Raw genomic sequence first — 55970 nt, 5'->3', positions numbered from 1 at the left:
CAAACGCGGCTTCAAGACCGACCTCACCCTACGCGCAGGCAGCGCGCTCGTTGGCGGTCCGGCGCGCTTTCTCCAGGCGCAAGGCTACGCCAAAGGCGTCTATCAGTTTCCCTGGCAGGGACGCGTTTTGACGCGCCTTGAGCTCGGGGCGACCTGGACCGATCGTTTTGCCAAGCTGCCGGCAACGTATCGGTTTTTCACCGGCGGCGACACCAGCGTCCGCGGCTACGGCTACAAACGCCTAGGTCCCAAAAACCAGGCCGGCGAAGTGATCGGCGGGCGTTACCTCGGGGTGGTCAGCTTAGAATACGAGCAGCCGTTTTGGAAGAACTTTGGCGCGGCGGTGTTCGCCGATGCCGGCAACGCGTTTTTGCGCCTGACCGAACCGATCCAGATCGGCGCCGGCCTCGGGCTGCGCTGGTATTCGCCCTTAGGGCCGCTCCGCTTGGACCTCGCCGTCCCGCTGAGCAAACCGGGGTTCGGGTTGCGGGTGCACGTTTCCATGGGAGCGGAGCTGTGAAGCGTTGGGTTGGCCTCGCCCTGATCTTGCTGCTGGCGACCGTCTCGGTGCCGGCAGCGCTTCTGGGACTGGCGGCGACCGCAACCGGCACCCGCTGGCTGGCCGCCGCCGCGGTGCGCTTTGTCCCAGGCGAGTTGCGCCTCGGCAAGCTCTCCGGCACCTTGCTGGACCGCCTTGACTTGGAACAGCTGACCTACCGCCTGCCCACCCAAACGCTCGAATTCTCCCGGCTGACCTTGGCCTGGCAGCCCAAGGCGCTGCTCTTTGGGGAGCTTAAAATAACCGAGCTCATCGCCTCCGGGGTACGCTACCGGCCGCTTGAGCCTTCCCCGCCTGCTTCCACTCTGCCTGCCTTGTATTTTCCGCTTAAGGTGACGGTGGAACGCGCCGAAGTGCGCGATGCCCAACTCGTCCAAAACGCAACCTACCTGAACCTGGATGAGGGGCAGCTGAGCGCTTCCCTCACCGGGGCGCGCTTGCGTATTCAGCGCCTGCAACTTCGCGTCCAAGCCTGGTCCGCGTCCGCCGCCGGCGAGGTCGCGCTGCGCGGCGACTACCCCTTGCGGCTCAGCGTCGACTGGAAGGGAACCTTAAGCGGCCGGTCCCTTGCCGGCCAGGCCAAGCTCGGCGGAACTTTACGCGCGCTCACGCTCGATCACCGTTTGAACGCGCCGGTTCAAGTCCGCACCCAAGGCACGGTAAACGCGCTGGACCCCGATCTGCCGTTTGCGGTCTATGGCGCCTGGGAAAACGCGCGCTGGCCGCCCTATTCCAGTCCTGCCGGCGCCTATCGCGCGCACGGCAACTTAAAGGCGTATCGGGTGGAAATCGACGCCTCTTTTCAGGGCAAGGCCTTCCCACCGCTTCAGATCCAATTGCGCGGCCATGGCACCCCCCAATCCCTAGCGTTCGCGCCGCTTAAGGTGCATCCCCCCAAGGGGCACGTGGAGATCACCGGCCAGATCGCTTGGGCACCTGCGCTTGCCTGGCAACTTGCCCTCGAGGGCCGCGAGCTCGACCTTAAGGCTTTTATCCCTAAGCTACCCAGCCGCCTGGAAATCCGGGCTTTAAGCCATGGCCGGTGGAATGGCCAAAAGCGCCAAGCCACGCTCCAAATCGAGCGCGTGCGCGGCAAGGTGCGCGGGCAAACGGTAGAAGCCTCGGGCACCTTGCGGTTTCAGGACGGGAATTGGCAAAGCGATGGCTTAAAGCTCCAAAGCGGCCGCAACCGGCTTGAGCTGCGCGGCAGCTACGGCAAGCGCCTCGACCTGGAGTTTGCTTTTGCCGGACGAGACTTGAGCGAACTTTGGCCGGGGCTTGCCGGCGCTCTGAACGCCAAGGGGAGGCTCACAGGGGCTTTGCCCTCGCCGTCCATACGCGCCGAAGCGCAAGGCCAAAAAATCGCCTGGCAGGGTCACCGGATCGGGGAGCTTGCGCTGCGCCTGGCCTTGGTCCCCAGCGATCCGGCTTCCTCCGGCGTGCTCTGGCTGCACCGGCTGGAGCTGGCAGGACAGCGGATCGAGAGTGTAAAGCTCGCCGTCCGCGGGGAATTTGCGCGCCACTACCTGGAGCTGGAACTCACCGCGCCGCAGGGAAAGCTGGACGCCGCCTTGAGCGGCAGCTACCAAGCCGGGCTCTGGCAGGGGCAAGGCGAGCGCCTGCGCCTGGAAGACCCAAGTGGCAGGCGGCTGGTCTTTCCCGGCGACGGCCAGTTCAGCGCCAAGGCGCGCTTGGATTTCACCAAACCGGTCAAGCTCGTCGGTCGCGTCGGGCTAGAAATCTTAAGTCTTACCGCGCTTGCGCCTTGGCTTACCCCTTTGGACCGTCCCGAAGGCCGCGCTCAGCTCGAGCTGAGCGCGGCCGGCCCAATCGCCGACCTTCACCCCACGCTCAGGCTCACCCTCAGGGAGGGGGCCTTCGGCCTCCGCCCGGCCGGCGTCCGGCTTACCGCGGTCGAGGCGACCGTCGAAGGCACCCAAGAGCGCCTTGCGCTGCGCGCCTACCTGCGCGCCGGGGAAGGCCGACTAAAAATCTCGGGCTGGGCCCAACCTCCGGCCAGGCTGCACTTGAAATTCACCGGCGAAAACTTGGAAGTCGTCCGCACCTCGAGGGTCACAGCGCGCGCCTCGCCGGAGTTGATCTTGGACCTAAACGGCCGCGCCGGCCGGCTTACCGGCACCCTTTTGATCCCCGAGGCGAGCCTCCGCCTCAAACAGCTTCCTGCAGGCAGCGTGGCGGTCTCCGAGGACGAGCGCATCCTCGGCCAAGCACCGCCTTCACCCCCGTTCGAGATCGCCAGCAAGGTGCAGCTCGTCCTGGGCGATGCGGTGCATTTCCAAGGCTTTGGGCTAAACGCGCGCCTTGCCGGGCAGCTTGAGGTGAGCGGCAAGCTCGCCGGCCCCTTCCACGCCCACGGCAGCGTCGACCTGAAGGAGGCTAAGTTTGAGGCCTACGGCCAGAAACTCACGCTCGCCAAAGGCCGCCTGATCTTTACCGGTCCCTTGGATCGACCCTATCTGGAGCTTAAAGCCAGCCGAACCGTTGAAGCGGCGGGCGTTACCGCCTTTTTAGAAGTCCGCGGGCCGGCGACCAAACCGCAAACTCGGATCGGCAGCCAGCCCCCTTTGCCACAGACCGAAGCGCTCTCCTACCTGTTCCTCGGCCGCTCTTTCCAGAGCAGCAGCACCACCGAGCAAACCCAAGTCGCCAAAGCCGCGCTGGCCATGGGGGCAGAGCTGGCCTTGCCTTGGCTCAAAAAGCTGGGGCTTGAGGCCTTTGCCGCCCAGACCGGCACCCAGCTGCAGGAAGACGCCTTGGGGCTGGGGAAATACCTAACGCCCGATCTCTACATCGGCTATGCTTTGAGTTTGTTCAACGGGGTCGGCAAAGCGATCCTGCGCTACCGGATCAACCGCTTCTTGAGCCTGGAGGCGGGCGCGGGAGGTAGCCAAAACGTCGATCTGTTCTACACTCTCGAAACCGATTGATTAGTCCATGGAGGATATCGGCCCATGTCGAGCGGGTTGTCGCTGCTTCCTGCGCTGATCGCCATCCCGCTGGCGTTCTTGAGCCATCGGGTGGTGCCGGCGCTTATGGCGTACGTCTTCATCGGCGCCCTGATCCTAGAGCGCGGCTGGCTGCCGGATGCGTTTGCCCGGGCGCTTGCGATCTTCGGGTCCGTGGTCAAGGACCTGGACAACCAGTTGCTCTTTGCTTTTAGCCTCTTGATCGGCGGACTGATCGGCTTGATCCAGCGGGCCGGCGGGATCGAGGGGTTCGTGCGTTGGGCAGAAGCCCGGCGGTTGCTCAAAACCCCGCGCCAGGTGGCGGTTTTGACCTTTATCACCAGCATGGCGCTGTTCATCGAGACCAATTTCGGCGTTCTGATCGCCGGATTGATCGCGGTGCCGCTGTTTGACCGCTATCGCCTCTCGCGGCTAAGGCTCAGCTACCTGCTCGATTCGACCTGCGCCCCCAAGTGCATGCTCATCCCCTTAAACGCCTGGGGAGCTTACGTCGCCAGCCTGCTCGCCGATCAAGGCATCGCGCAGCCCATGCCTTTGCTGCTGGCCTCTTTGCCCTGGGTGTTTTACGGCTGGATCGCCCTCGCTTTGGCCGGAATAGTCGCCGCGACCGACCTTAAACCGCCGTTTAGGATCGCCGTTTCCGAACGCACGCTGGGGGAGCTTCCCCATTTCGGCGGCGTGATCGCGCCAAAGGACGAGGCGCCTAAATTGGCCCGGCACTTGTGGGGGCCGATCGGGGTTTTGGTCGCTGGCGTGCTGGCGCTTTTGGGCCTGACCGGGAATGCGCCGTTGGCGATCTTCCTCGCGGTGGTTGGGGTGCTGGCGGGCACGCTCGGGTACTTTGGCAGCCGGCGCATTTTGGCGTGGGGCGAGATGTTTCAGGCCCTCCGCCAGGGGATCCGGATGCTGCTGCCGTTGCTGGGACTGTTGCTCTGCGCGTTCGCCGTCGGCGCTACGACCAAGGCCCTAGGCACCGGCGCCTTTTTGGCCGGCGCCCTGCACGGCCAGCTCGACCCGCTTTGGCTGCCGTTTTTGGTCTTCGGCATCGGCTGTCTGATCTCGTTTGCCAGCGGCACCTCGTGGGGCACCTTCGCCATTCTGATCCCCATCGTCGTCCCTTTGGCCGAAGCGTTTCAGGCGCCTACTGCCTTGCTGGTGGGGGCGGCGTTGAGCGGCGGACTGTTTGGCGACCACTGCTCGCCGGTCTCCGACACCACCTTGCTTGCCTCGCTGGCGGCAGGGGTCAAGCCGATCGAACACGTGCGCCATCAGCTCCCCTATGCGCTGCTGGGGGCTGGGCTGGCGCTCGGGCTGTATCTGCTCGCAGGGGCGATGATCTTATGAATTCCCAAAGCGCCGGCCATCGCTGGCTGTTTACCCTGGCCGCGTTGATGGTCGTGATCGCGGGCCTGCGCGCGGCGGCCGAGATTCTGGTCCCGTTTTTGCTTTCGGTATTTATCGCCATCCTGCTCTGGCCGCTGGTGGAGTGGCTGTACCGGCACCGGGTGCCGGCGTGGCTTGCGATCCTGATCGCCGTGCTCGGCTTGATGGTGCTGATGATCGTGCTCGGGGTGTTCGTCGGCAAGTCCATCGACAGCTTCATCGGCAACCTGCCTTACTATCAGAGCCGGCTGCAGGCCAACACCGCCGGCCTCATCGCCTGGCTAAACGCGCACGGCTTTGAAATCTCGCGCGAGCGCTTTGGCGAATTCTTCAACGCCGGACGCCTGATGCAATTGGCCGGCACCTTGCTCACCACCTTGACCGGCGCTTTTGCCAACACCGCCTTGATCCTGTTCTACGTCACCTTCATGTTCTTGGAAGCCTTCCTCCTCCCCTACAAACTGCAAAGGATTTTCGGCGATTCGACCCTCGCCGCCCGCTTTGAGACCTTTTTTGCCAACCTGCGCCGCTACCTTCATCTTAAAAACCTGATCAGCCTGGCGACCGGCCTGGCGGTGGCGTTTTGGTTGTCCTTGCTGGAGGTCGACTACCCCATCCTGTGGGGGACGGTGGCCTACGTGCTCAATTTCATCCCCAACATCGGTTCGTTCGTCGCCGCGCTGCCGGCGATCCTCCTGGCCTTGGTTCAACATGGAGTTGGCGGAGCCGCCTACACTGCCTTGGGCTATTTGGTGATCAACACCGTGATCGGCGGCTTTATCGACCCTAGGGTGGTGGGCAAGGGCTTAGGGATCTCCACCTTGGCGGTGTTGTTGTCCTTGATCTTCTGGGGTTGGGTGTTGGGGCCGGTGGGGATGTTTCTGTCGGTGCCGATCACCGTAATCCTCAAGATGTTCATGGAAGATAACCCGGCGACCTGCTGGATCGCCATCCTCTTGGGTTCAGGCACAGAAGACGAACGCAAAAAAACCTGAAACTCGGCTACGCTTTTTATGAGAGCCAAGCCAAAACGCCTATGAACATGCCCGATTCGCCGACCGCTTACCTCACCGAGGTTGAGGCCAGCCGCTTTGAAGCCCTGGCCGAAAGCCAGAAACCGGACCATCCGCTCTTTCAACTAGGCAGTTACGTCGCGATCGAGCAGGCGGGAATTCGGGTGTTGGCGGTCGTCAACCGCAGCGCACTGGATGCGCGCGGTGTCCGCCTGGAGCTCATCCCGCTCGGGGAAATCGACGCCGAGGGATTCCAGCGGGGGGTACGCCGCTACCCGACGCCGGGCGCCAAAGTGAGCGAAATCGCCGACGCGCAGCTACAAGCTGCGTTCGCCAAATACCGCGCCTTTGGGTTTGGCATCGGCCAGGTGGCAGGCCGCTCGGATCTGACCGCCTACTTAAATCCCAGCGCGCTGTTTGGGCGCAGCTTTGCGATCTTAGGCCAGTCCGGCGCGGGCAAGTCTTGGACCGTCGCCAGCCTCATCCAGCAAGCGGTGGCAACGATGCCGCGCGCGCACCTCATCCTGCTCGACCTGCACGGCGAATACTGCTGGCGCGACGGCCAAGGCGCGCTGCACTCGGCGTTCCGCCCCGGAACTTACCGCTACCTCGACGCCCGGGCACTGGAAATCCCCTATTGGCTGATGACTTATCAGGAACTGGTCGAGCTGTTGATCGACCGCAACGACCCGAGCGCCTCGGTCCAGATGGCGTTTCTGCGCGAGACCCTGCATACCTTAAAGCGCAAAGAAGCCGAGCGCCTTGCGATCGGCTTTGTGTCCATCGATGCGCCGATCTGGTTTTCGCTGGAGGAGCTGTACCGCGAGTTCAAGACCGCCAACGAACTGCGCACGGATTTCGGCAAGACCAAAGGGCCGCTTTACGGCCAGTTCGACCAATTTCTGGTGAAGCTGCAAAGCCGCTTAAGCGATGCGCGCTACGACTTCCTGCTCAAACCCAAGCAGCGCACCCAATCCGAGTCTTTAGCCACGCTGCTGCGGGATTTCGTGGGGCTAGGCGAGCCCAAGTGTCCGATCACCGTCATCGACTTGAGCGCGGTGCCGTTTGACGTGCGCCCGACGGTCTCGGCCCAGATCGGCCGGATCGCCTTTGAATTCAACTACTGGAACCCCAGGCGGCGGGAGTTTCCTCTGGTATTGGTGTGCGAGGAGGCCCACGCGTATATCCCCCGCACCGGCGACAAGTACGACGGCACCCGCCGGGCGCTGGAGCGGATCGCCAAGGAGGGGCGCAAATACGGGGTCGGCTTGGGCGTGGTCAGCCAGCGCCCGCACGAGTTATCGGAAACCGTGTTGTCGCAGTGCGGTACCTTCCTCTGCCTGCGCCTTTCCAACCCCGACGATCAAGCCTACGTGCGCGAACTGGTGCCCGATGCCGAAAGCGCGCTGGTAGACGTGCTGCCGGCTTTAGGCCGCGGCGAGGCGATGGTGATGGGCGAGGCGGTGCCGCTGCCGCTGCGGGTAAAAATCCGCCGCCCGGAGCCGGTTCCCCACAGCCAAGACGTCAACCACCACGCCGCCTGGCGCGAAGGGCCGGAAGACTTGCCCGTGGAAGCCATCGCCGGCCGCTGGCAGCGCCAGGGCCGAGCTTAAGACCCGATACAGCCTAAGGTACCGGTCTGGGCTTTGGTAAACTCGCTGCAGTTGGGGCGGGCTGTCCTCGTGCTCTACCGGCGGCAGCCAAGGCAAAAGGCGCAAAAAGAACGGCCTAGGCTCCCGAACCAAGCGCCAGGCGGCAATGCCCCCGGGCACTTTTTGGGGCAAATAGGCTTTGCCTTGCGCCCAAAGCTTGACCTGGGCAATCTGCGCGTGGAAATTGCCGCTTGCCGCAAAGACCTTCACTTTCAGCGGCAGCGCCGTACCGCTCAAGCGCTCGATTTCGCGCAGGTGCGCAAGATCGTCGCCGGAAACCAGTAAATAAACGGGCCTTTGCGCGGCAAGGCGCGCGATTTCGGCCAGCGCCTGCGCGCGGTCGGCCGTCCACCACTTAGCCAGCCGCGCCAAGGCGTCCTGATCCTCAAATCCTCCGCTCAGCTTCTGCCAGAGCAGGCGCTCCTCCGGCGCAAACGCGGCTGCCGGCGGTTGGCGCGCCCACACCGCCCGCCCGCTCAAAAAATCCACCCGCTGGCCGTTGTCCCACCAAGTAAGCACCAAAGCGTCTTGTTCCAAAGCGCGCAGGACTTCGCCCAGCGCCATCCAGGCCTGCCACTTGGCCGATCCCGGCTCGGGCAGCAGCGCTTGGCGCAAGGCGCCAAGCGCGTCCCGGTAACGCACCACATATAAGCTCAGCTGCTGGCCAGTTTTGGCGTGGTGGATTTCCCAGCGTTCAAAGCTTACCGGAGGATAGCATCTGCTGCCGTCTTCCGGCCAAGACGCCGCGCTTTGCGCCACCTGCCACGGCTCCTTGCCCGGCCCCAGCGCCGACCAAAGCAAGGCGGCGCCCGTAAGGAACAAGGCGCCGCCCAAGAGATAACGCCACCTCAAGGCTTGCGCCGGATTACCCAGAGGCCGCCGACGAGCAACGCCGCGCCCAAAGGCAGGCGCAGATCGAGGCTTGCCAGCCCGGGCAAGCGCAGATTCGCTTGCTGCGCCTTGGCCTTGGCGCGCAGGCGCGTGGCCTCGTCCATGATTTCGGTGTAGTCGCGCAAGAGCGGCGACCAACCCTCCGTATAGGTGAACCCGCCCGGATTCATATGGAACAGCCCCTTATAGAGCTTGATCAGATCGTGCTCCCACATATCGGCGTAGATACGCTCCACGCGCGATGGGTTATTGCCTTTGGCCCAGAACAGCTGGAAGAACCCGCCGGGCGCGTCCTGCACCGGCGCGGGCGGGGCCGGGCGGTTGGTTTTTTGGCCGACCAACAAGCCTTCGTCGTACAGCGCCTGGACGACTTGCTTGGCTTCCTGCTCGACTTTCAGCCCCGCGATCGTCCCGCGGTCGGCGGTCTCCAGATAGGTCCTGGCAAAGCGCGGCGAATGGCAGTTGCTGCAGGTGACCACCCACGCCTCTTGGCGCTCCTTGAACCAGGGATGATCGAGGTTGTCGGCGATCTGCGGGGTGGGATTAAAAGCCCAGCGCACCTTGCGCACCAGGTTGTGGGTGTACTCGCCTTGGTATTCAAAGTGGCACAGCTGGCAGGTGGGGGCAGTATAGCCGCCCTTGGTCAAGGCGTCCTTGAGGGGCGCTTCGAAGTTCCACTGCGCTTTGTGCGTTTGGTACACCGTGCCGTGCTTGGACAAAAGGTAATTCTCAAACTCGTTGTGATCGGCGCCGTTGTGACAGGTGGCGCACGCCTCGGGTTGTCTGGCCTCGGCCGCCGAGAAGCTGTGGCGGGTGTGGCAGCCGTCGCACTTGTTCTGCTGGTAGTGGCACATATCGCAGCCCTGGGCGATCTCGCGCTCGGCCATCCCCGCCCAGATGTCGTTTTCGACGTTGGCCTTCCAGTCCACCGCGTGCGAGGGATGGCCCTTGGGCCATTGGTTCTGCGGCCAGGTCTGCTCCTTTTCCGCCTCAGCCTGGGCGAATTGCTCGACGTGGCAGGTGCCGCACGCGGCTCGATCGGGAAGTTTCAGGTCCTGATCGTGGCGAATGGTCTGCTTGCCCACCCCGCCGTGGCAGTCGATGCAGCCGACTTCCTTCAGGTGCGCGCCTTCCGGCAACAGGCCCTGGCGTACCAGGTTGGCTTCGACCTCGGCCAGTTTCCGCTTCTTATACGCGCGCACGTCGGAGTCGGGCAGGGCGCGGATTTCGTCCAGCCGGGCGTGGGTGCTGTTTTTCCAAGCGTGGACGAAACCTGCCGTGACCGCCTGGTGGCAGGCGACGCACTGTTCGCGGCCCACCTCTCCAGAGATCGTAGTCGGCGGTTGGTAAAAATCCTTAGGATCCCAATAACGCTGGATCGGGATCGGTTCCCAGTGCTTAGCCAATTTGCCTTTGCCGGGATGGTCCTGGTAATACCGCTCGATCAAGGGTTTGGGGTCGGCGCCCAACTGCGCGAAAGCAGGCCAGGCAAAGACAAAAATCAAGAGCGCCACAAGCCGCGCGTACATAGGAGTCCTCCTCGCTTATGGTTTTCGACTTATCATAGCACCCGCGCCGGAAGCAAAAAACTTGACGGTTCTTTTCACCCGGCGGTATAGTTTCGATGCGAAACTATACTAACAAAAGGAGGTCGAGATGAACAAGCGATCGCTTTTGCTCAGCGGGCTCCTGATTGCTTCCGGCGCGCTTGGGGCGGCCGAGACCCAAGTGCGATACCCCGAGGGGTTTCGCAGCTGGTACCACGTCAAATCCATGGTGATCCAGCCGGGGCATCCGCTGGAAAATCCCTTCGGCGGGATTCACCACGTCTACGCCAACGCCAAAGCCATGCAAGGACTAAAAACCGGCAACTACCCAGACGGGGCGGTGTTGGTGTTCGACCTGTTCGACTACCAAGAAGACAACCACGCGCTGGTCGAGGGCAAACGCAAGCTGATCGGGGTGATGGAGCGAGACGGCAAACGCTTTGCCAAAACCGGCGGGTGGGGGTTTGAGGGGTTTGGCGAAGGCAAGCCGGACAAGCGATTGGTGACCGACGGTGGGCAAGGGTGTTTCAACTGCCACGCCGCGCAGAAAGACAGCCAATACGTGTTTTCCAAGCTCCGAGATTGATCCGCGGTTTTTCTTCCTCGTCTGGCCGCGCCTTCAGCGCGGCCTCTTCTTTTTTCCCGGACGAGCAAGATGACCGAAGCCGAGTGGCAGGCAAACATCGAGCGCTTTCTGCGCGAGTGGCCGGGGCTTAGCCAGTTTTGCACCCAGAACGGCTGGATCGACGACGCAACGATCCGCTATGAGATCCAAGCGCTCACGGAACGCGAGGCGATCGTAGCCGTCTGGTTCACGGAAATCCTCATGGAAGGATCCGGTTGCGTCGCCGACCGGCGCGAGTGCTTCGGCAAGCTGCGCTTAAAATGCGATGGGCGCGCCTTGAGCGCGGAGCCGGTTTAAGTCACCACATCCGGCCCTGCGCGGCCGCTTCTGGCCTTGACCGCGCTCAAGGATTCGGCTAAAGCGATAAGCTCGGCGAGCGCTTCCTGCGGATCCAAGTCGTGGCGACTAGGATCGGATTCGTAGCGTTCAAGATAAATCCGCAAAGTCGCCCCTTCGGTGCCGGTTCCAGACAAGCGAAACACCAAGCGCGCCTCCGGCTCTAGAAGGATGCGGATCCCTTGGCCCGGGGTGATGCTGCCGTCCACCGGATCGGTGTAGCAAAAATCGTCGGCCAAGGCGACGGTGTAACTCCCTAGGCGCTGGCCGGCGAGCTTAGGGCATTTCGCGCGCAGCTGCGCTAGGATCTCCTGGGCGAGGGCGTTGTCTAGCGCTTCGTAATCGTGGCGGCTGTAATAATGGCGGCCGAAACGGCGCCAATGGTCGCGGACGATGGCGGCCACCGGTTGCCTACTGGCGACCACTAGGTTGAGCCAAAACAAGACCGCCCACAGGCCGTCTTTCTCGCGCACGTGATCGGAGCCGGTGCCAAAGCTCTCCTCGCCGCATAAAGTGATCTTGCCGGCGTCTAAGAGATTGCCGAAAAACTTCCAGCCGGTCGGGGTCTCGTAGCAAGGAATGCCAAAGGCTTCGGCGACCCGATCCACCGCGCGGCTGGTGGGCATGGAGCGGGCCACGCCGCATAATCCCTGGCGGTAACCCGGAACACGATGCGCGTTGGCTGCGAGCACCGCGAGGCTATCACTGGGAGTGACGAAAAACCGTTGCCCTAGAATCATGTTCCGATCGCCGTCCCCATCCGAAGCCGCCCCCAACGTCGGGGCGTCAGGGCGGTACATCTTTTCCACCAAGACCTTGGCGTAGGTCAGGTTGGGGTCGGGATGGCCGCCGCCAAAATCCTCCTTGGGTTCGGCGTTGATGACCGAACCGGGCGCGGCGCCCAATTCCTCTTCTAAAATTCGCTTAGCGTACGGGCCGGTGACTGCGTGCATGGCGTCAAAGCACACGCTCACCGCACCGCTCCGCAAGGCAGCGCGAATCCGTTCGAAGTCGAACAAGTGCGCCATCAACTGGGCGTAATCGCTGACCGGGTCGATGATCCGCACGAGGGTATCGCCGCACTTAAATTCCCCAAGCTGCCCAAGGTCGAGGTCGGGCATTTTGGCGATCTTGTATTCGGTGATCGTGCGGCTGCGCTGGTAAAACGCGTTGGTGTAGCTTTCCGGCGCAGGGCCTCCGTTTTGGATGTTGTATTTGATCCCGAAATCTCCATCCGGTCCTGCCGGATTGTGACTGGCCGACAGCACGATTCCGCCCAGCGCTTTGTATTTGCGAATCAGGTGGGAGGCGGCCGGGGTCGAGAGCAGGCCGTGCTGGCCGACGAGCAAAGTGCCAAACCCGTTGGCCACCGCCATCTTGAGGATGGTCTGCAAGGCTTGCAGGTTATAAAAACGCCCATCGCCGCCTAAGACGAGGGTTTTGCCTTGCCGATCCGGCAGACAGTCGAAGATGGACTGCACAAAATTTTCCAGATAGTTGGGTCGCTCGAGAAAAACCCGAGTCTTTTTACGCAGGCCGGAAGTGCCGGGTTTTTGGTCGGAGTAGGGTGTGGTCGTGCGGATTTCGATGTCCATGCGCTCGCTCCCGCTTTGAGGTTTCGTATATCATTTTCGGTGTGAGTTTAACACCAAGAAGGAGCGCGGTACATGTGGAAATGGGGACTGCTCATTTGGGCCTGGGCGCTCGCTGCGAACGCTCAGGGAAAAGATGACGTCTGGGTGCTCGTCGACACCAAAAAGCTTATGCTCTACGTCATGCAAGGCGACAAAGTCGTCGAAGCCTTCGACCGCATCTCCATCGGCAGTCGGGGCGTGACGCGAGCCAAACGCCGCGGCGACCACAAAACCCCGCTGGGGGTGTTCCGCATCGGCTGGGTCAAAGAAAGCAGCCGCTATCACCGCTTCTTCGGCCTCAATTACCCCACCCTCGCCCACGCTACCCGCAGTTGGAGGCAAGGCTGGCTGGACGACCGGACTTATCGGTCGCTCATCCGCGCCAACTTCGAAGGCCGCGTCCCCCCGCAAGACACGCCTTTGGGAGGATTTGTCGGCATCCACGGCGTGGGCAAAGCCGACCCCAGCATCCACGGCGTGTTCAATTGGACGCAAGGGTGCATTGCGTTGACCGACGCCCAGATCGACCGCTTAAGCCGCTGGGTTGGAGTTGGAACTCCGGTCGTCATCCGCTAGGCAATCAAGTTTTTGACGAGAGCGTGGGATTTGTGTGATGATTTTGTCGCGTGATAACCAACAAGCAACGAAAGGGAGATGTCTATGTTAAAAACATTCGCTAAAATCTCAGCTGTAGCTCTCGCGCTGGGCGCTGTGACCGGATGCGCTACCAAGGGGCAGTTGCAGGAGGTGCAAAATCGCGTTTCCGGCCTGGAATCGCGAGTCTCAAAAGTGGAAAGCGCCCACAACGACATAATGAAAGACCTCCGTAGCGCGCACGATCACGCTGCCCGAGCCGAAGAAAAAGCCGAAAAAGCTTTGGAATGCTGCGAAGCCCAGAGCGAGAAGCTCGATCGCATGTTCCAAAAACGGATGCTAAAGTAAATACTCTTTGCTGAAACTTAGCCCCGCCTTGCGCGGGGCTATCTTTTTTAGGCGCGGGGAAGAACGCGGTCGGCAATCTTGACCGGAACGCCGGTTTGCTCTTCAAGCGCCTTGCGCAAGGCCGAGCCAACGAGGCGAATGGGTATCCCTTTGGTTTTACCCTCTATCAGGCTCAGCGCTTGTTTGAGCATCTCTTCATAAGAGCCTCCGTGCTCCTCCAGCGGCGGATGAACCTCAATATACAGCGCCTCACCCAGCCAACCTAGCTTGATCGGTTGATTGACGAAGGTGACCTGAGTGCCGACCGGGATTTCGGCAAACAAGCGTTCGATGTCTTCAGGATACATGCGCACGCATCCGTGGGTGACGCGCATGCCGATGCCGAATTCTTTGGCTTCATCGGTGCCGTGGATCAAGTAACCTTGGATGCCAAGGCGCAGCGCGTACTTGCCCAATGGGTTGTCCGGTCCGGGAGGGACAGCGTCCGGAAGCGGGTCCCCTTCGGTGGCGTGTTCTTTTTTGATCGACTCCGGCGGCACCCAGACGGGGTCTTTGACCTTGGCGACGACGCGCGTGGTGCCTAAGGGAGTGGCCCAGTCCATGCGGCCGACGCTGACCGGATGGGTGATTACGCGGGCCGGTTCCCCGGAACGGGGAGGCGGGAAGTAATACAGGCGCATTTCCGGAATGTTGAGAACGATCCCCTGGCGGGGGGCATCCGGCAGCACAAACCACTTGGGCAACACGACTTCGGTGCCGTCTTGCAACAGCCAAGGATTCAGGCTAGGGTTGGCGAGGCGGATTTCGTTCTGGCCAAGGTTGTAACGGCGCGCAATTTCTAGGAAAGTATCTTTTTTGCTGGCGCGGATCGTCTGCAACTGGCCAACCAGCTCCGTCCCAGTCGGCGGCAAGACGTAAGAATCCGCCCACACCCACGGCGTCATTAGCCAAGCGCTCAAAACCCAGACAAATTTTCTGCTCATACGAACTTTCAAGTTGCCACGCAATAAATCGAATAGAATAACACTTTAACCTTTAAAAACGCTTGAAGGAGACTCAATGGCGCAAAATGATACCCTGATCAAAGCGGTTTATGCTGCATTTGAACTCGATCCCCAGGTCAATCCTCACCGCGACCGCATCGCCGTCCAGTACCACGCCGGCGGCATCGTTCTGACCGGTGAAGTGGCCGAGATCTCCGCCAAACGCCGCGCCTACTATACGGCCCTAGAGGTTCCGGGGGTAAGCAGCGTGGACGATCGGCTGCGGGTCAAGCCGGCCCAAGCGATGGGCGACGATGAAATTTTGGCCCATTTGACCAAGATGCTTTACGAGGATCTGGCTTTCAAGCATTACGGCCTGAGCGCGATCAACCACAAAGGAGAGCGCCAAATCCTGCGCCAGCTGGACGGGCAAGCGGGTTCCTTCCTCGTCCACGTAGAGGACGGCACGGTCACTTTAAGCGGGCAGGTCAAATCGCTATGCGACCGGCGTCTGGCCGAGGTCATGGCGTGGTGGGTACCAGGCAGCGGCAACGTCGTCAACCAGCTAAAAGTCACCCCTCCGGAAGAAGACAACGACGACCAGCTCAAAGAAGCCATTCTGTTGGCATTGGACTTGGATCCGTTCGTGGATTATCAGCAGCTCGCCATTCAGTGCCGGGCCGGCAGCGTCCTCTTAGAGGGGGTCGTGCCGGTGGCCGAACAGGTGCGCCTGGCAGAACACGATTGCTGGTATGTCGAAGGAGTAAAAAAGGTCGAAAACCGCCTCAGGTTGCCCTAAATTCGGAACAGGCGCAAAAGCGTGACAAGGACTACAAAACCCCTAAAAACTCGACCTTTAGGCTGAACTAATCCGCAAAGCCGCCGTCTTTCAGGATAAACGCCTTAAGCAGAAGGAACATGGCCATTTTGATCGTCGACGACGATCCGCAGCTTTGCCAACTGATCGGCGTGCGCCTGGAGACGGCGGGCTATAAAACCTTGACCGCCGGCACCGCGGAGGAGGCGTTCGCCCGCTTGCAGGCAGGGGACCTTGAAGTCGAGCTGGTGATGCTCGACATCTTTCTACCGGATGCCTCGGGGATTGAAGTATGCCGCAGAATCAAAGCGGACCCAAGAACCTGCGACATCCCGGTGATCGTGCTCACCGGCAGCAACGACGAGGAGCACTTAGAGCAGGCGTTCGACGCCGGCGCGATCGATTACATCGAGAAGCCGTTCAAAGGATTAGAGCTCTTGGCTCGGATTCGCAGCGCCTTGCGTCTTAAAGCCGAGATCGAGCAGCGCAAGCGCCAAGCCCAGGAATTGATCGCCGTGGCCGAACAGCTCAAACGGGCCAATGAACAATTGCGCCAGCTGTCGTTCCACGATGCTTTGACCGGCCTCCACAACCGCCGCTACTTCGACGAATTCCTCGAGCGCGAATTCAAACGCGCCCAGCGTTCGGGCACGGAGCTGGCGCTGATCATGATCGACATCGATTATTTCAAGTCCTACAACGATCGCTTCGGTCATCAGGCAGGAGATCAAGCTTTGCGCCAGGTCGCCGCCACCTTTCGTTTCGTAGTCCACCGCTCCCACGATCTGGTCGCCCGGTACGGCGGGGAAGAATTTGCCGTGGTCCTGCCGGAGACCGCCCAACCGGCGGCTCTTACCATCGCCGAGAGCCTGCGCCAGAGGGTGGAAGCCTTGCGCCTGCCGCATCCTGATTCTCCCTTCGGGGTGGTGACGATCAGCTTAGGCCTCGCCGTCCGGCAGCCCAAACCGAAAGAATCGCTAAGCCAGCTGATCGAGGCCGCCGATATGGCTTTGTATCACTCCAAACGCGCCGGCAGAAACCGCGTCAGCGCAGCGGCCTAAAGCAGCCCGACCAGCTCTTTGAAACGCGGATGCCGCGCGTCGCGCAGCCACTCAAACACCACCGATTCCCCGACCACCACGACCGCCCCCGCCTGGCGCATTCGCTCCAAGGCATACACCTTGTGCTCCGGAGAACGCGATAAAACCGCGTCCTCGACCACGAATACGCTTAAGCCCCGACTAAGCAAGGTCAATGCGGTCTGCAATACGCTCACGTGCGCCTCGATCCCGGTCAAGACGACTTGCGTGCGTCCGCTCTGTTCCAATAAGGCGTCGAACCCCTCCGCGTCGCTGCACGCAAACCCGGTTTTGGCCAGCGGCTTTACTTCAGGCGGAGCGTGCGCCAAGATTTCTGCCACCGTACCGCCGAGCCGCGCCGGTTGCTGTTCGGTAAGCAGCACCGGAATCGCCAACGCCTTGGCCGCTTCCAGCAAGACGCTGCAGGTCTTAAACAACGTTCGGCAAGCTTCGGGCGGCATCGCTTCCGCCAAGCGCGGCTGGACGTCGGCGATCACCAACACGCTTTGTTCGGCAGCGCAAAGCCAAGGCGCAAACGCCAAAGTTCCTCCCCTCGCTTTAAGGCAATAAACTTTCTAGGGCCTGCCAGACCCGCTGCGCCAAAAGCGGCTGGGCCTTAAGATTCGGATGGATGCCGTCGGCCTGCATCAATTCGGCGTCCAAAGCCACCTCCTCGAGGAAAAAGGGCAGCAAAGTCACCGGATAGCGCTGCGCCAGGCGCCGGTAAACCGCCTCGAACATTGCGGCGAATTTCGGGCCATAATTGGTCGGCACCTTCATTCCTAAAAGCAAAACCTTGGCCTTTGCGGCCAAAGCGGCCTCGATCATTGCCGCCAAGTTTTGCTCCGTCTGCGCCGGCGAGATGCCGCGCAGACCGTCGTTGCCGCCCAACTCCAAGATCACCACCTGAGGCCGGTGCTGGGCAAGCAGCGCCGGCAGGCGGCGCCGGCCGCCTAAGGTGGTCTCGCCGCTGACACTGGCATTGACAAAACGGACGTCCTTGTGCTCTTGTGTAAGCAGCGCGACCCAGCCTTGCTCGGCGGGAATGCCATAAGCGGCGCTCAGGCTGTCGCCTAGAACTAAAACGGTGGCCGCCCAACCAAACTGCGGTAAGATCATCCACAGCACAATCCACTTCATCCTGTACATGGCTGCCCCTTTCCGTCAAGCCTTTAATACCGCGGCCGAGCTTAGGTCGGACTCGGCCCGGATCGTTGCCGTCCATCTTAGTAAATCGGTAAGCACGGCGGAAGGCAAGTTAGCCATTCTGACCGACGTAAACCTCGCCATTCAGCCGGGAGAGGCGGTCGCGGTGGTCGGCGTTTCCGGTTCCGGCAAGTCGACCTTGCTGAGCTTGCTCGCCGGCTTAGATCTGCCCACTTCGGGCCAGGTGTATCTGGACGGCGTCGCCCTGACCGAGCTGGACGAGGACGGCCGCGCCCACCTGCGGGGGGAAACGGTGGGGTTTGTGTTTCAATCGTTCCAGCTCCTGCCCAGCCTGACGGCGCTGGAAAACGCAATGCTGCCTTTGGAACTAAGGGGGGCAGAGGATGCGGCGATGCGGGCGCGCGAGCTTCTGGAACGGGTCGGGCTGGGGCATCGCTTGCACCACTACCCTCACCAACTGTCGGGTGGGGAACAGCAGCGCGTGGCGCTGGCGCGGGCGTTCGCGACCTGCCCTAAAGTCCTGTTCGCCGACGAGCCTACCGGCAACCTCGACCAACGCACCGGCCGGCACGTGATCGAGCTGCTGTTCGAGCTCAACCGCACCCACGCCACCACCTTGGTGCTGGTCACCCACGACGAGGCGCTGGCCGAACGCTGTCAGCGCGTCTTGGTGTTGGAGGCAGGACGGATCGTAGCCGAGCGATGAGCGACTGGGTCTTAGCCTGGCGCTTCTTGCGCCGCGAGCTGCGCGCGGGGGAGCTTAAGATCTTGGTGCTGGCCCTGATCTTGGCCGTAGCCAGCGTCACGGCCGTCGCTTTGCTGGCCGATCGGCTGACCCGCACCCTGACCGAACAGGCGGCCGATTTTCTCGCCGCCGACCTGGTCGTGGAAAGCCACGCCCCTCTGCCGTCGGCCTGGCTGCAAGAAGCGAAGCGGAGGGGGCTGGCGACCGCGCAGCGGGTGGAATTTACCAGCGTGCTGGTGGAAAACGAGCAATTGCTGCTGGTAGGCGTCAAGGCGGTCAGCGCCGCCTATCCGCTGCGCGGCTATCTCAAGACCACCGCAAGCGACCTTGCCGCCGCGCAAATCACCCGCGCGCCGCCTGCCCCCGGGCGAGTTTGGGTCGCTCCGCGGGTCTTGACCCAACTCGGGCTGAAGCTAGGCGACCGCCTCCAGGTAGGCAAGGTAAACCTGCTCATAGACCGGGTGCTGAGCTTTGAACCGGATACCCGAACCTCGTTCTACAGCTTAGCGCCGCGGGTGATCATGCGCGTCGAAGACCTTCCCGCTGCCGGGATTCTGGCCCCGGGCAGCCGCGCCAGCTATTACCAGCTGTTCGCCGGTCCTGAGGCCGAGTTGAAGCGCTTTAAACGTTTTCTCAAGGCCCACCTCAAACCCAACCAGCGCCTACTCGACGTGCACGAAGACCGGCCCGACGTGGGCCAGGCCTTGCGCCGGGCCGAGCGTTACCTGGGCCTAGCGAGCGCGATCGTGGTCCTGATCGCGGGGGCGGCGGTGGCGATGGCTTCCCGCCGCTACAGCACAAGACACTTGGATACCACCGCGGTGATCAAAGCCTTAGGCGCCTGCCAGGGCAAGGTGCTGCGCCTGTACGCCTACCAGTTTCTGCTCCTCGGTCTTTGCGCCGGTGGGGTTGGGACCCTGATCGGCTGGGGAGCGCAAGCAAGCTTGCTCTTGATCTTTAAAGACATGCTGCCTGAACGCCTCGCCCGTCCGAGTGGCTTGGCGTTTGGCTTTGGCCCGGCCACCGCTTGGCTTTTGCTGCTTAGCTTCTCCTTACCGCCCTTGCTGCGCCTTAGACGGGTGCCGCCGGCGAGGGTCCTGCGGCGCGATCTTTGCCCGGCCCCGATCAGCGCTTGGTTGACCTACACGGCAGGGGCGCTGGCGATTGGCGCGCTGGTGTGGCGCTTTACCCAAGACCTTAAGCTGAGCGCGGCGATTTTGGGCGTAAGCTCCGTGGCCCTGTTGGCGCTGGGAGGGTTGACGTACCTGCTGCTGCGGCTGGCCCGGGGCGGATTTAAGCGTTTGGGGCTGGCCTGGCGCCTGAGTCTGGACAACTTGCTCCGCCACCCTCAGCTCACCTTAGCCCAGGTGCTGGCTTTTTGCACGACTCTGGCGGCGATGACGGTAAGTTTTCTGGTGCGCAACGACCTGATCGCCGCCTGGCAAGCGCAGCTGCCTGTGGACGCCCCGAACTACTTCGTGCTCAACGTGTTTCCGGAAGAGCTGGGCGATTTCCAGCGGTTTCTAACCGTCGAGCTGCACGCCAAGACCAGCCGCTTCTTTCCCATCGTGCGCGGGCGCCTGGTCGAAGTCAACGGCCTCGACGTCCATCGCCTGGCGCGCCCGGACAGCGAAGGGGAAATGGCGATCCACCGCGACCTAAGCCTGACCTGGGCCGCCGAACCGCCGCCGGACAACCGCTTGGTAGCGGGCCGATGGTGGCAAGGCCAAGAACCTGGGCGGCAGGTATCGGTGGAATGGGACCTGGCCCAAAGCCTTGGCATCCGCATCGGAGATCGGCTGAGCTTTCTCGTGGAAGGGCAAAAAATCGACGCTCAGGTTGTAAACCTGCGCACCGTGCAGTGGGATTCCATGCTGCCCAACTTTTACATGATCTTTAATCCTGGCGATCTGGACGAGTTCGCCGCGACTTATTTGGCCAGCTTTTACCTGCCGCCGGAACGCCAAGCGGTTCTTAGCGAACTGATCCGGCGCTTTCCCAACGTCACTTTGGTGGAAGTGGACATGATCTTGCAGCACTTCCGCACCATCCTCAGGCAGGTCAGCTTCGCCGTCGACTACGTCCTGGTGCTGGCCTTGCTCGCAGGACTGTTAGTACTGTTGGCGGCGGTACACAGCGCCTTAGACGAGAGAATCCAGCAAAGCGCGCTGCTGCGCGTTCTGGGCGCCAGGGGCAGGCTGCTGCGTGCGAGCCTGTGGATCGAATTTCTGCTCCTTGGCGGGCTTTCGGGAATGCTGGCGGTGTGGGTGAGCGAAGCGGTCGCGTGGGTTTTGTACGTGCGGATCTTCGATATTCCGTTCCGCTTCCATGCATGGATCTGGTGGGCGGTGCCGGCGTTGGGGAGCGGGCTGACTGCGCTCGCCGGCTATTTTGGGACGCGCCAGGTGCTCACGCGCAGCCCGGCGGAATTCTTGCGCGTGCGTTAAAAGTTAGCTACATTGGTTTTTAGTAAAAACTATTTTTAAGGACTATGAGAAAAAGCGCGCTGGCCTGCATGGTTGGGGTAGGAATGCTGTTAAATTCGCCAACTCTGATTTCTCAAGTCCAGATCGTGAAGGCAGAACCGCAGGTAGCCGCTTGCCTTGCTCTAGGCGAAGTGAGAGCTTCGTCTGGTTACGGCAAGAAATTCGGTTGGCGTAGCCTTGCCGAAAAACTGGCCTTACGCCAAGCCCAGCAGAGGGGCGCAACCCACGCGATCGTAAAAGAATTCAAGCCTCAGGGCGCGTTCAACGGCATTGCGGCCTTGCGCATCTTCCGCTGCGCCCCTTAAGGGGCACGCACAAAGTGCCCCTTTCCAGAAATTATTGGGATTTCAAGTTGACGAGCGAGGTCCAACCGGCTTGCCCCTGGCACTCGCCGGCGAGGGGCTCCACTTTAGCGTACTTTACGTAGCTCACCGTGGTCAGCTCCAACACTTTGGCCGGAGTGCCGGCTTGGACCACGCAGATCTGCTCCTTCTCGCGCAGTTCTGGATCGGTCGCGCCCATGCGCCCAGGCGCCTGAAGAAGCAGCACATCGCCGCCGCCGGTGACGTTGGGATTGACCAGTTGGTAAGTCTGGCCGACCTGGACCGTAGGCATCGGCGCCTGCTCGACCCCGCCCCCGCCGAAGAAAAGCCAACCCAGCACGATCAAGACGAACGCGCCGATGCCGCCGTAGAAAGCCAGCGGGTTTTTCTCTTTAAGCGCCATCGCCATGGCGATGAACTTGCCCAAACCCGCCTTTTCCTCCCCCGCCTTAGGGGATTGCTCTGCTTGAGGTTCTGGCTGTTTGCCTGCCTCCTCCTCAGGTGTTGGGGACGTCCGTTCTTGGTTGTTGCTCATTCTTCTACCTCCTCGTTAGGATCGCCGAGTGATTTTAGGCTTTGTGCAAAGGGAACTTTCCCCCTGCCACGCGATTATACTAATTGCGCCTTTGAATGATAAAGAGCGACAAGGCCCGCAGCAAATCCGCCCGCGCGCCTAAAGGTTCCAGGCTGGCGAGGGCTTCCTCGTGCATCTCCCGGGCTTTCTGTTTGGCGCCGGCCATCCCGAGCAGCGCTGGATAAGTCGGCTTGGCTTGGGCCCTATCTTTGCCCTGAGTCTTGCCTAAAGTCGCGGTGTCGCTTTCTTCGTCTAGAATATCGTCCTGGATTTGGAACGCAAGTCCAATGCACTTGGCGTAATGGTCCAGCCGGGAGGCAAGCTCAGGATCCAAATCCGGCTTGGCTAAAGTCGCCAAGCTCACGCTCGCGCGGATCAACGCGCCGGTCTTGTGAATGTGCATCCACTCCAAGGCGGGCAGGTCCAGCGGCAACCCCACCGCCGCCAGATCGATGGCCTGACCGCCGACCATACCGCCGGCGCCGGCAGCTCTAGCCAAGCAGCCGATCATCGCCAGCCGCTGCGCCGCCGAGACCGCCAAGGTGGGATCGCAAGCCAACACCTCAAAGGCCAACGCCTGCAAGGCATCGCCGGCGAGGATCGCGGTCGCCTCGTCAAACTGGACGTGGCAGGTGGGCTTGCCGCGCCGCAGGGAATCGTCGTCCATCGCCGGCAGATCGTCGTGGATCAGCGAGTAGACGTGGATGAACTCCACCGCGCAAGCCGGACCATCTAGGATTTCCAGCGGCACTCCCAAGGTTTGGCCGGTGGCGTAGGTGAGGATCGGCCGCAGGCGCTTGCCGCCGTCCAAGGTCGCATAGCGCATGGCCTGGTGGAGCCGAGCCGGCAGCTTGTCGGCCGGAGGCAGGCGGCGATCCAAGGCGCGTTCCACCCGCGCGCGGCAGGTCTGCATAAAGGCGTGAAGGCGTTCGAGATCAGCGTTCGTCATCGGCTTGGAATGGGCGAAGTTGTTGGGTATCGTGGTCGTCGGCAAGCAAAATCTGTACCTTTTGTTCGGCTGCCTGCAAAGCTTGCTCGCAGGCGCGCGCCAGCTCCACGCCTTTGGCAAACAGCGCCAGAGACTCCTCCAGAGACAGGTCTCCCCGCTCCAGGGACGCAACGATCTGCTCCAATTCTTTAAGCTGCGCCTCAAATCCCGGTTTGCGTTTGGGCATTTTGGATCGCTGCCGATAAAAGCCGTTACGATAAGAGTTTTGGCAAGCGGTGTCAAAGCCGGCTTTGGGCGGCAAGTTCGCGCAGCTTCATCAGCGCGTAAAGGGATTCAAGATGGGGAACCGAAACGCCCGCGCGCTGCGCGGCGCGCACTGCGTTGCCTAAGATCGCTTCGGTCTCAAGCGGCCGGCCAGCTTCAAAGTCGAGCAGCATGCTGGTCTGGTACGGCGGCATCCTGCGGGTGCTGGCGATATTTTGCTCGATCACATCCTCCGGCAGCGGGTGGCCGAGCGCAGCGGCGATCGCGCAGACCTCGGCCATCACCGCGCGGATCAGGCCTTCTTGGGTTAGCAGCCAATCGGTGGTCAGCCCGCCAGAGAGCACCGACAGCGGGTTGAACGCCGCGTTCCAGACGCATTTGCCCCAGCGCGCGGCGACGATGTCTGAAGTCGCCTCGGCTTTCACCCCCGCGCGCTCGAACGCCTGGCACAAAGCCTCCACTCTGGGGCTAATCCCGCTTGGAAACACTCCGAACTTAAGCCCCCCGTAAGCCTGATGCCGGATTTGCCCCGGGGCCGTGCGGCTGACGCAGACGAAAGCCAGCCCCGAGATCAGCTCGCGGTTTGGAAAGGCCGCGGCGAGCTCGTTTTCGATCTCGACGCCGTTTTGGATCAGGACGATGGCGGTCCTTTCTCCCACCGCCTCCCGGATCAACGCCGCCCGGTCGATCTGCGGCAATACCTTGGTGCACACGACCACGTAGTCGGGTGAGACCGATACTTCGCCGGCGCGGCGGTACACAGCCTGAGGGCGGAAAGTCCACTGCCCCAAGGGGCTTTGGATGCGGATGCCGCAGGATTTTACCACCTCGTAATCCGAGCGGCACACCACCGCCACCTCGGCGCCGGCCCGAGCCAGAAGGGCACCGTAAAAACCGCCGATCGCACCGGTGCCGACGATCAAGACTCGCATGGAGGCTCCTTGAGATATTGCTTCACAAACGGAATGGTCAGCCGCCGTTTGGCCGCGAGCGTAGCCCGGTCGAGTCGCTCTAGGAGCTGCCAAAGCGAGGGCAGATCGCGCGGACAGCGGGTCAGGAGAAACTGCGCCACCTTTGGGCTCAGCTCCAACCCCAAATGCCTGGCGCGCAAGCGCAAAGCGGCAAGCTTGTCGGCATCGCTCAAAGGTTTAAGCCAAAGCGTCAATCCCCAAGCCAAGCGCGTGCGCAAATCGGCCAGCTGGATCGGCAGCTGCGCGGGCGGCACGCGGTCGGCGACGATCAGGCGGACGGCGCGTTCGCGCAAGCGGTTGAAACAGTGATACAAGGCCTGCTCCCACAGCGGGTCGGCGGCGATCGCTCCCACCTCGTCCACGCACACCAGGTCCACGTGTTCCAAACCTTCCAGCAGCGTCGGGGGATAGGCTTTAAGCTCGGCCAGCGGGAGGTAAACAACGCATTGCCCAAGCGAGTGGGCCTCCCGGCAACACGCCTGGAGCAGGTGGCTTTTGCCGGTCCCCCCCTCTCCCCAAAGATAAATGAACGGCTCGCCTTCGCCGCGCGCGCAGCGCTTAAGCGCCGTCACCGCCTCCAGATTGGCGCCGCCGTAGTACTGCTCGAAGCCGTACGGCTCGGCAAACCCCAGCCCAAGCGGCAATTGCGGCAGCATCGCCGCTTTAGACCTCCCGCCCCTTAAGGGCCAGCGCCGCCCGCGCAAGGCGTTGGCCAAAGCTCAGACACAAAGCTTTTTCCTCCGCGCTTAAGGTTGGATTCTCTTCCCCCGAGAGATGGCTGGGGCCGTACGGGGTGCCGCCGGTCTTGGTTTTCAGCAACGCCGTCTCGCGCGCGGGGATGCCGACGATGAGCATGCCGTGGTGGAGCAGCGGCAGCATCATCGAGAGCAAGGTGGTCTCGTGGCCGCCGTGCATGCTCGAGGTGGCGGTGAATACCCCGGCCGGCTTGCCGGCCAGCGCCCCCGAAAACCACACTGAGCTGGTCTGGTCGATGAAGTATTTAAGAGGGGCGGCCATGTTGCCGAAATGGGTCGGACTGCCAAGCGCTAGGCCATCGCAGCTTATAAGGTCTTCGATGCGGGCATAGGGCGGGCCTTGGGCGGGGATGGCGTCTTCCACCGCTTCACACACCGGCGACACCTCCGGCACCGTGCGCACTTTGGCCAACGCCCCGGCAACGCTCTCTATTCCGCGTGCGATCACCTCGGCCATGGCGGCGGTGGCGCCATAGCGGCTGTAATAAAGCACCAAGATTTCAGCTTGCGGCAAAGTCATGGCTCACAAAAGCTCAAGGACCTTCTCTGGAGGGCGGCCGATGACTGCGCGCGCGCCCGCGACCGCGATCGGCCGCTCGATCAGGACAGGATGCTCTAACATCGCTAAAATCAAAGCCTCCCGGCTCAGCGCCGGGTCGTCCAAGCCAAGCTCGCGGTAAATCGCCTCGCCTTTGCGCATCAAGGCGCGCGGCTCAAGCCCTAACTTGGCCAAAATCTCTTCCAGTTCGGCGCGGCTCGGCGGCGTTTTAAGGTATTCCACTATTTTCGGTTCGATGCCGCGGGCGCGCAGAAGCTGCAAAGCCGCCCGGGACTTGCTGCAACGGGGATTATGGTAAAGCACGACGGTCACGACAGGTACCCCAATCGTTGGTTTGAAGATTTATGCTAAACTGTTTTGGCGTTTTTAGCACGGGTCCCTCGTCTTTAATCCCCTTTAAACTTCAAGCTTACTTGATGGGTCAACCCGGCGAGCTTAAAGCGATTCCCAAAGTTCCCCCCTACTCCCTGCAGGCCGAGCAGGCGGTCTTGGGCGGTCTGATGCGGGATTCCAAGGCTTGGGAAAAAATCGCCGATCGCCTTGCCGAGACCGATTTTTACCGCAAAGAACACCGCTTGATTTTTCGCGCCATCGCCGAACTGATCGAGGCCGATTTTCCCTGCGACGGGGTCACGGTGGCGGAAGCTTTAGAAAAGCGCGGCGATCTGAAGGAAGTCGGCGGTATGAGTTATCTGGCCGCTTTGATCGAAGCCACTCCCAGCGCCGCCAACATCGCCGCCTACGCCGACATCGTGCGCGAACGGGCCATCCTGCGCCAGCTCGCCCAGGTCGGGGCCGAGATCGCAGAGTCGGCTTTCAACCCAGAAGGCCGGAAAGTGCACGAGCTCCTCGAAGAGGCCGAACAGAAGGTGTTTCACATCGCCGATCAACGCCGCAAGGGTGGCGGCTTCAAGGCGATCAAACACCTGCTCATCAAAGCCGTGGAGCGGATCGAGCAGTTACACGAACAAGGCAGCCACGTCACCGGGGTCAGCACCGGGTTTACCGATCTGGACCAGATGACCGCCGGCTTGCAACCGGGGGATCTGATCATCGTCGCCGGCCGGCCGTCGATGGGCAAGACCGCGTTTGCGATGTGCATCGCCGAACACGTCGCGGTCAGAGAGCAGCTGCCGGTGGCGGTGTTCAGCATGGAAATGCCGGGAGAGCATCTGGCGATGCGGATGCTGTCCTCGTTCGGGCGCATCGACCAGCACCGGCTCAGGATCGGCCAGCTGGAAGACGACGAATGGCCGCGCATGACCTCGGCCCTGAATATCCTCGCGGGGACCGCTTTGCACATCGACGACACCCCGGCGCTGACCCCGATCGAACTTCGCGCCCGGGCGCGCAGACTGGCGCGCGAGTACAGCAAACTGGGATTGGTAGTCATCGACTATTTGCAACTGATGCAGGCGCCTGGCGTCGCCGACAACCGCGTCGCGGAGATCTCGGAAATCTCGCGCAGCCTCAAAGGGCTGGCCAAAGAACTCAACGTGCCGGTGGTTGCCCTCTCGCAGCTCAACCGCAACTTGGAGCAGCGGCCCAACAAGCGGCCGGTGATGTCGGACTTGCGCGAAAGCGGATCACTCGAGCAAGACGCCGATCTGATCCTGTTCATCTACCGCGATGAGGTCTATCACGAAGACAGCCCGGACAAAGGCACCGCCGAAATCATCATCGCCAAACAGCGCAACGGCCCCATCGGCACCGTGCGGCTGACCTTCCTTGCCCAACACACCCGCTTTGAGAACTACGCCAACCCCGAGGACGACTATTGAATCCCCCCTTTCCTTACGCGCTGTTAAACTTAGACGCCCTGCGCGCGAACCTGGAGCGCGTTCGCGCCTTGGCGCCGCGCTCTAAAGTGCTGGCGGTGATCAAAGCCAACGCTTACGGCCACGGCCTGGTCCAGGTGGCGCACGCCCTCCACGCTGCGCACGGGTTTGCGGTCGCGCGGGTGGACGAAGGGATCGCTCTGCGCCAAGCTGGAGTGCTCAAACGCATCGTCGTGCTCCAAGGCTTTCTCGAACCCGAGCAGCTTAAGGCCCATTGGGCTTGGCGTTTGGAACCGGTGATCCATACCTTAAGTCAAATCGATTTGCTCGAGGCCAATGGCCCAACCCGCCAACCGCTTCGCATTTGGCTCAAGCTGGACAGCGGGATGCACCGCTTAGGGCTTACCCCGCAGGAATTTAACACCGCCTTGGCGCGGCTAAAGCGCCTGTTTCCCCCGCGCGCTCTGGCCCTCATGACCCACCTGGCGTGCGCCGACGAGCCAGACAACCCAGCGACCGCCGCGCAACTGACCCAGTTTGCAGCGCTGACCGCTGGCTTGAACCTGGCGCGGAGCATCGCCAATTCCGCCGCCATCCTCACCGAACCTGCCAGCCACGGCGATTGGGTGCGCCCTGGACTAATGTTGTATGGGGTGTCGCCGTTTGCGAACCGCAGCGCGCGCGACTTGGGCTTAACGCCGGTGATGAGCCTAAAGAGCCGGGTGATCGCGATCAAAACGGTCGCCAAAGGGGAGGCGGTGGGTTACGGAGGGAGCTGGATCGCCCCCAGGGTTTCGCGCCTGGGGATCGTGGCGGCAGGGTATGGGGACGGTTACCCGCGCGAGGTGGCGCCGGAAGCCAAAGTGCTGATCGAAGGCCGGCGGGTCCCCGTGGTAGGCAGGGTGTCGATGGACACGCTCCAGGTGGATTTGACCGACTTTCCAGAGGTTCCAGTGGGAGCGGAAGCGATTCTCTGGGGGGAAGGTTTGCCGGTGGAAGAGGTGGCGCGTTGGGCCGGCACCATCCCCTACACGCTGCTTAGCCGGGTGGCGGCGCGGGTGCCGAAAATCGAATTTCAGACCAGTTATGAGCCGCGCCAAAATCGCCTATAGCTGTAGCCAATGCGGCCATACCAGCCCCAAGTGGGCCGGGCGCTGCTTAGGGTGCGGCGCGTGGGGCACCTTGGTGGAAACCGCCTTGGAACCGCCAACCAATCCTCGTTTTTCCGGTTTTGCCGGAAGCGCCGGGTTAGAGCCGCCGGTGGCGCTCGGTGAGGTCGCCGCCGAGGTCGCCGCGCGCCTGTCCACCGGTTTAACCGAGCTCGACCGGGTGTTGGGAGGCGGCTTGGTCAAAGGCTCGACCGTGCTCATCGGCGGCGATCCGGGAATCGGCAAATCCACCCTGCTCCTGCAAGCGATGGGGATGCTGAGCGCGCAGCACAAAGTGCTCTACATCAGTGGCGAAGAATCGGTGGCGCAGATCAGCCTGCGCGGGAGGCGCCTGTACGTCGACTGCCGCCAAGTGCCGGTGCTGGCGGAGACAGCTCTAGAGCGGATGGTGCCGGTGATCGAAGCCTACCACCCAGAGGTGGTGGTGCTCGACTCGATCCAGACCGCCTATACCGAAATCCTCAATTCCGCCCCCGGATCGGTTTCTCAGGTACGCGAGTGCGCCGCGCACCTTGTGCGCTTGGCCAAGACCCGCCAGATGGCGGTGTTCCTGGTCGGCCACGTGACCAAGGAAGGAGCGATCGCCGGGCCTAGAGTACTCGAACACATGGTAGACACGGTGCTGTACTTCGAAGGCGAGGCCGGCAGCCGTTTCCGGGTAATCCGGGCGGTGAAGAACCGCTTCGGCGCCACCGGCGAACTGGGCGTGTTTGCGATGACCGAAGGAGGGCTCAAAGAGGTCAAAAACCCTTCGGCGATTTTCCTCTCGCGCCAGCAAGTGGACACCCCGGGCAGCGCTGTGTGCGTTCTGCGCGAAGGCAGCCGGCCGTTGCTGGTGGAGGTCCAAGCGCTGGTGGACGAGACGTCTTTAGCCAATCCGCGCCGGGTGACGGTAGGCATGGAAGCCAACCGCCTGGCGATGTTGCTGGCGGTGTTGCACCGCCATGGCGGAGTGCCGCTGGTGGGCCAGGACGTGTTCGTGAACGTGGTCGGCGGGGTGCGCCTGAACGAGACCGCCGGCGACCTGGCGGTGGTCCTGGCGGTGCTGTCCAGCCTGCGCGAAAAACCCTTGCCCAAAGACTTGGTGGCGTTTGGCGAACTGGGCCTGACCGGCGAAGTCCGGCCCGTTCCGCACGGTGAGGAACGCCTGCGTGAGGCGGCAAAACACGGCTTTAAAACGGCGATCGTCCCCTGCCACAACGCCCCCAAAGGGGGAATCGCGGGGATGGAGATCGCTCAGGTTAAGACTTTAAAAGAAGCGCTTTCGGTCCTTAGGGGATGATCGTGCTGCCTAAGGCCTGCAAAAAGAAACGCATCCATTGCGGGTGTGCGGGCCAGGCCGGGGCGGTGATGAAATTCCTGTCCACATGAGCGTTGGAGTAGCTTGGGTTGTTGGGGATATACTTGGCGCCGGCGAGTTCGATTTCCGGTGCGACCGCAGGATAGCAGCTGATCTCCACCCCTTCGATCACCCGCGCCGCCGATAACACTTGGGCGCCGTGGCAGATCGCGGCGATTGGCTTTTTGTCCTGCGCAAAGGACCGAACCAGTTCGAGAACTTTGGGATTTAAGCGCAGATACTCGGGCGCCCGCCCGCCCGGGATCACAAGACCAGCGTAGTTTTGCGGCTCGACTTGGTCAAAATCGGCGGTAATTTCAAAGTTGTGGCCGAGCTTTTCGGTATAGGTCTGATCCCCCTCGAAATCGTGCACCGCCGTTTTGACCGTATCGCCGCTCTTCTTGCCGGGGCAGACCACATCCACTTGATGGCCGACCAGCGTCAAGATTTGATACGGCACCATCGCTTCGTAGTCTTCGACAAAATCGCCGACCAGCATCAAAATGCGCTTGACCATACAACCTCCATCGAGTTTAACCGCATTCGTAACACCCCTTGACCCGCCCTTGCGGGTCAACGGTCTCCAGCCGCACCTTGAACCCCCATAACCTATGAACGTGCTTTAACACCTCCTCGGTGCTTTCGGCCAAGGGGCGGCGTTGATGTTGAAAATGGCGCAAAGTAAGAGAGCGGTCGCCGCGGGTGTCCACCGACCAGACCTGGATGTCGGGTTCTAGGCTGCCTAAGTTGTACTGTTCGGACAAGGCTTGCCGGATCGCCTGGTAGCCTTGTTCGTCGTGGATGGCGCTGATTTCCAGTTCGCTTTCGGCCTCGTCGTCGAGCACTCCGAACAGGCGAAACTGCCGGATTACCCGCGGGGAGAGATACTGGGCGATAAAGCTGTCGTCCTTGAAGTTGCGCATAGCAAAGTCCAAAGTCTCTAACCAGGGGCTGCCGGCGATTTCCGGAAACCAGCGCCGGTCCTCTTCGGTAGGATGTTCACAGATGCGCTTTAAGTCCTGGAAGATCGCAAACCCCAAAGCGTATGGGTTGATGCCGGGGTAGAAATCGTGGTCGAAAGGCGGCTGAGCGATGACGTTGGTGTGAGATTCCAAAAATTCCAGCATGAAGCCGTCAGTGACTAGGCCTTCGTCATAGAGCCTGTTCATGATGGTGTAGTGCCAGAAAGTCGCCCAGCCTTCGTTCATCACCTTGGTGTGGCGCTGGGGGTAAAGGTACTGGGCGATCTTGCGCACGATGCGGACGATCTCGCGCTGCCAAGGCTCGAGCAGGGGGGCGTTCTTCTCGATGAAGTACAAAAGGTTCTCTTCCGGCTCGCGCGGAAAGCGCTCGTACTTTTCTTCTCTCTTGGCCGGTTTCTCGGGGACGGTGCGGCGCCATAGCTCGTTGAGTTGCGCCTGCAGATAGTTGATGCGCTCTTTTTGCCTAAGCTTTTCCTCCCGCACGGACAAAGGCGGGGGTTTGCGGTAGCGATCCACCCCGTAATTCATCAGCGCATGACACGAGTCGAGGATCTCCTCCACCGCCTCCACGCCGTAGCGCTCCTCGCACTCGGCGATGTAGTTCTTGGCGAAGACCAGATAATCGACGATGGCGTCGGCGGCGGTCCAAGTCTTGAAGAGATAGTTGTTTTTGAAAAAGGAATTGTGGCCATAGCAGGCGTGCGCGATCACCAAGGCTTGCATCGTCATGGTGTTCTCTTCCATCAGGTAAGCGATGCAGGGGTTGGAGTTGATCACCAATTCATAAGCCAGTCCCATCTGACCGCGCTTATAGTTCCTTTCGATCGTAAGGAACTGCTTGCCGAACGACCAGTGGTGGTAATAGACCGGCAGCCCGCAACTGGCATAGGCGTCCATCATCTGTTCTGAGGAGATGATCTCGATCTGGTTAGGATAGGTATCCAGGCCAAAATCCGCCGCGATGCGGGCAATCTCGGCGTCGTACTTTTCCAGCAGTTCGAACGTCCACTCAGAACCTATGGAGATAGGTTTTCTCTCGCTCATGCGCGCTTTTTGAACAACTCCCGAAACACCGGATAGATGTCGGCCGGCTCGTCGATCGCCTGCATGGCAAAGTTGGGCCAGCGGCTGGCGATCTTTTCGTACTCCTGCCACAGCCCTAAAGGGTATTCGTTGTCGATCTCGATGTACGCGTAGTACTGCAGATGCGGCAGAATGCGCTCGTCCAACAGGCGCGCGCAGTTGCCCGAATCCTCCGGCCAGTTGTCGCCGTCAGAAGCCTGGGCCGCGTACAGATTCCAATCCTGGCTCGGATAGCGCTTTTGCATGATCTCGAGCATCAGCTCCAGGGCGCTGGAGACGACCGTGCCGCCGGTCTCGCGCGAGTAGAAGAACTCTTCCTCGTCGACCTCTTTGGCGACCGTGTGGTGGCGGATGAACACCACGTCGGTGCGCTCGTAGTTGCGCGTCAGAAACAGATACAAAAGCAGGAAGAAGCGCTTGGCTAGGCTTTTTTTGTACTGATCCATGGAACCGGAAACGTCCATGATACAGAACATCACCGCCTGGGTGGTGGGCTTAGGTATCTGGATGCGGTTGCGGTACCTAAGATCCAGCGTATCGAGGAAGGGAACGGCCTCGATGCGGGCTTTGAGGCGGGCAATCTCTTGGCGCAGTTCGATGAGCTCGTCTTCGCTGGCACCGGCCGCAAGGCGCGCTTGCAGCTCGGCCTCTAACTCCTTGAGCTTGCGCCGCGTGGCGGCGGTCAAAGCGATCCTGCGCGCATAGGCCTGGCGCAGCGAGCGGATCACGTGCAAGTTGGGCGGGACGCCGTCCTTGCTAAAACCGGCAGGGACGCTCTTATAGGCGGATTCTTTGGCGAGCCTGGTCTTGACCAGATCGGGCAGTTCCAGATCCTCAAAGAAAAACTCCAAAAATTCGTCCCGCGACAGCTCAAACACAAAGTCGTCTAGCCCCTCGCCCTGATTGCTGGCGCGGCTTGCCTGCCCTCCCCCGCCTTTGGGTCTGGGAATGCGGTCGCCGGTGACGAATTCCTTATTGCCGGGATGGACGATCTCGCGCCGCCCCCCGGGGCCGTGGTGGAAAAACGGCTCGGATAAGTCCTTGGCGGGGATGGTGATCTTTTCGCCGCTGTCGATGTCGGTGATCGAACGGCCGTCGATGGCATCGGCCACCGCCTTGCGGATCTGGGCGCGAAAGCGCTTCAAGAAGCGCTGGCGGTTGACGGCGCTTTTGTGCTTAGGGTTTAAACGGCGGTCGATGATTTGGGACATCTCAGGTCGACTTCCTCACCCTCAGATACCATTCGCAAAGCAGGCGCACTTGCTTGGGAGTATACCCCTTTTCTACCATCCGTTTGACGAAATCTTCGTGTTTTTTCTGCTCCTCAGCCGAGGCCTTGGCGTTGAAAGAGATCACCGGCAAGAGCTCCTCGGTGTTGGCGAACATTTTCTTCTCGATCACCCGACGCAGTTTCTCATAACTGGTCCAGGCCGGATTCTTGCCGCCGTTTTTGGCGCGCGCCCGCAGCACGAAGTTGACCACCTCGTTGCGGAAGTCTTTGGGGTTGGAGATGCCGGCCGGCTTTTCAATTTTCTCCAATTCCTCGTTGAGGGCGCGGCGATCGAAGATCTCGCCGGTGTCCGGGTCGCGGTATTCCTGATCCTGGATCCAGTAATCGGCGTAGGTGACGTAGCGGTCGAAGATGTTCTGGCCGTATTCGGCGTAGGATTCAAGATAGGCGGTCTGAATTTCCTTGCCGATGAACTCGATGTAACGCGGGATCAAGTATTCCTTGATGTAGCGCAGGTAGCGCTCTTCGGTCTCCGGCGGGAACTGCTCCTGGATGATCTGCTGCTCTAGCACGTAGAGCAGATGGACCGGGTTGGCCGCCACTTCCGTGTGGTCGAAATTGAACACTTTGGACAAGATCTTGAAGGCAAAGCGGGTGGAAAGCCCCTCCATGCCCTCGTCCACCCCGGCAAAGTCTTTGTATTCTTGGTAGGACTTAGCTCTGGGGTCGGTGTCTTTGAGGTTCTCCCCGTCGTAGACCCGCATCTTGGAATAAATGCTGGAATTCTCCGGCTCCTTAAGGCGCGAGAGCACCGTGAACTGGGCCAGCATTTCCAAGGTGTGGGGAGCGCAAGGCGCGTTTTTGAGGGAACTGTTACGCAACAGCTTCTGATAAATCTTGACTTCCTCCGAAACCCTCAGGCAATAGGGCACTTTGACCACGTAGATGCGGTCGAGGAAAGCTTCGTTGTTTTTGTTGTTTTTAAACTGCTGCCACTCGGATTCGTTGGAGTGGGCCAGGATGATGCCCTCGAAGGGAATCGCCGGCAGGCCTTCGGTGCCCTTGTAGTTGCCTTCTTGGGTGGCGGTCAGGAGGGGATGGAGGACCTTGATCGGCGCCTTGAACATCTCCACAAACTCCATGATTCCCCGGTTGCCCCGGCACAGACCGCCCGAATAGCTGTAGGCGTCGGGGTCGTCCTGGGAATACGTCTCAAGCTGGCGGATGTCCACCTTGCCGACCAGCGAGGAAATGTCCTGATTGTTCTCGTCCCCCGGCTCGGTCTTGGCGATGGCGCGCTGCTCCAGGCTGGAAGGATACAGCTTGACGACGCGGAACTTGGTGATGTCGCCGCCGAACTCGCGCAGGCGCTTGGTGGCCCAGGGCGACATGATGGGCGTCAAGTAACGGCGCGGGATGCCGTACTCGTCCTCCAGAATCGGGCCGTCTTCGGTAGGCGAAAACAGCCCCAGCGGGTTTTCGTGGATCGGCGAGCCCTTGATGGCGTAGAAAGGAACTTTTTCCATCAGGCTTTTAAGCTTTTCCGCCAGCGAGGACTTTCCCCCCCCTACCGGTCCCAACAGATACAGAATCTGCTTGGCTTCCTCCAGCCCCTGAGCGGCGTGGCGAAAGAAGGCCACGATCTGTTCGATGGTCTCCTCCATGCCGTAGAACTCGGAGAACGCCGGATAGCGTTTGATCACCTTGTTGGCGAAAATACGCGACAACCTCGGGTCGAGGCGGGTGTCGATCAACTCCGGCTCGCCGATGGCAAGCAGCATCCGCTCGGCGGGGGTCGCGTACGCGGTTGGATCGTCGCGACAAATCTCAAGGTATTCTTGCAGGCTGTACTCTTCCTCCTGCGTGGCTGCATAACGGGCGCGATACTGGTCGAAGATCCCCATGGGTTCCTCCTCACAAAACTTAAAAACTCTGGGTGGCGGAAGATGTGCAAAAACGGCGGTGCTCGTGCGCTGAGAAATTAACGCAAATTCTGCACCGGGGAAAGAACAGGAGAATTACCACCCATTCTGACTGTCATTTGGCAACTAGGTTCCAATTGAACTACGCTAAAAGCAAGAAACTTTAAGAGACCTTGCGTTATGTGGCTGTGGTTGAGTTTGCTCTTGCTTTCCCCTTGCGCGTTGGCCCTAAGCTTAGGGCCGGCCAGCGGATTCAATCTTTTGGTGCTGGAGGACATGTCTGCGGAGCGCTCAGACGTGGAGGGACGGCTGGCCGTAGGCGGCAATCTTTCCCTGACCCATTACGCGGTAGGCATGGAACTTGGTCATGCTGCCGATTTCACCGACACCTTGCTCGTCGGCGGGCACCTAAACTTCCAGCACGGGCGGGTTTACCACGGCAATGCGGTAAGCGCCAGCGCCGATTTGGCGCACGTTGGGTTTTACGCCCAAGACCCCAACGTCCCCACCGGTCGGCTGCGCTTGGGGTCGGCTTTGAACTTCACCGCGCTGGCGGAGGACGTGCGCGCCCGCTCCTTGAGCTGGTCTGGACTGTCCGCCAACGGCGCGGTCAGGATCGACGGAGACCAAGTCAACTGGCGCCTGTATCTGCAAGGCCAAGATCCCACCCTGAACGTCTTTACCCTGACGACCGAGCTTTTGACGGGCGCCGACGCGTTTTACCTAGACGCGCCTTTGAGCTCGACGTTGCTCATCAACGTCCAAGGCGAAGTGGGCAACTTAAGCGGCTTTGGCTTTTACCGCAAGGTCGGCGGCGGCTGGCTGAGGATTTCAGACAACACGGGCGATTTCCGCCACGACGGCAGTCTGACCCAAAGAGTGCTGTTTAACTTTTTCTCCGCCAAGGCCTTGGCGATCCACGCCATCGGCGTCAAAGGCAGCGTACTCGCTCCCTGGGCCGACGTGGTCTTTTACGACGGCCACATCGACGGCCATTTGATCGCCAAATCCCTGCGCGGCCAACCGGATCAGCCTACCGGCCAGGTCAACCTCTACCCATTCATCCCCGAACCGGCAAGCCTCTGGTTGCTGGTTTTGCCCCTCGCTTGGTTGCTCATTCGAGCTCAGCGAACAGAGCCTCGGGCAGATCGGCGCTGAAAACCGCGGCGCCAGGCTCGAACAACACGCGCACCCAAAGCCCCCCGCCCGCCTCGCGCCAGCCCTGAGTCTGGCGGGCGTAAACGCCGCCGGCGAGTTGCAGCTGCGGATGCAGCTGTAAGACAAAGCGCAGCTGGGCCGCCGGGGCGAAGCTGGTCTTTTGGTTGCGGGGAAATTGCAAACCGCACAGCGCAGCCGAGTCGCAGCCGCGCGCAAACCACGGGGCGGCTGCTTCGCGGAAATGCTGCCCGCCCAAGGCCAGCCGGCTTTCGAGCAAAAACCGCCTGCCTTCTTCGGTGCGCAGAGCGAGCTGGATCCCCCCGGCATAGAACGCCTGGGGGCTGAAGTAGCCGCCGTAGCCGGGACGAAAATGATTTTGATTGTGCGCGTAATGCAGGAAGTGGAAATACGGACCCAGGCTCAAATAGTCAAACCCAGGCCAAGGGGGGCTATATCCGGCGGCGAGGTGGTAGCCGACCATCCAGTTGTCCTGGGTGCCCTGCCCGTCCAGGAACGCGCCCTCCAGCGCCTGATACAACGCAAACGGCCCGATCCGTCCCCACCCGGACAGTTTAAGGCCGTTGCGCAGCACCCGACCCCAGCGTTTGCCGGCGAGCTCCCACCCCGTATAAGACAACAGGCTCTGGCGGATCGGCTGGCGGAAAGCTTCCGCCTCCCAGCGCAGTTGCCAGGCGCCCACCTCCCAAAAATCGCCGATCGTCAGGCGCGCCGTCGGACGCGGGGCAAGTTCCCCCCCGATCGGGGTCAGACCGAGCTTAAAGGTAGGATTGAGCCCGCCCTCTTGCCGGTAGGCCAATTCCATCCACGCCGCTTCCACCGCACGCGGCGGCGGATCGCGCCTGAGCGCTTGCGCCTCTTGCGCGAGGGCCGCTTGTTGCGCCTCGCTCAGAGGACGTTGGCTGGCCTGCAGGGCGCGGATCGCAGACGATCCAAACCGATCGCTTGTCAGCTCGATGCGCCCGAGATGGAGGGCGAATTGGTGCGTCGCGGAAGCGTAACTTCCCGCATACGCGGGGACAAAAGCCGTCTCAAGGCGGTCCAAGCCGGCCTGACCGGATTTGAAACGCGCCATCCCGCCCAGCCCCCACGTGGGAGCAAACAAGCGCCCCAGTTCGGCAAAAGCTTGCGGATCCAAGCGATAGGCGCGCAAGAACTGCTTGCGCTCGAACGCGCGCCGGGCAAGGTGAGGGGAAAGCTCGGCCAACAGCGCAGGCTGGGAAAAGCGCTCGGCCAGCCGTTCTGGCGCTTGGCCGGCTTGCAGGTGGCTTGTAACCAGCGCGCGGGCGTAGTCCGAGCGTTCGGGATGAGCCTTAAGCAAAGCGGCAAAGGTGTCTTGAGCCGCTCGATACTCCCCGCGCATCAGGTGCAGCCAGCCCAACAGGTATTGGGCCTCTTCGGCCTGCGGCAGCCACCTGGCCGCCTGCTCGGCCAATTTTTGGCTGGCGCGGTACTCGCCTTGCCGATAACGCTCCCACGCCCAGGTCAAGAGATAGCCCGCGGCAGGCCGGCGCAGCTTAGGATAGCGCTGGGCAAGTTGGATCACGGCTGCGTCTTCGCCCAACCGGGCTAGGCTATGCAAGAGGCCGAGGGCGAAACGGGCAGCGTACGGGGCAAGCTTAAGACCGGCCGCAAACCAAGCGCGCGCCAAGGCGAACTCGCCTTGCCGATACTGCGCCCAGGCGACCGCCTCGATTAGATCGCGATCGCGGTGGGCGAGGGCCTGGCGCAAAAGGTTCTCATCGCTCACCAACCGGGCCTCGGGGCGATTTAAGCTCGAGAACACCTGGCGCCTTACATTCTGATAGGCCAGTTCCGCGTGCGCGGACTTGGAAAGGCGTCGCTTGGCCTCATCGAGCAGCACCGCAAACGCCTCTGGCGACACCTGCCACAAGGCCTCATGCAGTATCGGCGCGACGCGGGCCTTGGGGCAGCTTAACGCCCTGCGGTACCAAAGCAGGGCGGTTTCCTCCTCTCCGCGCTGCGCATACGCTTTGGCCAAAGCCGCCAGCGCCTCGACGCGGCGGCAGGTGAAGGCTTGGGGATGGCGCCTTGCGAGCCGGATCAGGCGGCTCGCGTCACCGCGGCGCAAGGCTCGATCGAGCTCGGCCCGCCAAGGCGCCAGGCGCCTTGGGCGGCGCGCCACAAGACGCGTCAGCTCGGCCGGCGGCCGCCAACCGGGATACTGCTTTTGGTACTCGGCGATGGCCTGCTCGAGCAGGCGGTATTTTTGGGCGTGATAGAGCTGCCACAGGACGCGCTCGTCAGGACCGGTTTGGGCAAGGAGCGCGAGCGGCCAAAGCCACCCCAAAACCAAGCGCCGCCAAAGGTTCATGGTTTCCCCGCGACCGCCAGGTGGCTGAGCAGGACCAGGGTGGCCGAATAATAATCCTCATCCGGCGGCGGGGATCGAAACCACCCGCTTTGGCCGGCCCGGTAGCGCGTGAGGGCGGAAATGGCGCGCATCCCCGCCGGGGCCGGATAGGCGCCAAGGCACCCTTGCTCCAGGTCGATCCACGGCGGAATAAAGCCAGAAAACGCCTGCCAGTAGTCCAGAAAAGGCGCAAGCCGCTCAGGATCGGCGTAACCGCCCCAGATCAAATACAGCGGGATGCGCACCGCATCGTAGCCGAACCGAGGCGGGCGCTCGCGCCAAGGCGCAAGGCTCTGGCCGGCTTCTAGCCAATCGGGAGGCAAGCGAAAAGCGCCAAAGCGCGCTTGCGCCAAAAGCTTTAAGCCGCTCGCAAGCAACGCCGGCCAAACCGGATCCGGGTCTTCGACCGTCAAGCGCTTGAGGGCGGGAAACACCCAGTAGGACAGATTGAGGATCAAACCCTCGGGACGCTCAAACCCAACCGCTCCGGGGAGCAGTACGGGCTGCCCCTGCCAGGTACGGATCGCGGCGCGCTTGAGGTCGGCCAGGATTTCTCTTGCCGCCTGGGCCAGGGTGGGCTCCTGCCAAGTTCTGGCCGCCTCCAGCAGCGCCCAGGCGATCAAAAGATCGCCGTCGCTGGCGGTGTTGGGATCCTCCTCGGCCAGCGCCACTCCAGGTCGGCGCCGCCAGATGAACAGGCGATCCGGGCGAACCTGCAGGTTGGCGCGCGTCCACTGCCACAGCCGGTCGAAGGTCTGGCGGTCTCTCGCCGCAACCGCCAACAACATGCCATAACCCTGACCCTCGGAATGCGAAACGCGGCCGTTGCCGGTGTCCACCACCCGCCCGTCCTCGACGAACCTCGCCTTGTAGGCTTGCCACCAGCCGAGCCACTGCCCCCCTGGGCTGCAGCCAACAAGAAAAAACAAAACCCCGCTAAGGAGCAACTTCTTCCGCATCGGGATGATGGCGCTTCTTGTAACGTTTCAGCCCCCGATAAAGCCCCCAGGCGAGCGCAAAACCGGCCAACAAAGCCGCCGCCAGCCATTGCCAAGGGTGGTGGGCAAAATGAAAGATCAGGCGCAAAGCGGGATCGGCGCGGCCGCGGTAGAACGGCTCTCCCACCGCCTGCCAGTGCAAGGTATCAGCGCCCTTGCGCCAGAAGACCAAATCCCCTTGAATCTGCGCCCACCGCTCCGGCCGGGTGAGATCCTGCACTGCCGGATAAATGGGACCTTCGGCCAGCAAGGCGGTTATAAGGCGTCTTGAGAACGCCGGATGCTGAAAAGACACCAGCGCCGCCAGCTCGCCTAAACCGCCGGTCTGTTGCACCTTCACCTGGCGCGGCAGGAGGCGCGCTTCGGTGGGAAACAGCCTACGCTGCCACCGCTGCCACCAAGGCTGGGGAGGCGCTTGCCAGCCTGCTGGATAAAGGAAGCTCAAGAAGGGATCGTCCAACTTGAGCGGGGAGTTTTGAAACAGCGCCGGGAGCTTCTTGACCTGGCCGCCGATTACGATTAGGTCGGCAGGCCCAGTTGGCGCATCGAACCCAAACTCGACCGCCGGCAAGGGCAAACCGTTCAAGCGCGCCAGCTGAGCGAGCCATTGCCAGGCGGCCAAGATCGTATCCGGGCTGCGGTCGAGCAAATACACTCGCACTCCCGAGCCGTCGCCCGAATCCAGATACGGAAATCCGGCAGCGGCCAAAAGCGCCAGATCCGGCAGCCGCGCGGCGTGAGAAAAAGCCGGCAAAGTCAGGCGAGAGTCTTGATATAAGGTGACTTTAAGCGGTTCGACGTTAAGCAACACGCACTCCCCGGAGACTGCCGGCACCAAATGGGGATGAAAGCTAATCCGATTGCGCCCCGGCCGCAAGCTGCGCAAGGGGACTAGGATCCGGTAATCGCGGTAGTGCGCGCCGCCTGTCTCGGGAAGAGCGATGGCGCGCTCGAACACGCCGTTGATCCGCATCTCGATCGCAGAATCCCCACGCAGGCCGGCGTTGTAGGCCAGGTGCAGCCAAAAAACCGCCTCGGCGTCTTCAGGAGCAAACGCATCCGGCGGCAGAAAGAATTCAAGTTCCAGCGGTTCAGGATCCAAGCCTTGCCTAGAGGCGGTGGCAAAGCCCAGCTGGGCAAAGGTATAGGTGTGCCCAGGCAGGAGCGCAGGCAGCGCCTGGTAAGGGAGGAAGGGCGCAAAATCGACTTTAGCGATCACCGTCTCGTGGGCATCGGGCAAGGGAAAGCGCAGCAAAGCAAAAGCCAGCGCGGCCTGGCGCACTTCGGCGGCGGTCTGGCCCGAGACGACAAGCAAGACTTGCCCTGGGGTCCGGGGATCGGCGAACAGTCCAAGGTAAGGGCCGGTGATCCGCGCAAGGAGTTGCGGGTCCAGATAGGGGGCCAAGCGCTCGCGCGCCCCGATGAGGACGGCGTCTTGCTCTTTAGGCCAAGCCAGCCGGATCGGCCCAGGACCGAGTTCAGGCTCGGCCTGCGCGAGCGCAAAACCAAACGGGGCGTACTCCGACCTAAGCGCTATTCCTTGCGCGATCAGACCGCCGGCGATCAGGTCCGCCTCATCCAACGGGTTGGGATACAAGAGCGCGGCTTGGATTTGAGGCAGTTTTTTGTCGAAGACGGCCGCCAGCCTGGCCAGACTCAAAGGCGGCGGGGAAGCTGCGTATTCAAGCACCACGCGCGAGCGGGCCGGGTCGATCTCGGTCCACAGCTCTTTGCTGGCATAGGCCTCGCAATGCTCTTTGGTGTAATGCTGAGCGGCGGAAAAGCGCAGCTCGTTGTAGCCTGCGACTAAAAGCTCGGGCGGGATGGAGACGGTTTCGATCCGTTTTGTGGCCTTAGGTTCCAGCCGCCACTGAGCGACGGTGACGCGGTTGACCTGGACTCGAAGCTGCGATCTTTCCGCCACCAGGGCGTTGGAAGAGGCAAACTCGAGGACCAGCCTGGCGCTTTTCACCTGCCAGCGCTCGGGAACCGGCAGACTCAATGCGTATTCGTCGGCCTGATCGCGCAGCTCAATCGGTCCCGGCGAGCGCATCAGCTTCGCCAGCGGCAGCGACAGCTCAGCGGACTGCGCGTTCAGGCTCATGAAGGCGAGGGCGAGCATAAGGCTCAAGAATCGGCGCATGTTCGGTTTCTCCTAAGGACACAATACGCTTCCCCAATGCGGCAAGGTGCTCTGCGGCCTGCCGGAAGGCGCAGGCCAAGAGCACACCCAAGGCGCGAACGACCCCGACCCTGCTTTGGCGCTTGGCCAGCATGGCCTGCCAACGCCTAGAGTCGCCGTAGACCAAAAGGACCAAAGCGCGGTATTCCTCTACCGAGGCCGGCAGGAAACGAACGCCCAAGCTTTGCGCAGGGAGCGATTGCTCCACGATTTGGACTTTTACCCGCACTGGGCGGTAAAGCACGGGATGCTCAAAGCTCAAGCACCCAATCTCCTTCAACGGCAAAGGGATAGAGATGCCGTGAAGCCCCGCCCCGCCCACCGAGACGTCGGCGAGCCGGACGGGCAAATCCAAGGCCTTAAGCTCTAGGCGCGCCGGCAGGTTCCCGGCCGGTAAGCGGGGGTGGCGGCGCCGCTGGCGGCGTTCGTACAAAGCGCCCAAGCTCGCGGTCACGATCAAAAGGCTTCCCAGATTCCAAAACCCGGTGATCAAAACCATCGGCCGCTCTGCGGGAAACGCCTGCCAGCGCCAGAAGGCGAACGCAAACCCCGCCAGCACCAGAACCAGCAAACCATAAAACGGGGTCGCCAGCGGCGAGATAAAGTCCTGCGGCAATTGCTCTCCCTTGGGGGTAACGGAAAATTTCGGCGTCTTAGGATTGCGCAAGGCAGAAAGCACGGCCTTAAGGGAAAATAAGGACAGCATGCTCTCGTAGATCTCCGAGACGAAGGCCCACCTTACCCGGCCAAAGAGATACCCTTGAGTGAAAAACAGCGCAACCAAATAAGGCAAGGTATAGGCGCCGATTTCGGCCAGGCCGGCGTCGTAGATTTTAAGCCCGAGCAGCAGGTATCCTAACGGCGCAAGCAAAAACACCACCCGCGCCAGCGGGAAGAACCAAAACCCCATGCAGTTGAGGTAAGCCAGACGTTGTCCCAAACTGAGACCCTGCAGGCGCAGCGGATTGGCAAGGCAGAACAACTGGATCATCCCCTGCGCCCAGCGCATCCTCTGGCGCACGAGGCTGGCGAAAGTCTCCGGCTGCAGTCCCGCCACCAAGGGTTTCTTTAGATACACCGAACGCCAGCCGCGGGCATGGAGCCGCAAAGCGGTTTCGGCGTCTTCGGTCACGGTCTGGCCGGAGAAGCCGCCGGCTGCCACGAGCGCCTTGCGCCTCAATACCGCCGCCGAGCCGCAAAAGAACGAAGCGCCCCAAAAATCCAGGCCAAGCTGGACCGCCTGGTAAAACATGGCGTTCTCCGAGGGCATGCGGTCGAACAAACCTAAGTTCTTCTCGATCGGGTCGGGGGTGGCGAAAAAATGCGGGGTCTGGACCAAAAATACCTGGGGATCGGCAAAATACGGCACGGTCTCTTGCAGAAAATCCACCGTGGGAACGTGGTCGCAGTCGAGCACCGCGATCAATTCCCCGTCGGTAACTTTTAAAGCCGCGTTGAGATTGCCCGCCTTGGCGCAGGTGTTGTCCTTACGCGTCAGGTAACGTACGCCCAAGCTTCGGCACAGGGCTTGCAGCTTAGAATGGCGCTCCCACGCTGCCTTGGCGGTCGCAAGGTCCAAGGCGTGGCGCCGGGCCCAGGTGGAGCCGTCGTCTAAAAGGTACACGTTAAGGCGCGAGGCAGGATAGTTCATGGCCTTGGCCGCAGTCAGAGTGATTTTGACGATTTCTTCCGGCTCGTCGTAAGTTGGAACGTAGACATCCACGCTCGGCCAAACCCTCATTTCAGGCCGACTGGGGTGATCGATTGGGCAAGCGTTGGTAAAAGCGCTCAAAAACCACATCCCGATGCCGTAACCTTCGGCGCTGTAAAGCGCGAGCGCGGCGGCAAAGCTTAAAGGATCGTCGAACCCCAAGGTGGTGAAAGTGCGCCAAAACAGATAGCGCAGGATCAAAAAACCGGCCAAAGCCAGGAAAGCCATACGCAGCACCTTAAGGCGCGGCAGGCGGTCCAACCCCCAAAGGACGATCAAGACCAAAACGGCCAGCGACGCTTGTTCTTGCAGATCCACCTTGAGCGCGCTCAGATAAACGAATACGCCCGCGGCGACGGCCGTCGGCAGAAGCGATCCTAATTTTTTCCAGGAGTGCAAGAACCTGCTTGGAAAATTCGGCTCCATCGGTTTACAGCCGCCTGCAAGTTGGCATAAGCTCCTTATTAGTGTAGCTTGGAGACAAGCCATGCAAATCGAGACCGAAAAGCAAAAAGGCTGGACGATCCTGCGCCTTCGCGAACCGCGGGTGGACGCGCACCTCTCCGACGCGCTCAAGGAATTTTTTCTAAAGCTCTTGGAAAGCGGCGAAAAGCGCCTCCTGGTCGATTTGACAGAGGTGCGCTTCATCGACAGCTCGGGACTTGGGGCGCTACTTTCCGGCTACAAGAACGCCAACCTGCACCAGGGGACTTTGGCGTTGGCAGGGCTTCAACCCCGAGTGAAAGAAATGTTCGAACTGACCCGCTTAAACCGCGTGTTCGAGGTTTATGGGAGCGTGGATGAAGTAACCGGTGAGAAACCGTGAGCGACATCGAGGTGGACATCGTGGTCCCCAATCAGACCCGTTACCTGAGTCTGATCGGCAGCATCGGCGAGGCGATAGGTCGCGAGTTGGACCGCTATCCGGGCGACCGGGAAGCCTTGGCCTATCACCTGAACTTGGTCCTGACCGAAGCGCTGGCCAACGCGATCAAGCACGCCCATGGCATGAGCGCCAACAAGACGGTGCGGGTCGAGATCCACATCGACCCAGAAAATTTGTGCATCAAGGTTCACGATCAAGGCCAGGGGTTTGATCTCAAGGCCTTGCCCGAGGTCCCGCCGGACGCGGCGGTGGAGCACGGCCGCGGGCTGTTTTTGATCCGCTGCCTGATGGACGAGGTGGAATACCAGCGAGGCGTGGACGGCAACGTGCTGGTCATGAAAAAACGCCTGGTTTAAGGCGATGGGATCCTGGGAGACGGAATTCCGGGCCCTGGCTGGCTCTCCCCTCGCCGACCGTTATCGGGGGGCTTTCCCGCCGAGCTACCGGCGCGCGCTGAGCCCGCGCCAAGCGCTCAAAGACGTCCAGTTCATCGAAGCGCACGGCGGCAGGGGGGTGGATTTGTGGCTCGAGCGGGAGCCGGAGCTGCGCTTTTATGGTGCTTCCCCCGGCTATCTGGACGAATGGCTGCCGCCTTTGCAGAACCTGGGCTTTAGGGTCATCGACCAGCGCCGGTTTTGCATCCAAGCCCCGCAAGGAGTGGTGCATCTGCGCTGTTTCCAGGTAGAGGCGCCGGTCGCGACCGAGCGCCTGATTGCCGCCCGCGATGCGGTCTTGGGCCTGTTGACCGCCCAGCTTGCCGGCAAAGTCGAAGACGACCGCCTCAACGGCCTGGCCCTGCTCGCAGGCCTGGACTGGCGGCAGATCGATGTGCTGCGCGGCTATCGCAATTACTATCTGCAACTGAACCACCGCGACCGCCGCGAGCGGTTTCACCAGGCGCTGCTCAATTGCCCAGAGGCGGCGCAGCTCTTGTGCGACTATTTCCGCGCCCGCTTCGATCCCGATCTCCCTTGGCCGAACCTAAGCGCGCGCGAGGAGGAAGGGCTGCTCCCTTTGCGCCTTAAGCTGCAAGAGCTATTAGCCAAAGTGGAGGACCTCCAAACCGACCGCTTGCTGCGCGCGCTGTTTAACCTCATCGACGCCACCGTGCGGACCAATTACTTCCTCCCCGGCGCCGAAGACCGTCTGGCCTTCAAGCTCAGCGGCCTGGGGGTGATCGAGATGCCGGCGCCAAGGCCTTTGTTTGAAATCTATGTGCACGCCCCTGCGGTCGAGGCCGTGCACCTGCGCGCCAGCCACGTGGCGCGAGGCGGCATTCGCTGGTCCGAGCGCGACGACTTTCGGACCGAGGTCTTCGAGCTGTTGCGCACCCAAATGCTCAAAAACGCCCTGATCGTTCCCCACGGGGCCAAAGGCGGGTTTCTCGTCAAACGGGGGGACGTCAAGCAGGCCTACGTCACCTTCATGCGCGCCCTGTTGGATCTGACCGACAACCTGCAAAACGGGCGCGTGCTCCATCCGCCGCGCGTGGTTTGTTACGACGGCGAGGACTGTTACCTGGTGGTGGCCGCTGACAAAGGCACCGCCGGTCTGTCCGACACCGCCAACCAAGTAGCGGCCGACTACCGCTTCTGGCTCAAAGACGCCTTCGCCAGCGGCGGCTCTTCAGGCTACGACCACAAGCGCCTGGGGATCACCGCCAAGGGGGCGTGGGAGTGCGCCAGGCGCCACTTTCGCGAGCTCGGGCACGATCTGGACAACGAGATCGTCACCGTGATCGGCATAGGCAGCCTGGACGGGGACGTGTTCGGCAACGGGCTGCTGCTGTCGCGGCGCATCAAGCTGCTGGCGGCGTTTTCCGGCCAGCACATTTTTCTCGACCCCGACCCGGACCCGGAAATCTCTTACCGCGAGCGCAAACGCTTGTTTGAAGAGGTGGCCGGCTGGGATCGATACGACCGTTCCCTCATCTCCGCAGGCGGCGGGGTCTGGCCGCGCGCGGCCAAAGAGATACCCTTATCGCCCAAGGTCCAGCGCTGGCTCGGCATCCGCCAACCGACCCTAGACGGCGAAGCGCTGATCCGCCACCTGCTTTGCGCTGAAGCCGATCTGCTCTGGCTGGGGGGAATCGGCACTTATATCAAAGCCAGCGACGAGAAAAACGAGTCGGTCGGCGACCCGGCCAACGACGCAGTGCGGGTGGACGCTCGCGAGCTTAAAGTCAAGGTCGTGGCCGAAGGCGCCAACCTCGGCTTCACCCAAAAAGGGCGAGTCGAGTACGCCCTGCACGGAGGCAAAATCAACTTGGATGCCATCGACAACTCCGGCGGGGTGGACCTGTCCGATCACGAGGTCAACCTCAAGATCTTGCTGTATCGACTCGAGCAGGCCGGGCTTTTGCAAGAACGCCCCGCCGATTGGCTGGCCAGGCTCGAAAACGAGGTGGTGATGCGGGTTCTGGCCCACAACGCCAGCCAGGCCTTGTGCCTTTCCTTGGAACAGGAGCGCTGCCAGCGCGACGTGGCGCCGTTTCTAGTGCTGGTCGATCGGCTTGAGAACGCCGGAATCTTGGATCGGCAGGTAGAAGGCTTTCCCAGCCGCGAGGAAGTCCTGGCCCGACCCGAGGGCTGCTTGACCCGGCCGGAGCTGGCCGTGCTCCTTGCCCACGCCAAGATGCAGTTTAAACAGGCCTTGCTTAAGCGTTCCGATTTTTTGCGCCGGGATTTCTTACGGCCTTATCTGCACGGATATTTTCCGGGAATCCTCGTCGAACGCTATGGGCAGGCGGTTGCTGAGCACCCGTTAGCCGACGCGATCACCGTCACCCATCTGGGTAATTTTTTGCTCGATCGGACCGGAGCGACTTTTCTGACCTGGATAGAAGACTTAGATAGCCCCTTGCTCGAGCACGCGGTAGGGCTTTATCTGACCTTTGACGCCGTGCTCGGCGGACAGACCTTGCGCGCTGCTCTGCTGGCGAGAGAACGAAGCTTGGGCAGCGCGCGCTTGTATGCCCTGCTGGTGCGTATCGAGGAAGCCCTGGCGTGGTGCTGCCGCTGGTTTTTGGAACGCGGTCGGCAGCTCGACCCGGAAGCTGGAATCATCCACCGCGGTCAGGAGTTTTTGCGGATTTATCTTAAGCAATTTGGGGCTCAAGTAGACGAAAGGGAAATCGCCCGCCTCCAGGCGGAAAAGCTGCCAGAAGAGCTAATCGATAAGCTTTCGCAATTTGCTGCGGTGCGGGAATTCCCGGTGCTTATGGATTTGGCCTTAAGATTGGGAGGCGATTTCGCCAAAGCGATGCGCGCCTTCCGGCAAGTAGCGGGACTTTTAGGCCTTGCGGGCTTGCTGGATGCCCTGGCTAAAGTGCCAGCGCGCTCGGCGTGGGAAGGTCGGCTCAAACAGGTTTTAGAGGAACGCCTCGAGGGCGCGTGTGCCGACCTCGCCTGGCTTTTGAGCCGGAACGGACAGGCGAGCAGCGCTTTGCTCCTTTGCCCCAAGCGTTTGCAAAAGTTCAGCCGGTTCCTGCATCTGCGCCGGGAAATCGAGCGCTCCCAGCCGAGCGATCTCACCCCTTTTGCAACCCTGAGCCTGGAGCTGGAGGGGATTTTGGACAACCTCGAACGTATGCTCCAGACCTGAGGCCAACCGAGCAGAGCTTAAAATCGCTGCTAAAATCGAAGAGTGGTTTCGAGGTTAAGGAAGTTTTGCGACTTCATCACCTGCTTGAGGTGAAGGGTGAACCTTTCGGGGATCGCGTGAGCCTTGCTCGCTATCTAACGTTCCTGGAGCGCCGGCGAGGGTGGGTACTAACCGCCGTCTGCATGCTGGTGGTGGCTTTGGCGAGCGGCGCGCGCTTTTTGCATTTCACCACCGACTACCGGGTGTTCTTCAGCCACGACGACCCGCGTCTTAAGGTCCTAGACGCCCTCCATCGCACCTATACCAAAGACGATACCGTCCTGTTCATTCTCACCCCCAAAGACGGCCAAGTCTTTACGCCCACCACACTGGCCTCCATCGCTTGGCTGACCAAGCAAGCCTGGCGCCTCCCTTACGTCCAGCGCGTCGATTCTTTGCAGAATTTCCAATACACCTATGCGCGCGGGGACGAATTGGTCGTCCAAGATTTTTACCACGATCCCGAACGCTTGCGTCCCGCCGATCTCAAACGGCTCAAACAGATCGCCCTGGACGAGCCCTTGCTCAAAAACCGCCTGATTTCACCCCAGGCCGATGTGACCGGGGTGAGCGTGAGCGTGCGCCTACCTGGGGTGGACGAGGAGCGCGAGGTGCCGCAGGTCGTCGCTCACGCCAAACGTTTGGCCGCCGAGCTGAGCAAGCGCGATCCCAATCTGGAAGTGCGCCTGACCGGCGGGGTGCTGATGAGCTACGCTTTTCCCGAGGCCTCCCTACACGACCTCAAAACCTTGGTGCCGGCCATGGCCGGCCTCGTATTGGTGGTGCTGTATCTACTCTTGCGCTCCGCCCAGGCGACCTGGGTCGCCGGCCTTGCGATCCTATGCGCCATCGCCTCGACCATGGGCCTGGCCGGCTGGCTCGGTGTCCCCATATCCCCACCGGCGGCGGCGGCGCCCAATATCATCCTTACGGTCGCCGTGGCCGACTCGGTTCACGTGCTGATCAGTTTTCTCCTCGCCATGCAAGCCGGCTGGCTCCAACCTAAGCCTTGGAGCCAGGTGCGGCTGCGAGCGCTCGAGCACGCATTCCGCCTTAACTTAAGGCCGATGTTTTTGACCAACTTCACCACGGCGCTCGGGTTTTTGAGCCTGAATTTCAGCAACTCGCCGCCGTTTCGGGATCTTGGCAACCTCAGCGCTTTAGGCGTGGGATTTGCGTTTGGCTACACCCTGGTGTTGGCCCCTTGCTTGTTATTGGCGTTGCCGAGCCGGCCGAGCAAACCGCCTGTGGGGCAAAACGGGATGGTGCGCTTGGGGGAATGGGTCATCGCCCGCCGCCGCGGGTGTCTTACCCTCATGCTCGGTGCCGTCGTAGGGCTAGGAGCGCTCTTGCCCAACAACGAGCTCAACGACGACCTGATCCAATATTTTTCTCCGGCCACGCCTTTCCGCCAACACGCCGAGTACGCCACCGCCCATTTGACCGGCATGTACGTCATGGACTATTCCCTACCCGCCTCCGGCCCAGGCGGAGTGACCGAGCCCGAATACCTCCGCGTCTTGGACGAGTTTGCCGCCTGGTATCGCAAGCAACCTGAGGTCATTCACGTTTTTTCCCTAGCCGACATCATCAAACGCCTAAACCGCAACCTCCACGGAGACGATCCCGCCTGGTACCAGATTCCGGAAAGCCGCGAGCTTGCCGCCCAATATCTTTTGCTCTATGAGATGTCTTTGCCGGAAGGGTTGGAGCTCACCGACCGAATCAACGTGGACAAGTCGGCCAGCCGCTTTACCGCCACCCTAAAAAACCTCTCCAGCCGGGAGATGCTCGACCTCGAACGCCGCGCCCGCGCCTGGATGGCACAGAACGCGCCGGCCTACATGCAGGCGCAAGCGACCGGCCCCAATCTGATCTTCGCCCATATCGGCCAAAGCAACATCTCAGGCATGATCCTGGGCACCGCGGTCGAGTTTGCAGTGATCGCGCTGGTGTTGGTGGCGGCGCTGCGCTCGGTGGGACTTGGGCTGTTGAGCCTGGTCTCCAATACCGTGCCGGCTTTGTTGGCGTATGGACTGTGGGGCGGCTTAAACGGCCAGATCAACATGGGGCTGTCGGTGGTGGCGAGCATGACCTTGGGGATCGTAGTCGACGACACCGTCCACTTTTTGAGCAAGTGGCAACACGCGCGCACCGCGAAAGACGGCGACCGAACCGCAGCGGTCCGCTACGCGTTTGCTCAGGTCGGCGCCGCTACTTTGGTGTTTTCCTTGGTGCTGGCGGCGGGCTTTTTGGTGCTGACCGGGTCGGATTTTACGATCAACGCCCAGATGGGGCTTTTGACCGCGATCACCATCGGCTTTGCGCTCGTGGCGGATTTGTTCTTCCTGCCGCCTTTGCTGTTGGTGGGGGTAAAAGACCCAGGCTTGAACTTAGAAACTCTCAAAGCGAGGTAGAAACATTGAAAAAGCGGTACCTTTGGCTCGGTTTGAGCTTAATACTTGCATGGGCCGCCTTGGCGGCGGGTCCAGAGGAGAAAGGCTTGGAAATCGCCCAAGAAATGGACCGGCGCGATTTGGGCTGGAATACAGTCCGCGCCGACCTGACCATGATCCTGACCGACCGCCAGGGCGAGATCAGCACGCGCCAGATCCGATTCTTTGGCCGCGAAGGGACAGAAGACGGCGATCAGAGCTTGCTCGTGTTCGACCAGCCTTTGGACGTCAAGGACACCCAATTCTTGAGCCTGTCCCACAAGCAAGGCGACGACGACCAGTGGCTGTATCTCCCCGCGCTCAAGCGGGTGAAACGCATCGCGGCGGCCAACAAAGGCGGGGCTTTTATGGGCAGCGAGTTCTCTTACGAGGACATGGGAGCGCCTGAAATAGAGAAATACACCTACAAGTACCTGGGCGAGGAAAGCTATCAGACCCGCCCCAGTTTCGTCATCGAACGTTATCCCAAAGACGAGCACTCGCTTTACAGCCGCCAGGTGGCCTGGATCGACAAGGAGCTCTACATTCCCTGGAAAGTCGAATATTACAACCGCCGCGGCGAGCACTTAAAAACCCTTTTCTACCGCAAGTACAAGAAGTACCTGGACAAATACTGGCGACCTGGGGAGATGGAGATGGTCAACCACCGCAGCGGCAAAGCCACAAAGTTAATCTGGACCAATTACCGCTTCCAGGATCCTGTGGTCGGCGATGACCTGTTCACTCCCCAAAAATTGGGACAGACGGCCTCATAGGCCTTTTCTACTCTGCGGCTACGACCAGCCCTTCTTCCAGCCAGCGCCAAAGCAAGGAAACGGCATAGCGGGCAACGTCTGGCTTCAAGTCCCAGCCGGCCAACTCCTCGCAGACCTCGGCGAACGCACCGCCCGCCAAGACTTTTTGTAACGCGTGGTGCTCAGGCCCTGCCAGCGAGCGGAAAAACACCTTAAATCCCTGACGCCAGACCAGCCAGGGGATCGGGCTTGGCCGCTTCAGGCAGGCCGGGGGTGGCTCAGCGGCCGCAAGCGCTTTCCAGACCTGCGGGACGGGATAAGCCAAGGCGACCACTTGGACGCTGGGGTGGAGCTTGAGCCGCAGCGCCGGCCAGCGCTCGATCGGGATCTGGGCAAGATGTAAAGGCGCCAACGGCTCGGCGTCGGCGCAATCGAAGGCCAGTCCCAAAGCCCACTCGAACAGCGCCATCTCGGCCAGCTCGGGCCGGGCTTGCCAAGGGGAAGCGCCTTGCAAAAACTCCGGCAAGCGCCTCCCCACCCAGCGCAGCGAGCGCTCGCGCGAAGGGTAAGCGGCCACATAGTCCAGCGCCAGCCGGGCAAAGCGCTCTTCTCCAAGCCAGCGGCTAAGCTTTGGATAGTCGGCGGCCAAAGCCTCGATCAGGCGCAGGCGGTAGGCGTTGCGGTACACGGCCAGGCCTTCCTTAAACTCTGAAACCGCCCCGTTCTCCTCGACGATCGCCGCTTGCAGGCGGCGTTGCCACTGCGCCAGATTCACGCCGCCCGACTCCAGTAAGGTTGGGCGATCCGGCGCGCTTGTTCCAGCTCGATTAGCAACTCCTCGAGCGGCGGGATTTCGGCGTCGCGCTCGATCAGCGTTGAAACCAGGCCGAACCTTCGCGCCGCGGCGCCAAACAGCTCCCACACCTCGGCGCGCACGGGACGATCGTGGGTGTCGATGACAAGCTCGCCCAGATCGGTATGGCCGGCCAAGTGGAACTGGATCACGCGTTCGGGCGGGATAGCGGCGAGGTAGGTGTAAGGATCAAAGCCGTGGTTTCTGGCGTTGACGTAAATGTTGTTGAGGTCGAGCAAGATCAGGCAGTCGGCGCGCTCTGCCACTTCGCGCAGAAACTCCCACTCGCTAAGCTCGTCGTTCGGAAAGCGGAAATAGCTTGAGACGTTCTCGAGCGCCACGCGCCGGCCTAAGAATTCCTGCACCTGGCCGAGCCGCCCGACCACATGGCGCAGGGCTTGCTCGGTATGCGGCAACGGCAATAGGTCGTGCAGGTTGTGTCCGTCGACGCCGGTCCAGCACAAATGATCCGAAACCCAAGCCGGCTCGACCCGCCCGATCAGGGCTTTGAGTTGGCGCAAATACGACCAATCGAGCGGATCGACGCTGCCTATCGACAGCGACACGCCATGCATGGCAAGGGGATAGGAAGCTCGAATCCGGTCTAGATAGGATAAAGCTTGACCGCCTGCGACCAGGTAGTTTTCGGTCAGAATTTCGAACCAGTCTACCGCAGGTTTGTCGACGAGGATAGTCTCATAATGCTCCTTGCGCAGCCCCAATCCAAAACCCAAGAACGGCCTGGTCATTACATGCTCGGTTTGCCGACCTGGCCTCCTTGGGCCTCGCACTCCTTCAAGCTCACGTATTTAAATCCCTGGCCTTTGCAGCTGTTCATCCCCTTGCAGGCGTTTTTGGGAGTGGCGCAATCGGACTGACCCTTGCACGCGTTGATGCCAAAGCAGGCCACCTTCGCTTCGGTAGGCTGATCGACGCCTGGAGTCGCCTGGGCCCCTTTGTTTTGTCCCTCCGCTTCCTCCACCGGCTCAATCGACCATTCCAAAACCTCGACCGGCTGCTCCTCCGGGGACGGCGCCTCCCCCCGCGCTTGCGGCTCTTTGCCGGTGCAGCTGGCGCTAAACAGCGCCGCCACCGCCGTAGCCAAGATCACTCCTTTGGAAGAATTGGTATTTTGCATGATCGTTGCCTCCTAACTATCAATTCGCCGCGTCTTAACGTTCCTTCATCTAGACGCGCGCCAAACTTGTGCCCTTCCGTCCTCTGTTTGGGTGAGTCCGAGAAATTTACGATCTCTTTGGCCGGCGGCCGATTTCAGAAAAAAGATAACGGCCCCACAGCAGAACGTATTGAACCCCGCTGATTATTGTCGTCGCAGCGACCAAGTAAATCAATCCGCTCAGCCACAGCTCAGGAAGCGCCTTAAAACCGTGATGCCAGAACACCGCAAGCAGCAAAACGATCTGGCACAAGGTGTTGAACTTGCTCGTCCAGGTAGGCTGGCCTTCGAACGGATGGAGAAGCCAATAGTAGGCGCTTCCGCCGAGCACGAGGAGCAAATCCCTTCCCACCACCAGGCCCGCCAGCCAGCCAGGCAACAGCCCCACCCAGGCGCTGGCTAGGTAGCCGCCGATCATGAGCAGCTTGTCGGCCAGGGGATCCAGAAGCGAACCCAAGCGGCTGATCCAACCGAAATGCTTGGCCAGAAAGCCATCCAAAGCGTCCGAAGCCCCTGCCAAGAAAAACAAGCCCAACGCCCAATCGAAACGGCGCTCCAGGATCATGGAGACAATAGGCCAGACGAGCAAAATTCTTAAGCCGGTGATCAGATTGGGAAGCTGTTTTGGGGAAAGCCAAGCCTGCATTGCCAATCCATACTTTACTTCTAAATTTCGTACAATAGCAGCTTGAGTGTGCCAGCTTAAATGTGAGGTTTTTGCTTGGATCCATCTCCCCTAGATTACAAAAGCGCCGGCGTAGACATCGCCGCGGGCAATGCGCTGGTAGAAAGGCTCAAACCCCTGGTCAAACCGACTTTTCGCCCGGAAGTATTGGCCGGACTGGGCGGCTTTGGCGCCTTGTTCGAACTTCCCTGGCAGCGCTACCGGCGCCCGGTCCTGGTCGCGAGCACCGACGGGGTAGGCACCAAACTTAAACTGGCACTGGCGCTCAACCGCCACCAAGGCGTGGGCATCGACCTGGTGGCGATGTGCGTCAACGACGTCGTGGTTCAAGGCGCCGAACCTCTGTTTTTTTTAGACTATTTTGCGACCGGCAAGCTCGACGTGGAACTGGCCGCACAGGTCATCGGCGGCATCGCCAAAGGCTGCGAACTGGCCGGCTGCGCCTTGATCGGCGGGGAAACGGCGGAGATGCCGGGCTTCTATCACGGCGGGGAATACGATCTGGCGGGCTTTTGCGTCGGTATCGTGGAAAAGGACGCGCTGATCGACGGCCGCCGGGTGCAGGCCGGCGATGTGTTGATCGGGCTGGCCTCGTCCGGCCCCCACGCCAACGGCTACTCCTTGATCCGTAAAATCTTAGAATTGCGGCAGATCGACTTGAGTTACCCTTTAGCCGGCAAATCCTTGGCCGACTGGCTGCTGGAACCGACCCGCATTTACGTCAAACCATTGCTTGCCCTGATCCGCGAGCACGCGGTTCACGCCCTAGCGCACATCACCGGCGGCGGGATCAGCGAAAACTTGCCCCGGGTACTGCCCAAAGACTTGGCCGCCATCATCGATCTCGATGCTTGGCCGCGGCCGCCGATTTTCGCCTGGATTAAGGAGCAGGGGAAGATCGAGCCGCAAGAAATGCTGTGCACCTTCAACTGCGGCATCGGGATGATCGCCTGCGTTCCGCCCGAGCAGGCCGATGCGGCGCTTACGACTTTGAGCGCGGCAGGGGAAACGGCCTTCCGGATCGGCCAGATCGCAGCGCGCCACCAAGACGCCGTGGTTTACCAAGGAAGCCTCTAAGGTCAACGCACGTGATACTCTAACTCGTAGCGCGCCTCTTTATCCTGCGCTAACCGCGCTGCGAGCCACGGCAGAACTTCCTTACCGCAAGCGGGCAAAGTCCACGGGGGATTCAGCACGAGCACGCCGCTGCCGAACATCCCTGCCCCCCCACGCGGCGGCCGGCGGACGATTAGCTCGGCTTTGAAGTAATCGTCCGCCGCCAGTTTGACCAAGGCTCTCACCATTCGCTCGATCCAGGCTTTGGCCAGGCGTGGATACCAGATCAAATAAATTCCCTGTGGAAAACGCGCGCGCGCCGCGCGCACCGCCTGGGAAACGCGCGTCCAGTCGCGCTCGACCTCATAGCTCGGGTCGATCAGAATGACACCTCGGCGTGACGGAGGCGGCAGCACGCCAAGCAGTCCTGTGAAACCATCCTCCCGATAACAATGCACGCGCCGTTTATGGGCAAAAATCCGGGTAAGGTTTAAGTAGTCGGCGGGATGGAGTTCGAACAGATGGAGCCGGTCGCCAGGACGGGCCAGACGCTGGGCCAACGCCCCAGAGCCAGGATAGCGGCTGAGCGCACCGCCTGGGTTGAAATCCTCAACCAGCTTAAGATAGGTAGCCAGCCCGGCAGGCGCTAAAGCCCTCTCGCGCCACAACCTGCCGATGCCGGTTTGAAATTCACAAAGCTTGCGCGCGTATTCCGAGTTTAGATCGGTGACCCCGCCGCCGGCGTGGGTGTCGATATACGCCCAAGGGGTTTCTTTGGCGTTGAGATAGCTTAAGATTTCGACCACCAACCAATGCTTGAGCACATCGGCGTGGTTGCCGGCATGGAAAGCGTGACGATAGCTCAGCATCTTAAAACCGTCTCACGCCCGCAGGGCAAACTGCTCAAATTCCCCCGTCGCCGGCTCTTCGCGGCTTTCCACCCCGGCCACCTGCGCTAAGGGCGGGCCTTTTCGGCACCAAGCGAGGAGTTTTTGCAAGCTTTGCTCCTCGCCTTCGGCGACGATCTCCACCCGCCCGTCGGGGAGATTCCTGACCCAGCCGGTGAGCTTAAAGCTTAAGGCGATCTCCACCGTGTGAGCCCGGTAAAACACCCCCTGCACCCGACCTGCTACCCAAATATGCAAGCGCTTTCGCATTTTCCCCCTCAAATAGCACAAAGCCCCATCCTTAAAGGACGGGGCTTTGCATTTTAAGGCTGATTGCGTTTGGGTTACATCTCGCCCATGCCGCCTACGCCGGGCGTCGCCGATTCCTCCTTCTTGGGCTCCTCGGC

General features: G+C 61.3%; 51 protein-coding genes (2 of these 51 only partly in view). 24 read left to right on the top strand and 27 right to left on the bottom strand.

Going from position 1 to position 55970, the window contains the following annotated elements:
- The 5 genes in view from ACYQ3M_RS02920 to ACYQ3M_RS02900 are tightly spaced (at most 41 nt apart) and all read left to right on the top strand, a layout consistent with a single transcriptional unit that may run on beyond the window.
- Nucleotides 1-520: the 3' portion of an autotransporter assembly complex protein TamA gene (locus ACYQ3M_RS02920; RefSeq protein WP_460034553.1), read on the top strand. The gene continues 1214 nt to the left of window position 1, outside the view; the window shows 520 of its 1734 coding nt (coding positions 1215-1734); its start codon lies off the left edge, out of view; its stop codon occupies nucleotides 518-520.
- Nucleotides 517-3507: a translocation/assembly module TamB domain-containing protein gene (locus tag ACYQ3M_RS02915; protein ID WP_460034552.1), complete on the top strand. Its 2991-nt coding sequence runs from the start codon at nucleotides 517-519 to the stop codon at nucleotides 3505-3507. Before ACYQ3M_RS02920 ends, ACYQ3M_RS02915 begins: the two co-directional genes overlap by 4 nt.
- 24 nt (nucleotides 3508-3531) lie before the next feature.
- Nucleotides 3532-4890, top strand: coding sequence for a Na+/H+ antiporter NhaC family protein (locus tag ACYQ3M_RS02910; protein WP_460034551.1), 1359 nt, complete (start codon nucleotides 3532-3534; stop codon nucleotides 4888-4890).
- Nucleotides 4887-5924: an AI-2E family transporter gene (locus tag ACYQ3M_RS02905; protein WP_460034550.1), complete on the top strand. Its 1038-nt coding sequence runs from the start codon at nucleotides 4887-4889 to the stop codon at nucleotides 5922-5924. Before ACYQ3M_RS02910 ends, ACYQ3M_RS02905 begins: the two co-directional genes overlap by 4 nt.
- A 41-nt stretch (nucleotides 5925-5965) precedes the next feature.
- The gene (locus ACYQ3M_RS02900) at nucleotides 5966-7555 is read left to right on the top strand and encodes an ATP-binding protein (protein WP_460034549.1); all 1590 of its coding nucleotides are present in this window, start codon (nucleotides 5966-5968) and stop codon (nucleotides 7553-7555) included.
- Nucleotides 7556-8442: 887 nt separating this feature from the next.
- On the opposite strand, the gene ACYQ3M_RS02895 is transcribed toward ACYQ3M_RS02900, so the two are convergent.
- Nucleotides 8443-10014: a multiheme c-type cytochrome gene (locus ACYQ3M_RS02895; protein WP_460034548.1), complete on the bottom strand. Its 1572-nt coding sequence runs from the start codon at nucleotides 10012-10014 to the stop codon at nucleotides 8443-8445.
- A gap of 127 nt (nucleotides 10015-10141) precedes the next feature.
- Here ACYQ3M_RS02895 and ACYQ3M_RS02890 point away from each other — a divergent pair, with 127 nt between their 5' ends.
- Together ACYQ3M_RS02890 and ACYQ3M_RS02885 are read left to right on the top strand one after the other, a co-directional pair.
- A complete protein-coding gene (locus ACYQ3M_RS02890; RefSeq protein ID WP_460034547.1) occupies nucleotides 10142-10618 on the top strand; it encodes a cytochrome P460 family protein in 477 nt (158 codons plus the stop codon).
- Between the two features lie 69 nt (nucleotides 10619-10687).
- Nucleotides 10688-10954, top strand: a complete 267-nt coding sequence (locus tag ACYQ3M_RS02885; RefSeq protein WP_460034546.1) for a hypothetical protein — start codon at nucleotides 10688-10690, stop codon at nucleotides 10952-10954.
- Here ACYQ3M_RS02885 and ACYQ3M_RS02880 read toward each other — a convergent pair.
- A complete protein-coding gene (locus tag ACYQ3M_RS02880; protein ID WP_460034545.1) occupies nucleotides 10951-12588 on the bottom strand; it encodes an alpha-D-glucose phosphate-specific phosphoglucomutase in 1638 nt (545 codons plus the stop codon). The two genes, ACYQ3M_RS02885 and ACYQ3M_RS02880, sit on opposite strands and share 4 nt — an antisense overlap.
- A 72-nt stretch (nucleotides 12589-12660) precedes the next feature.
- Between ACYQ3M_RS02880 and ACYQ3M_RS02875 the strand changes: the two genes are divergently transcribed.
- A complete protein-coding gene (locus ACYQ3M_RS02875; RefSeq protein WP_460034544.1) occupies nucleotides 12661-13203 on the top strand; it encodes a L,D-transpeptidase family protein in 543 nt (180 codons plus the stop codon).
- A gap of 84 nt (nucleotides 13204-13287) precedes the next feature.
- Nucleotides 13288-13569 carry an Lpp/OprI family alanine-zipper lipoprotein gene (locus ACYQ3M_RS02870; RefSeq protein WP_460034543.1) on the top strand — a complete coding sequence of 94 codons (282 nt, stop codon included), beginning with the start codon at nucleotides 13288-13290 and terminating at the stop codon, nucleotides 13567-13569.
- Nucleotides 13570-13616: 47 nt separating this feature from the next.
- Here ACYQ3M_RS02870 and ACYQ3M_RS02865 read toward each other — a convergent pair whose 3' ends face one another.
- Nucleotides 13617-14552 carry a L,D-transpeptidase family protein gene (locus ACYQ3M_RS02865; protein WP_460034542.1) on the bottom strand — a complete coding sequence of 312 codons (936 nt, stop codon included), beginning with the start codon at nucleotides 14550-14552 and terminating at the stop codon, nucleotides 13617-13619.
- A gap of 76 nt (nucleotides 14553-14628) precedes the next feature.
- Between ACYQ3M_RS02865 and ACYQ3M_RS02860 the strand changes: the two genes are divergently transcribed.
- Together ACYQ3M_RS02860 and ACYQ3M_RS02855 are read left to right on the top strand one after the other, a co-directional pair.
- Nucleotides 14629-15351 (top strand): BON domain-containing protein, encoded by a 723-nt coding sequence (locus ACYQ3M_RS02860; protein ID WP_460034541.1) that lies wholly within the window; start codon nucleotides 14629-14631, stop codon nucleotides 15349-15351.
- Between the two features lie 119 nt (nucleotides 15352-15470).
- Nucleotides 15471-16430 carry a diguanylate cyclase gene (locus tag ACYQ3M_RS02855; RefSeq protein WP_460034540.1) on the top strand — a complete coding sequence of 320 codons (960 nt, stop codon included), beginning with the start codon at nucleotides 15471-15473 and terminating at the stop codon, nucleotides 16428-16430.
- Here ACYQ3M_RS02855 and ACYQ3M_RS02850 read toward each other — a convergent pair.
- Both ACYQ3M_RS02850 and ACYQ3M_RS02845 read right to left on the bottom strand, forming a co-directional pair.
- A complete protein-coding gene (locus ACYQ3M_RS02850; RefSeq protein WP_460034539.1) occupies nucleotides 16427-16990 on the bottom strand; it encodes an isochorismatase family protein in 564 nt (187 codons plus the stop codon). The genes ACYQ3M_RS02855 and ACYQ3M_RS02850 overlap by 4 nt on opposite strands.
- A 16-nt stretch (nucleotides 16991-17006) precedes the next feature.
- Nucleotides 17007-17588, bottom strand: coding sequence for an arylesterase (locus tag ACYQ3M_RS02845; protein ID WP_460034538.1), 582 nt, complete (start codon nucleotides 17586-17588; stop codon nucleotides 17007-17009).
- Nucleotides 17589-17595: 7 nt separating this feature from the next.
- Between ACYQ3M_RS02845 and ACYQ3M_RS02840 the strand changes: the two genes are divergently transcribed.
- From ACYQ3M_RS02840 to ACYQ3M_RS02830, 3 genes are read left to right on the top strand one after another with little or no spacing between them, the layout of a single operon-like run.
- Complete coding sequence (locus ACYQ3M_RS02840) at nucleotides 17596-18321, top strand: ABC transporter ATP-binding protein (RefSeq protein WP_460034537.1); 726 nt, start codon at nucleotides 17596-17598, stop codon at nucleotides 18319-18321.
- On the top strand, nucleotides 18318-20807 hold the full coding sequence (locus tag ACYQ3M_RS02835) for an ABC transporter permease (protein ID WP_460034536.1): 2490 nt from the start codon (nucleotides 18318-18320) through the stop codon (nucleotides 20805-20807). The genes ACYQ3M_RS02840 and ACYQ3M_RS02835 overlap by 4 nt, the downstream gene beginning before the upstream one ends.
- Before the next feature lie 44 nt (nucleotides 20808-20851).
- On the top strand, nucleotides 20852-21151 hold the full coding sequence (locus ACYQ3M_RS02830) for a hypothetical protein (RefSeq protein WP_460034535.1): 300 nt from the start codon (nucleotides 20852-20854) through the stop codon (nucleotides 21149-21151).
- Between the two features lie 31 nt (nucleotides 21152-21182).
- On the opposite strand, the gene ACYQ3M_RS02825 is transcribed toward ACYQ3M_RS02830, so the two are convergent.
- From ACYQ3M_RS02825 to arsC, 7 genes are all read right to left on the bottom strand, one after another.
- Nucleotides 21183-21704, bottom strand: coding sequence for a hypothetical protein (locus ACYQ3M_RS02825; RefSeq protein WP_460034534.1), 522 nt, complete (start codon nucleotides 21702-21704; stop codon nucleotides 21183-21185).
- Nucleotides 21705-21783: 79 nt separating this feature from the next.
- Nucleotides 21784-22692 (bottom strand): (2E,6E)-farnesyl diphosphate synthase, encoded by a 909-nt coding sequence (gene ispA, locus ACYQ3M_RS02820; RefSeq protein WP_460034533.1) that lies wholly within the window; start codon nucleotides 22690-22692, stop codon nucleotides 21784-21786.
- A complete protein-coding gene (locus ACYQ3M_RS02815; RefSeq protein ID WP_460034532.1) occupies nucleotides 22679-22918 on the bottom strand; it encodes an exodeoxyribonuclease VII small subunit in 240 nt (79 codons plus the stop codon). The genes ispA and ACYQ3M_RS02815 overlap by 14 nt, the downstream gene beginning before the upstream one ends.
- A 52-nt stretch (nucleotides 22919-22970) precedes the next feature.
- Nucleotides 22971-23888, bottom strand: a complete 918-nt coding sequence (locus ACYQ3M_RS02810) for a ketopantoate reductase family protein (RefSeq protein WP_460034531.1) — start codon at nucleotides 23886-23888, stop codon at nucleotides 22971-22973.
- Entirely contained in the window at nucleotides 23876-24583 is a 708-nt protein-coding gene (gene hda / locus ACYQ3M_RS02805) for a DnaA regulatory inactivator Hda (protein WP_460034530.1), read from the bottom strand. The genes ACYQ3M_RS02810 and hda overlap by 13 nt, the downstream gene beginning before the upstream one ends.
- Nucleotides 24584-24590: 7 nt before the next feature.
- Nucleotides 24591-25202 (bottom strand): NAD(P)H:quinone oxidoreductase, encoded by a 612-nt coding sequence (gene wrbA / locus ACYQ3M_RS02800; protein ID WP_460034529.1) that lies wholly within the window; start codon nucleotides 25200-25202, stop codon nucleotides 24591-24593.
- Nucleotides 25203-25205: 3 nt separating this feature from the next.
- Nucleotides 25206-25553, bottom strand: a complete 348-nt coding sequence (gene arsC, locus ACYQ3M_RS02795) for an arsenate reductase (glutaredoxin) (protein WP_460034528.1) — start codon at nucleotides 25551-25553, stop codon at nucleotides 25206-25208.
- Between the two features lie 104 nt (nucleotides 25554-25657).
- Between arsC and dnaB the strand changes: the two genes are divergently transcribed.
- The 3 genes from dnaB to radA are packed head-to-tail and all read left to right on the top strand — an operon-like array spanning nucleotide 25658 to nucleotide 29470.
- Complete coding sequence (dnaB, locus tag ACYQ3M_RS02790; protein WP_460034527.1) at nucleotides 25658-27022, top strand: replicative DNA helicase; 1365 nt, start codon at nucleotides 25658-25660, stop codon at nucleotides 27020-27022.
- The gene (gene alr, locus ACYQ3M_RS02785; protein ID WP_460034526.1) at nucleotides 27019-28131 is read left to right on the top strand and encodes an alanine racemase; all 1113 of its coding nucleotides are present in this window, start codon (nucleotides 27019-27021) and stop codon (nucleotides 28129-28131) included. Before dnaB ends, alr begins: the two co-directional genes overlap by 4 nt.
- Entirely contained in the window at nucleotides 28106-29470 is a 1365-nt protein-coding gene (gene radA / locus ACYQ3M_RS02780) for a DNA repair protein RadA (protein ID WP_460034525.1), read from the top strand. Before alr ends, radA begins: the two co-directional genes overlap by 26 nt.
- On the opposite strand, the gene ACYQ3M_RS02775 is transcribed toward radA, so the two are convergent.
- The 4 genes from ACYQ3M_RS02775 to ACYQ3M_RS02760 are packed head-to-tail and all read right to left on the bottom strand — an operon-like array spanning nucleotide 29460 to nucleotide 34728.
- Nucleotides 29460-30044 carry a DJ-1/PfpI family protein gene (locus ACYQ3M_RS02775; protein ID WP_460034524.1) on the bottom strand — a complete coding sequence of 195 codons (585 nt, stop codon included), beginning with the start codon at nucleotides 30042-30044 and terminating at the stop codon, nucleotides 29460-29462. The two genes, radA and ACYQ3M_RS02775, sit on opposite strands and share 11 nt — an antisense overlap.
- A gap of 16 nt (nucleotides 30045-30060) precedes the next feature.
- The gene (locus tag ACYQ3M_RS02770; RefSeq protein WP_460034523.1) at nucleotides 30061-31554 is read right to left on the bottom strand and encodes a SpoVR family protein; all 1494 of its coding nucleotides are present in this window, start codon (nucleotides 31552-31554) and stop codon (nucleotides 30061-30063) included.
- Complete coding sequence (locus ACYQ3M_RS02765; RefSeq protein ID WP_460034522.1) at nucleotides 31551-32804, bottom strand: YeaH/YhbH family protein; 1254 nt, start codon at nucleotides 32802-32804, stop codon at nucleotides 31551-31553. Before ACYQ3M_RS02765 ends, ACYQ3M_RS02770 begins: the two co-directional genes overlap by 4 nt.
- A 1-nt stretch (nucleotide 32805) precedes the next feature.
- Nucleotides 32806-34728 carry a PrkA family serine protein kinase gene (locus ACYQ3M_RS02760; RefSeq protein WP_460034521.1) on the bottom strand — a complete coding sequence of 641 codons (1923 nt, stop codon included), beginning with the start codon at nucleotides 34726-34728 and terminating at the stop codon, nucleotides 32806-32808.
- 198 nt (nucleotides 34729-34926) lie between these two features.
- On the opposite strand from ACYQ3M_RS02760, the gene ACYQ3M_RS02755 reads away from it, so the two are divergent.
- Complete coding sequence (locus ACYQ3M_RS02755) at nucleotides 34927-35904, top strand: choice-of-anchor A family protein (RefSeq protein WP_460034520.1); 978 nt, start codon at nucleotides 34927-34929, stop codon at nucleotides 35902-35904.
- On the opposite strand, the gene ACYQ3M_RS02750 is transcribed toward ACYQ3M_RS02755, so the two are convergent.
- From ACYQ3M_RS02750 to bcsA, 4 genes are read right to left on the bottom strand one after another with little or no spacing between them, the layout of a single operon-like run.
- Nucleotides 35861-38257 (bottom strand): cellulose synthase subunit BcsC-related outer membrane protein, encoded by a 2397-nt coding sequence (locus tag ACYQ3M_RS02750; protein WP_460034519.1) that lies wholly within the window; start codon nucleotides 38255-38257, stop codon nucleotides 35861-35863. The genes ACYQ3M_RS02755 and ACYQ3M_RS02750 overlap by 44 nt on opposite strands.
- Nucleotides 38254-39255, bottom strand: coding sequence for a family 8 glycosyl hydrolase (locus ACYQ3M_RS02745; protein WP_460034518.1), 1002 nt, complete (start codon nucleotides 39253-39255; stop codon nucleotides 38254-38256). Before ACYQ3M_RS02745 ends, ACYQ3M_RS02750 begins: the two co-directional genes overlap by 4 nt.
- Nucleotides 39233-41437: a cellulose biosynthesis cyclic di-GMP-binding regulatory protein BcsB gene (locus tag ACYQ3M_RS02740; RefSeq protein WP_460034517.1), complete on the bottom strand. Its 2205-nt coding sequence runs from the start codon at nucleotides 41435-41437 to the stop codon at nucleotides 39233-39235. The genes ACYQ3M_RS02745 and ACYQ3M_RS02740 overlap by 23 nt, the downstream gene beginning before the upstream one ends.
- The gene (gene bcsA, locus ACYQ3M_RS02735) at nucleotides 41373-43586 is read right to left on the bottom strand and encodes a UDP-forming cellulose synthase catalytic subunit (RefSeq protein ID WP_460034516.1); all 2214 of its coding nucleotides are present in this window, start codon (nucleotides 43584-43586) and stop codon (nucleotides 41373-41375) included. The genes ACYQ3M_RS02740 and bcsA overlap by 65 nt, the downstream gene beginning before the upstream one ends.
- An 88-nt stretch (nucleotides 43587-43674) precedes the next feature.
- Here bcsA and ACYQ3M_RS02730 point away from each other — a divergent pair, with 88 nt between their 5' ends.
- From ACYQ3M_RS02730 to ACYQ3M_RS02710, 5 genes are all read left to right on the top strand, one after another.
- A complete protein-coding gene (locus ACYQ3M_RS02730) occupies nucleotides 43675-44013 on the top strand; it encodes an STAS domain-containing protein (RefSeq protein WP_460034515.1) in 339 nt (112 codons plus the stop codon).
- Nucleotides 44010-44429, top strand: coding sequence for an ATP-binding protein (locus tag ACYQ3M_RS02725; protein WP_460034514.1), 420 nt, complete (start codon nucleotides 44010-44012; stop codon nucleotides 44427-44429). Before ACYQ3M_RS02730 ends, ACYQ3M_RS02725 begins: the two co-directional genes overlap by 4 nt.
- 4 nt (nucleotides 44430-44433) lie before the next feature.
- Complete coding sequence (locus ACYQ3M_RS02720) at nucleotides 44434-47676, top strand: NAD-glutamate dehydrogenase domain-containing protein (RefSeq protein WP_460034513.1); 3243 nt, start codon at nucleotides 44434-44436, stop codon at nucleotides 47674-47676.
- 116 nt (nucleotides 47677-47792) lie between these two features.
- Nucleotides 47793-50132, top strand: a complete 2340-nt coding sequence (locus tag ACYQ3M_RS02715) for an efflux RND transporter permease subunit (RefSeq protein WP_460034512.1) — start codon at nucleotides 47793-47795, stop codon at nucleotides 50130-50132.
- 86 nt (nucleotides 50133-50218) lie between these two features.
- Nucleotides 50219-50926: an outer membrane lipoprotein-sorting protein gene (locus tag ACYQ3M_RS02710; RefSeq protein ID WP_460034511.1), complete on the top strand. Its 708-nt coding sequence runs from the start codon at nucleotides 50219-50221 to the stop codon at nucleotides 50924-50926.
- Nucleotides 50927-50933: 7 nt separating this feature from the next.
- Here ACYQ3M_RS02710 and ACYQ3M_RS02705 read toward each other — a convergent pair whose 3' ends face one another.
- The 4 genes from ACYQ3M_RS02705 to ACYQ3M_RS02690 all read right to left on the bottom strand — a co-directional run bounded on the left by ACYQ3M_RS02705 (nucleotide 50934) and on the right by ACYQ3M_RS02690 (nucleotide 53581).
- On the bottom strand, nucleotides 50934-51680 hold the full coding sequence (locus ACYQ3M_RS02705) for an HvfC/BufC N-terminal domain-containing protein (protein ID WP_460034510.1): 747 nt from the start codon (nucleotides 51678-51680) through the stop codon (nucleotides 50934-50936).
- The gene (gene bufB / locus ACYQ3M_RS02700) at nucleotides 51677-52507 is read right to left on the bottom strand and encodes an MNIO family bufferin maturase (protein WP_460034509.1); all 831 of its coding nucleotides are present in this window, start codon (nucleotides 52505-52507) and stop codon (nucleotides 51677-51679) included. The genes ACYQ3M_RS02705 and bufB overlap by 4 nt, the downstream gene beginning before the upstream one ends.
- Nucleotides 52507-52896, bottom strand: a complete 390-nt coding sequence (bufA2, locus tag ACYQ3M_RS02695) for a BufA2 family periplasmic bufferin-type metallophore (protein ID WP_460034508.1) — start codon at nucleotides 52894-52896, stop codon at nucleotides 52507-52509. The genes bufB and bufA2 overlap by 1 nt, the downstream gene beginning before the upstream one ends.
- Before the next feature lie 106 nt (nucleotides 52897-53002).
- On the bottom strand, nucleotides 53003-53581 hold the full coding sequence (locus ACYQ3M_RS02690; protein ID WP_460034507.1) for a CDP-alcohol phosphatidyltransferase family protein: 579 nt from the start codon (nucleotides 53579-53581) through the stop codon (nucleotides 53003-53005).
- Between the two features lie 75 nt (nucleotides 53582-53656).
- Between ACYQ3M_RS02690 and purM the strand changes: the two genes are divergently transcribed.
- Entirely contained in the window at nucleotides 53657-54697 is a 1041-nt protein-coding gene (gene purM, locus ACYQ3M_RS02685; protein WP_460034506.1) for a phosphoribosylformylglycinamidine cyclo-ligase, read from the top strand.
- Nucleotides 54698-54699: 2 nt separating this feature from the next.
- Here the strand turns inward: purM and ACYQ3M_RS02680 are convergent, their stop codons facing one another.
- From ACYQ3M_RS02680 to groL, 3 genes are all read right to left on the bottom strand, one after another.
- The gene (locus ACYQ3M_RS02680; RefSeq protein ID WP_460034505.1) at nucleotides 54700-55545 is read right to left on the bottom strand and encodes a 23S rRNA (adenine(2030)-N(6))-methyltransferase RlmJ; all 846 of its coding nucleotides are present in this window, start codon (nucleotides 55543-55545) and stop codon (nucleotides 54700-54702) included.
- 12 nt (nucleotides 55546-55557) lie between these two features.
- A complete protein-coding gene (locus ACYQ3M_RS02675) occupies nucleotides 55558-55833 on the bottom strand; it encodes an acylphosphatase (protein WP_460034504.1) in 276 nt (91 codons plus the stop codon).
- A gap of 74 nt (nucleotides 55834-55907) precedes the next feature.
- Nucleotides 55908-55970 carry the 3' end of a chaperonin GroEL gene (gene groL, locus ACYQ3M_RS02670; protein WP_460034503.1) on the bottom strand. Its footprint extends 1563 nt past the window's final position, so only the last 63 of its 1626 coding nucleotides appear in the window; the start codon falls outside the window, past its right edge; its stop codon occupies nucleotides 55908-55910.

This window comes from Methylothermus subterraneus (assembly GCF_054656915.1).
The sequence above is the reverse complement of the archived record's forward strand: the minus strand, read 5'-3'. Positions and strand labels throughout refer to the sequence as shown.

Excerpts from the sequence above, each read along its gene's own strand:
- ACYQ3M_RS02840 (WP_460034537.1), top strand. The coding sequence starts at position 17,596 with ATGGCTGCCCCTTTCCGTCAAGCCTTTAATACCGCGGCCGAGCTTAGG.
- hda (WP_460034530.1), bottom strand. The coding sequence starts at position 24,583 with ATGCTGCCGCAATTGCCGCTTGGGCTGGGGTTTGCCGAGCCGTACGGC.
- ACYQ3M_RS02760 (WP_460034521.1), bottom strand. The coding sequence starts at position 34,728 with ATGGGGATCTTCGACCAGTATCGCGCCCGTTATGCAGCCACGCAGGAG.
- ACYQ3M_RS02905 (WP_460034550.1), top strand. The coding sequence starts at position 4,887 with ATGAATTCCCAAAGCGCCGGCCATCGCTGGCTGTTTACCCTGGCCGCG.
- ACYQ3M_RS02720 (WP_460034513.1), top strand. The coding sequence starts at position 44,434 with ATGGGATCCTGGGAGACGGAATTCCGGGCCCTGGCTGGCTCTCCCCTC.
- ACYQ3M_RS02680 (WP_460034505.1), bottom strand. The coding sequence starts at position 55,545 with ATGCTGAGCTATCGTCACGCTTTCCATGCCGGCAACCACGCCGATGTG.
- ACYQ3M_RS02765 (WP_460034522.1), bottom strand. The coding sequence starts at position 32,804 with ATGTCCCAAATCATCGACCGCCGTTTAAACCCTAAGCACAAAAGCGCC.
- ACYQ3M_RS02885 (WP_460034546.1), top strand. The coding sequence starts at position 10,688 with ATGACCGAAGCCGAGTGGCAGGCAAACATCGAGCGCTTTCTGCGCGAG.
- ACYQ3M_RS02895 (WP_460034548.1), bottom strand. The coding sequence starts at position 10,014 with ATGTACGCGCGGCTTGTGGCGCTCTTGATTTTTGTCTTTGCCTGGCCT.
- dnaB (WP_460034527.1), top strand. The coding sequence starts at position 25,658 with ATGGGTCAACCCGGCGAGCTTAAAGCGATTCCCAAAGTTCCCCCCTAC.
- ACYQ3M_RS02730 (WP_460034515.1), top strand. The coding sequence starts at position 43,675 with ATGCAAATCGAGACCGAAAAGCAAAAAGGCTGGACGATCCTGCGCCTT.
- bufB (WP_460034509.1), bottom strand. The coding sequence starts at position 52,507 with ATGACCAGGCCGTTCTTGGGTTTTGGATTGGGGCTGCGCAAGGAGCAT.
- ACYQ3M_RS02900 (WP_460034549.1), top strand. The coding sequence starts at position 5,966 with ATGAACATGCCCGATTCGCCGACCGCTTACCTCACCGAGGTTGAGGCC.
- ACYQ3M_RS02675 (WP_460034504.1), bottom strand. The coding sequence starts at position 55,833 with ATGCGAAAGCGCTTGCATATTTGGGTAGCAGGTCGGGTGCAGGGGGTG.
- ACYQ3M_RS02870 (WP_460034543.1), top strand. The coding sequence starts at position 13,288 with ATGTTAAAAACATTCGCTAAAATCTCAGCTGTAGCTCTCGCGCTGGGC.
- ACYQ3M_RS02740 (WP_460034517.1), bottom strand. The coding sequence starts at position 41,437 with ATGCGCCGATTCTTGAGCCTTATGCTCGCCCTCGCCTTCATGAGCCTG.
- ACYQ3M_RS02835 (WP_460034536.1), top strand. The coding sequence starts at position 18,318 with ATGAGCGACTGGGTCTTAGCCTGGCGCTTCTTGCGCCGCGAGCTGCGC.
- ACYQ3M_RS02845 (WP_460034538.1), bottom strand. The coding sequence starts at position 17,588 with ATGAAGTGGATTGTGCTGTGGATGATCTTACCGCAGTTTGGTTGGGCG.
- ispA (WP_460034533.1), bottom strand. The coding sequence starts at position 22,692 with ATGACGAACGCTGATCTCGAACGCCTTCACGCCTTTATGCAGACCTGC.
- ACYQ3M_RS02910 (WP_460034551.1), top strand. The coding sequence starts at position 3,532 with ATGTCGAGCGGGTTGTCGCTGCTTCCTGCGCTGATCGCCATCCCGCTG.
- ACYQ3M_RS02865 (WP_460034542.1), bottom strand. The coding sequence starts at position 14,552 with ATGAGCAGAAAATTTGTCTGGGTTTTGAGCGCTTGGCTAATGACGCCG.
- ACYQ3M_RS02825 (WP_460034534.1), bottom strand. The coding sequence starts at position 21,704 with ATGAGCAACAACCAAGAACGGACGTCCCCAACACCTGAGGAGGAGGCA.
- ACYQ3M_RS02770 (WP_460034523.1), bottom strand. The coding sequence starts at position 31,554 with ATGAGCGAGAGAAAACCTATCTCCATAGGTTCTGAGTGGACGTTCGAA.
- ACYQ3M_RS02830 (WP_460034535.1), top strand. The coding sequence starts at position 20,852 with ATGAGAAAAAGCGCGCTGGCCTGCATGGTTGGGGTAGGAATGCTGTTA.
- ACYQ3M_RS02810 (WP_460034531.1), bottom strand. The coding sequence starts at position 23,888 with ATGCGAGTCTTGATCGTCGGCACCGGTGCGATCGGCGGTTTTTACGGT.
- ACYQ3M_RS02775 (WP_460034524.1), bottom strand. The coding sequence starts at position 30,044 with ATGGTCAAGCGCATTTTGATGCTGGTCGGCGATTTTGTCGAAGACTAC.
- ACYQ3M_RS02745 (WP_460034518.1), bottom strand. The coding sequence starts at position 39,255 with ATGCGGAAGAAGTTGCTCCTTAGCGGGGTTTTGTTTTTTCTTGTTGGC.
- ACYQ3M_RS02755 (WP_460034520.1), top strand. The coding sequence starts at position 34,927 with ATGTGGCTGTGGTTGAGTTTGCTCTTGCTTTCCCCTTGCGCGTTGGCC.
- radA (WP_460034525.1), top strand. The coding sequence starts at position 28,106 with ATGAGCCGCGCCAAAATCGCCTATAGCTGTAGCCAATGCGGCCATACC.
- ACYQ3M_RS02855 (WP_460034540.1), top strand. The coding sequence starts at position 15,471 with ATGGCCATTTTGATCGTCGACGACGATCCGCAGCTTTGCCAACTGATC.
- ACYQ3M_RS02880 (WP_460034545.1), bottom strand. The coding sequence starts at position 12,588 with ATGGACATCGAAATCCGCACGACCACACCCTACTCCGACCAAAAACCC.
- ACYQ3M_RS02815 (WP_460034532.1), bottom strand. The coding sequence starts at position 22,918 with ATGCCCAAACGCAAACCGGGATTTGAGGCGCAGCTTAAAGAATTGGAG.
- ACYQ3M_RS02875 (WP_460034544.1), top strand. The coding sequence starts at position 12,661 with ATGTGGAAATGGGGACTGCTCATTTGGGCCTGGGCGCTCGCTGCGAAC.
- ACYQ3M_RS02860 (WP_460034541.1), top strand. The coding sequence starts at position 14,629 with ATGGCGCAAAATGATACCCTGATCAAAGCGGTTTATGCTGCATTTGAA.
- ACYQ3M_RS02750 (WP_460034519.1), bottom strand. The coding sequence starts at position 38,257 with ATGAACCTTTGGCGGCGCTTGGTTTTGGGGTGGCTTTGGCCGCTCGCG.
- ACYQ3M_RS02890 (WP_460034547.1), top strand. The coding sequence starts at position 10,142 with ATGAACAAGCGATCGCTTTTGCTCAGCGGGCTCCTGATTGCTTCCGGC.
- bufA2 (WP_460034508.1), bottom strand. The coding sequence starts at position 52,896 with ATGCAAAATACCAATTCTTCCAAAGGAGTGATCTTGGCTACGGCGGTG.
- ACYQ3M_RS02690 (WP_460034507.1), bottom strand. The coding sequence starts at position 53,581 with ATGCAGGCTTGGCTTTCCCCAAAACAGCTTCCCAATCTGATCACCGGC.
- wrbA (WP_460034529.1), bottom strand. The coding sequence starts at position 25,202 with ATGACTTTGCCGCAAGCTGAAATCTTGGTGCTTTATTACAGCCGCTAT.